This window comes from Trinickia mobilis, assembly GCF_017315705.1.
GTDB lineage: Bacteria > Pseudomonadota > Gammaproteobacteria > Burkholderiales > Burkholderiaceae > Trinickia_A > Trinickia_A mobilis.
Map to the genome: position 1 here is coordinate 113303 of NZ_JAFLRF010000005.1, position 57133 is coordinate 170435.

A 57133-nucleotide genomic window follows, 5' to 3' on the forward strand; every position below is an offset into this window, starting at 1 on the left:
GCTGCGCTTCGCGACCATCGGCCGGCGTTTCAAGGAGCCGCCCGCGGTGCGGCTGCGGCTCGCACTCGAAAGTCTCGGTCCGATCTTCGTCAAGTTCGGGCAAGTGCTGTCGACGCGCCGCGATCTTCTGCCCGTCGATATCGCAGTGGAGCTTGCGAAACTGCAGGACCAAGTGCCGCCGTTCGATTCGGCGGTGGCGATCGGCATCATCGAGAAAGCACTCGGCGCACCCGTCGACGAACTGTTCGACGAGTTCGAGCGGGTGCCGGTGGCGAGCGCGTCGATCGCGCAAGTTCACTTCGCGAAGGTGAAAGCCGGGCAGCACGCGGGCAAGGCGGTGGCGGTGAAGGTGCTCCGGCCCAACATGCTGCCTGTGATCGACTCCGATCTCGCGCTCATGCGCGATATCGCCGTCTGGGCCGAGCGCCTGTGGGCCGACGGCAAGCGCTTGAAGCCACGCGAAGTCGTCGCCGAATTCGATAAATACCTGCACGACGAGCTCGACCTGATGCGCGAGGCCGCGAACGGCAGCCAGTTGCGGCGCAACTTCGTCGGGCTAGATCTGTTGCTCGTGCCGGAGATGTACTGGGAGTTCTGCACGGCAAACGTGCTCGTGATGGAGCGCATGGTGGGCGTGCCGATCAGCCAGGTCGACACGCTGCGCGGCGCCGGCGTCGACATTCCGAAGCTCGCGCGCGAAGGCGTCGAGATCTTCTTTACGCAGGTGTTTCGCGACGGCTTCTTTCACGCGGATATGCACCCCGGCAACATCCAAGTGAGTCTGGACCCCGAGCATTTCGGGCGCTATATCGCGCTCGATTTCGGGATCATCGGCGCGCTGTCCGACTTCGACAAGAACTACCTCGCCCAGAACTTCCTCGCCTTCTTCAAGCGCGACTACCACCGCGTCGCGACGCTGCACCTGGAGTCGGGCTGGGTGCCGCCGACCACGCGCGTCGAGGAACTCGAGAGCGCGATTCGCGCGGTCTGCGAGCCGTACTTCGATCGGGCGCTGAAGGACATCTCGCTGGGCCAGGTGCTCATGCGCCTTTTCTCGACTTCCCGGCGCTTCAATGTCGAGATTCAGCCGCAGCTCGTGCTGCTCCAAAAGACCATGCTGAACGTCGAAGGGCTCGGCCGCTCGCTCGACCCGGAGCTTGATCTCTGGAAGACGGCCAAGCCGTATCTCGAGCGCTGGATGAACGAGCAGATCGGCTTGCGCGGCTGGGTCGAGCGCCTCAAAGTCGAAGCGCCGCAATGGAGCAAGACGCTGCCCCAACTGCCGCGGCTGATTCATCACCTGCTGTCCGATCGCCACGACTCGCCGCGCGCGGCGAACGAAGAAGCGATGCGGAAGATTTTGCTCGAGCAAAAGCGTACGAATCGGTTGTTGCAAGGCTTGCTGGTGTTCGGGATAGCGGTCGGCGTCGGTGCCGTGGTTGCCCGCGTATGGCTGGCCATTGCTTACGGTGCTTAGCGGACGCAGGGCAAGCAACCAAACGAGGATATCCCGATGAGCGATTCGAAGAAGCCGGCCGTTCCGGAAAAACTCAATCCGAACACCCCTATTTTCAGCGCGCAGGACCCGAATGCCGCGGCATTTTGGGACCAGCGCTTTGAGAAGGGTTATACGCCGTGGGACCAGGCCGGCGTGCCCGATGCGTTCCGCGCCTTCGTCGCTCGCCACGACATGCGGCCGGTCCTGATCCCTGGCTGCGGCAGTGCCTATGAAGCGTGGTGGCTTGCGCAAGCGGGCTGGCCGGTGCGCGCGATCGACTTCGCGGCGAACGCGGTGGCCGCCGCCCGCGCGCAGCTTGGCGACCGTGCCGACCTCGTCGAGCAGGCCGACTTCTTCACTTACGAGCCGCCGTTTGCGCCCGGATGGATCTACGAGCGCGCATTCCTGTGCGCGCTGCCGAAGGCGCGTTGGCGCGGCTACGCCGAACGCATGGCGGCCTTGCTCCCGCCGCAAGGGCTGCTTGCCGGCTTCTTCTTTCTGGGGGCGACGCCGAAGGGGCCGCCGTTCGGCATCGAGCGCGCTGAACTCGATGCATTGTTGTCACCTCACTTCGAGATGATCGAGGACGAACCGGTGACCGATTCGATTGCGGTGTTCGCGGGCCGCGAACGGTGGCTGACATGGCGCCGCCGGCTGTGATCGAGCCTTGATCCGGGCGCGTTCGCCCTTATCTGAGAGCACGGATATGCGCGCCGCCGTCATCCCGGAAATCCGGGTGGACAGTCGGTTTGCAGCTATAATTCAGCGCTTTGCAAGCGCTTAATAGTTTTTTTGTCGGGAAAAGCCGGGAAGGGAATCATGCCGATCTATGCCTACCGCTGCGAATCGTGCGGCTTCGAAAAAGATGTGCTCCGGAAGATGAGCGATGCGCCGTTGACGCAATGCCCGGAGTGCTCGAAGGACACGTTTCGCAAGCAGGTGACGGCCGCCGGCTTTCAGTTGAAAGGCTCGGGTTGGTATGTCACCGATTTCCGCAGCGGTTCGAATGGCGCGAAAACCGGCACGGCGACTGGCAGCGAATCCGCGACGGCCGACAGCGGCAAGGCGGACGCGGCGCCGAGCGATCGCGCTAGCCCGGCGCCGGCCGCATCCGATGCGTCGAGCCCGAGCACTGCGGCGCCGGCCGCGGCAGCCGGCAGCACCAGCGCCTAATTGCGCGCTGCAATCGGGCGCCCACGAGGTCGCGTCCAATCGACACCGAATAGGGCTACCCCGCACCGATCCGTTCCCGGTGCGGTTTTCTGGCGGTACACATGAAAAAGACGACGCTCAAATCCGTGTTTCTGACTGGCCTCCTGGTCCTCGTACCGTTGGCGATCACGTTGTGGGTGCTCGGGCTCATCATCGGCACGATGGATCAGACCCTGCTCTTGCTGCCGGAATCGTGGCAGCCGGAGCGGCTTTTCGGTTTCCATGTGCCCGGCATCGGCGCGCTGTTGACGCTTGCTTTCATCTTCATCGTCGGCCTGTTCACGCAGAACTTCGTCGGCCAGAAGCTCGTCACGTGGTGGGACGCCGTGCTGCGTCACATCCCCGTGGTCGGGCCGCTCTACACGAGCGTCAAGCAAGTGTCGGACACGCTGCTTTCGAGCAGCGGCAATGCGTTTCGCAAGGCGCTCCTGATCGAATATCCGCGCCGGGGTTCTTACACGATCGCGTTTCTGACGGGCATTCCCGGCGGCGACGTGGTCAACCACCTGAAGGACGAGCACGTGAGCGTCTACGTGCCGACAACGCCGAACCCTACGTCGGGCTTTTTTCTGATGGTGCCGAAGAGCGAAGTCATCGAACTCGACATGTCGGTCGACACCGCGCTCAAGTACATCGTCTCGATGGGCGTCGTGGCGCCGTCCGTGCCCAGCGTGGCGTCGTCGGCGCGCCGCCCGGTCGAGCCGCCGCTCTGAGCTCTAATGCCGGGAGCGCTTGCACGACGAGCGCGTCCCCTTGATCAAACTAAACGATAGACAAATACCATGTCGATGAGATCTGAATACTGCGGTCTGGTGACCGAACACCTGCTGGGGCAAACCGTGTCGCTGTGCGGCTGGGTGCATCGTCGGCGCGACCATGGCGGCGTTATCTTCATCGACCTTCGCGACCGCGAGGGCCTCGTTCAGGTCGTCTGCGACCCGGATCGCGCGGAGATGTTCAAGGCCGCCGAAGGCGTGCGCAACGAGTTCTGCGTCCAGGTGACGGGCGTCGTGCGCAACCGTCCGGAAGGCACGACCAACACCGCCTTGAAGAGCGGCAAGATCGAAGTGCTGTGCCACGAGCTGACCGTGCTCAACGCGTCGGTGACGCCGCCGTTCCAGCTCGACGACGACAACCTCTCCGAAACCACGCGCCTTACCCATCGCGTGCTCGACCTGCGCCGTCCGCAGATGCAGCAGAACCTGCGCCTGCGCTATCGCGTGTCGATGGAGGTGCGCAAGTATCTCGACGCGCAAGGCTTCATCGACGTCGAAACGCCGATGCTCACGAAGAGCACGCCGGAAGGCGCGCGCGACTACCTCGTGCCGTCGCGCGTGAACGCCGGCCAGTTCTTCGCGCTGCCGCAATCGCCGCAGCTCTTCAAGCAGTTGTTGATGGTCGCGAACTTCGATCGCTACTACCAGATCGTCAAGTGCTTCCGCGACGAAGATCTGCGTGCCGACCGCCAGCCGGAATTCACGCAGATCGACTGTGAGACTTCGTTCCTCACGGAGCAGGAAATTCGCGACCTGTTCGAGAAGATGATCCGTCACGTGTTCAACGCGACGATCGGCGTGCCGCTCGACGAGAAATTCCCGGTGATGCGGTACTCGGAAGCGATGGCCCGCTTCGGTTCGGACAAGCCGGACCTGCGCGTGAAGCTCGAATTCACCGAACTGACCGACGCGATGAAGGACGTCGACTTCAAGGTGTTCAGCACGCCGGCCAACTCGAAGGACGGCCGCGTCGCGGCGCTGCGCGTGCCGAAGGGCGGCGAGCTGTCGCGCGGCGACATCGACGGCTACACGGAATTCGTGCGCATCTACGGCGCGAAGGGCCTCGCGTGGATCAAGGTCAACGAAGCGGCGAAGGGCCGTGACGGCCTGCAGAGCCCGATCGTGAAGAACCTGCACGATGCGTCGATCGCGGCGATCCTCGAGCGCACGGGCGCTCGGGACGGCGACATTATCTTCTTCGCGGCGGATCGCGCGAAGGTCGTCAACGACAGCCTCGGCGCGCTGCGTCTGAAGATCGGCCATTCGGAGTTCGGCAAGGCGAACAGCCTGGTCGAGCCGGGCTGGAAGCCGCTGTGGGTCGTCGACTTCCCGATGTTCGAATACGACGAGGAAGAAGCGCGCTACGTCGCGGCTCATCACCCGTTCACGAGCCCGAAGGACGAGCACCTCGAGTACCTCGAGAGCGACCCGGGCCGTTGCCTCGCGAAGGCGTACGACATGGTGCTCAACGGCTGGGAAATCGGCGGCGGCTCGGTGCGGATCTATCGCGAAGACGTGCAGAGCAAGGTGTTCCGCGCGCTGAAGATCGGCCCGGAAGAGGCGCGTGCGAAGTTCGGCTTCCTGCTCGACGCGCTGCAGTACGGCGCGCCGCCGCACGGCGGCATCGCGTTCGGTCTCGACCGCATCGTCACGATGATGGCCGGCGCCGATTCGATCCGCGACGTGATCGCGTTCCCGAAGACGCAACGCGCGCAGTGTCTGCTCACGCAAGCGCCGAGCTCGGTCGACGAGCGCCAGCTGCGCGAGCTGCATATTCGCCTGCGCCAGCCGGAACAGCCAAAGGCGTAAGCGTCGTCCGCGCGCGGCGCGCCGTCCCGAACCATGCCGAAACCGCCGAAAATTCCGGAATCCGTTCTCGTCGTCATCCATACGCCGGAACTCGACGTGCTGATCATCGAGCGGGCCGATCGCCCGGGGTTCTGGCAATCGGTGACCGGCTCCAAAGACAGGCTCGACGAACCGCTCGTCGAGACCGCGGTGCGCGAGGTGGCCGAGGAGACGGGGATCGTCGTCGGCAGCGAACGGGTGCCGGAAAGCGGGCTCGTCGACTGGCGCCATCAGATCGACTACGAGATCTATCCGGTGTGGCGGCATCGTTACGCCGAGGGCGTCACGCGCAACACCGAACACTGGTTCAGTCTCGAAGTGCCGCATCGCGTCGAGGTGACGCTCGCGCCGCGCGAGCACACCGCGTACCTCTGGCTGCCGTATGAAGAGGCGGCGTCGCGTTGCTTCTCGTGGTCGAACCGCGAGGCGATTCTCCAGCTGCCGCGCCGCGTGCGCGGACGCATGGCATGACGGCTGCCGGCGCCGGTGCCGACACGCGGCCTTTCGCGCGGCTTCGGCAGACGCTCGCATCCGGACGCACTTCGCGGCTTTTGCTCACGGCCGGCAATACGGTGCGCCTCTTGTGCGGCGGCGCGGAATTCTTTGCGGCGCTGATCGAGCGCATCGACGGCGCGAGCGAGACGGTCGCGCTCGAAACCTACATCTTCTGCGACGATGCGGCGGGCCGCCCGGTTTCCGACGCGCTGATGCGCGCCGCCCGCCGCGGCGTGGAGGTGCGCGTGATCACCGACGGCATCGGCACCGATCGTCTGCCGATGTTCGACGACTGGCCCGCGGCAGGCGTCGAGCACCACATCTTCAACCCGCATCTGTTCGGCCGCTTCGGCTTTTCGCGCACGCACCGCAAGTTGGCGATCGTCGACGGCCAGTTCGCGTTTTGCGGCGGCATCAACATCGTCGACGACTTCGTCCAGGACGGCATCCGCCTGCCTCATCCGCGCTGGGATTTTGCAGTCGAGTTGACCGGGCCGGTGGTTTCTCAAGTCGGCGACGCCTTCGATCTGCAATGGCTGCGCATCGAGCTTGGCCACCGGCCGCATCCGCTGCAGACCCTGGGTTCGGAGGCCAGGCTGTCGTTGCCGGAAGGCGCGGTCGCGTCGGCGCTGATGGGCCGCTCGGCGCGTATGCGCCGCCGGGCGCTCGCGGCGGCGCGCACGATTCGCGAGCCGAGTGTCGCATTCTTCGCACGCGATAACGTCGTCAACCGGCGCGCGATCGAAAAGGCGTACCTCGCCGCGATCGGGCGCGCGCGCCACGAGGTGCTGCTCGCCAATCCCTACTTCATGCCGGGCCGCAAGCTGCGCCGCGCGCTCGTGCGGGCGGCGCGGCGGGGCGTCGACGTGCGCATCCTGATCGGCCGCAAGGAATTCGCCGCGCTCGACTACGCTGTGCCGTACCTCTATCGCACGCTGCTCAATGCCGGCGCGCGCATCGCCGAATACGAAAAAACAATGCTGCACGGCAAAGTTGCCGTGGTCGATTCAAATTGGGGTACAGTCGGTTCCTCGAATCTCGACGCGCTGAGTCTCGTCTTGAACAACGAGGCAAACGTGGTGCTCGTCAAGCACCGCGAGATCGGATTGCTGCGCGACTCGATCCTCGCCGCATTTGGCGAAGCACGGCCGATCGACGCCGCCCGCTACGCGGCGCGTCCGCTCGGCGAGCGGCTCTTGAACTGGTTCGCGTATCTGTCCTACCGTACCGTCATGAAGCTGCTGACTGTCGGCGGCTACGATTGAGGCGAAACGGCCCTCACGCTCACTGCTTGCTTTGCATGGGACCGGAGTAAGCGCCAAAGCGCTAACTCCGGATCGACACGCTGCCCCCAATCCCCCAAGGGGACTTCCTGCGGGGCGGGGGACTTCCTTCGGGGCGCGAGGGGGGCAGTACGCTTGGGGCGGCCCGGCGCGTACTGAAATGCCGTGCCACGCCGAGCGAGCCCAAGGCAATAAGCAAAAAGCCCGCTTCCTGCGATGCGGCAACGCCGCAAGAATAGGGAAGGCCGGTTAGATACCGGTGTCTAATAAATTCCTTGTTTCAGCAGCGGTCGCACTCAATAATAGTACGGCCGTTCTATTTTCAATTTACGGTCATACAAGAACGGTACAAAGCTATGCGAAAAGGCGAACAGACGCGCGCCGCAATTCTCGACGCTGCATTGGACTTGGCAAGCCGCGACGGCCTCGAAGGCCTGACCATCGGCCTGCTGGCCGAGCGCATGCAGATGAGCAAGAGCGGGGTGTTCGCGCATTTCGGGTCGCGCGAGGACTTGCAAGTCGAGGTCGTGCGCGAATATCACCACCGTTTTGAAGACGAGGTGTTTTTCCCGAGCTTGCGCGAGCCGCGCGGGTTGCCGCGTTTGCGCGCGATGCTCTCCCGCTGGATAGAAAAGCGCATCCAGGAAGTGACGACCGGATGTATCTACATCAGCGGCGCGGTCGAGTACGACGACCGCGGGGACAATCCGGTGCGTGAGCAGCTCATGCTGAGTGTGACGACGTGGCGCGCGGCGCTTCTGAGGGCCATTTCGCAGGCGATGGAAGAAGGGCATCTGCGCGGGGACACCGATCCGAACCTGATGCTCTTCGAGGTGTACAGCTTCACGCTCGGTTTGCATCACGACGCGCGGTTCCTGCATTTGCCGGATGCGGTGCGCCTCACGTGGGCCGCGCTGGAAAAACTGATTGTTTCGTATCAGAGCGAAAGCCGCTAGCGCGCGATGACTGGCATCGCGGCCGACTTCGTTGGCACAACCTTTGGAGAGAGTGATGGGACAGTACGCCGCGCCGCTGCGCGACATGCAATTCGTGTTGCACGAGCTGCTCAACGTGGAAGCCGCTGTGAAGGCGATGCCGAAGCACGCGGATCTTGACGCCGACACGATCAACCAAGTACTCGAAGAAGCCGGCAAGTTCTGCTCCGAAGTGCTGTTTCCGCTCAACCAGAGCGGCGACAAGGAAGGCTGCACGTACGGCGGCGATGGCGCCGTGACGACGCCCAAGGGCTTCAAGGAAGCGTACAAGCAATACATCGAAGCGGGCTGGCCGGCGCTCGGCTGCGATCCCGAATATGGCGGCCAGGGGCTGCCGGCGTTCGTGAACAACGCGCTCTACGAAATGCTCAATTCGGCGAACCAGGCCTGGACGATGTATCCGGGTCTCTCGCACGGCGCGTACGAATGCCTGCACGCGCACGGCACTCCTGGACTGCAGCAAACTTATCTGCCGAAGCTCGTGTCGGGCGTCTGGACCGGCACGATGTGCCTGACCGAGCCGCACTGCGGCACCGACCTCGGCATCCTGCGCACGAAGGCGGAGCCGAATGGCGACGGCTCGTACTCGATTACCGGCACGAAGATCTTCATCTCGAGCGGCGAACATGACCTTGCCGAGAACATCGTCCACCTCGTGCTCGCGCGCCTGCCGGACGCGCCGCCGGGAACCAAGGGCATTTCGCTTTTCGTCGTGCCGAAATTCGTCCCGGACGCATCGGGCGAGCCGGGCGAGCGCAACGGCATCAAGTGCGGCTCGATCGAGCACAAGATGGGCATCCACGCCAACGCCACGTGCGCGATGAATCTCGACAACGCGAAAGGCTGGCTCGTCGGCGAACCCGACCGCGGCCTGCAGGCGATGTTCGTGATGATGAACGCGGCGCGTCTGGGCGTCGGCATGCAGAGCTTGGGTCTCACCGAAGTCGCGTATCAGAACTCGCTCACGTACGCGAAGGAACGCCTGCAGATGCGCTCGCTGACCGGCCCGAAGGCACCGGAAAAAGCGGCCGATCCGATCATCGTTCACCCCGACGTGCGCCGCATGCTGCTTACGCAGAAGGCCTACGCCGAAGGCGCACGCGCGTTCTCGTACTGGGCGGCGCTCCATATCGACAACGAGTTGTCGCACGCGGACGAAGCGGTGCGCAAGGAAAGCGCCGATCTCATCGCGCTGCTCACGCCGATCCTGAAAGCGTTCCTGTCGGACAACGCGTTCGAGTGCACGAACCACGCGATGCAGATCTACGGCGGCCACGGCTTCATCGCCGAGTGGGGCATGGAGCAGTACGTGCGCGACGCGCGGATCAACATGATCTACGAAGGCACGAACGCGGTTCAGTCGCTCGACCTGCTGGGCCGCAAGGTGCTCGGCGACATGGGCGCGAAGATGAAGAAGTTCGGCAAGCTCGTGACGGATTTCGTCGAGGCCGAAGGCGTGAAGCCGGAGATGCAGGAGTTCGTCAACCCGCTCGCGGACATCGGCGACAAGGTCCAGAAGCTGACGATGGAAATCGGCATGAAGGCGATGGCGAACCCGGACGAAGTCGGCGCGGCCGCCGTGCCGTATCTGCGCACGGTCGGCCATCTCGTGTTCTCATACTTCTGGGCTCGCATGGCGCGCATCGCGCTCGACAAGGAAGCGTCGGGCGATCCGTTCTACAAGTCGAAGCTCGCCACGGCGCGCTTCTACTTCGCGAGGCTCCTGCCCGAAACGGCGTCGACCATCCGTGCAGCGCGCGCCGGCTCGAAGACGTTGATGGACATCGAAGAGGCGCTGTTCTAGGCGACCCGACTCACGCGCCGCGTTGCCAAGAAACGTGGCGCGTTTTTCTATCCCGACACATGCAACACATAGGCGATTTGCCGGCGCTAACAAACGGCGCAGCAAACTCGCAATCTCCGGAGGAAAGACGTGAGCAATCTGATCATTCGCAAGGTGGCCGTGCTCGGCGCCGGCGTGATGGGCGCGCAGATCGCGGCGCACCTGATCAACGCCAAGGTGCCGGTGCTGCTGTTCGACCTGCCCGCCAAGGAAGGCCCGAAGAACGGGATCGCGCTGAAGGCGATCGAGAACCTGAAGAAGCTGTCGCCCGCGCCGTTCGGCGAGAAGGACGACGCCGCCTACATCGAGCCCGCCAACTACGACGACGATCTCGCGAAGCTCGCCGAGTGCGACCTCGTGATTGAAGCGATCGCCGAGCGGATGGACTGGAAGCACGACCTGTACAAGAAGGTGTCGCCGCATCTCGGCGCGAACGCGATTTTCGCGAGCAACACGTCGGGGCTGGCGATAACGACGCTGTCCGATGGTTTTGCCGACGAACTGAAAGCGCGCTTCTGCGGCGTGCACTTCTTCAATCCGCCGCGCTACATGCATCTGGTCGAGCTGATTCCGACTTCGCACACGCGTCCGGAAATCCTCGACCAGCTCGAATCGTTCCTGACGAGCGTCGTCGGCAAGGGTGTCGTGCGCGCGAAGGATACGCCGAACTTCATCGCGAACCGCGTCGGTATCTTCTCGATTCTCGCGGTGGTCGCCGAAGCCTCGAAGTTCGGCCTGCGCTTCGACGAAGTCGACGACCTGACCGGCGCGCGCCTCGGCCGCGCGAAGTCGGCGACGTTCCGCACCGCGGACGTGGTCGGTCTCGACACGATGGCGCACGTCATCAAGACGATGCAGGACAACCTCGCCGACGATCCGTTCTTCCCGGTCTACGAGACGCCGGCGGTGCTCGCCGAACTCGTGAAGCAAGGCGCACTCGGCCAGAAGACGGGCGCCGGCTTCTACAAGAAGGAAGGCAAGGCGATCAAGGTGCTCGATCCGAAGACGGGCACGTACGTCGAAGGCGGCGCGAAGGCCGACGAACTGATCGGCCGCATTCTCAAGCGCCCGCCGGCGGAGCGCCTGAAGCTGCTGCGCGAATCGGAGCACCCGCAAGCGCAATTCCTGTGGGCGATCTTCCGCGACGTGTTCCACTACGTCGGCGTGCATCTCGATTCGATCGCCGACAATGCGCGCGACGTCGACCTCGCGATCCGCTGGGGCTTCGGCTGGAACGAAGGCCCGTTCGAGGGCTGGCAGGCGGCGGGCTGGAAGCAGGTCGCCGAGTGGGTGCAGGGAGATATCGCGGCGGGCAAGGCGCTGTCGAAGGCGCCGCTGCCGTCGTGGGTGCTCGAAGGGCCGGTCGCCGAGAACGGCGGCGTGCATACGAACGAAGGGTCGTGGTCGCCCGCGTCGAAGTCGTTCGTGCCGCGCTCAAGGCTCGCCGTGTACGACAAGCAAGTGTTCCGTGCGCCGCTCACCGGCGAGACGGTCGATCCGAAGACCTACGGCAAGACGCTGTTCGAAACCGACGCGGTGCGCGCATGGGTCGATGATCGCGCGGGCGAGGACGACGTCGTCATCGTATCGTTCAAGAGCAAGATGAACACGATCGGGCCGAGCGTGCTCGACGGCCTCGTGCAGGCGATCGAACTGGCGGAGAAGGACTACAAGGGTGTCGTCGTGTGGCAGCCGACCTCGCTCAAGCTCGGCACGCCGGGCGGTCCGTTCTCCGCGGGCGCGAACCTGGAAGAGGCGATGCCCGCGTTCATGATGGGCGGCGCGAAGGGCATCGAGCCGTTCGTGAAGAAGTTCCAGCAAGGGATGCTGCGCGTGAAGTACGCGAACGTTCCGGTCGTCGCGGCCGTGTCGGGCATCGCGCTCGGCGGCGGTTGCGAGCTCGTGCTGCATAGCGCGAAGCGCGTTGCGCACATCGAGAGCTACCTCGGGCTCGTCGAAGCGGGCGTCGGTCTCGTGCCGGCGGGCGGCGGTCTGAAGGAAGCGGCGTTGCGCGCGGCCGATGCGGCGAACGCGGTCGGATTGACGAGCGAGCTCTTGAAATTTGCCACGAAGTCGTTCGAAAACGCGGCGATGGCGAAGGTCTCGGGCTCGGCGCTCGAAGCGCGTTCGATGGGTTATCTCAAGCCGTCCGACCCGATCGTCTTCAACGTGTTCGAGCTGCTCGACACTGCAAAGAAGGAAGCGCGCGCGCTTGCCGCCGCGGGCTACCGTCCGCCGCTGCGCGCGACGCAGATTCCGGTCGCGGGCCGCTCGGCGATTGCGACGATCAAGGCGCAGCTCGTCAACATGCGCGACGGCGGCTTCATCAGCGCGCACGACTACCTGATCGCAAGCCGCATCGCCGAAGCCATCTGCGGCGGCGACGTCGAAGCGGGCAGCGTCGTCGACGAAGCATGGCTGCTGACGCTCGAGCGCCGTGCGTTCGTCGAGCTGCTCGGCACGCAGAAGACGCAGGAACGGATCATGGGCATGCTGCAAACCGGCAAGCCGGTGCGCAACTGATTGAGTGCGCGCGGGCGAACCTAGGAGCTACAAATGAGCAAACAATTGCAAGACGCATATATCGTCGCCGCCAGCCGCACGCCGATCGGCAAGGCGCCGCGCGGCGTGTTCAAGAACACGCGCCCGGATGAACTGCTGGTGCACGCGATCAAGTCGGCGCTCGCGCAGGTGCCGGGACTCGATACGTCGGTGATCGAAGACGCGATCGTCGGCTGTGCGATTCCCGAGGCCGAGCAGGGTCTCAACGTTGCGCGCATGGGCGCGCTGCTCGCGGGCCTGCCGCAGTCGGTCGGCGGCGTGACGGTCAACCGCTTTTGCGCGTCGGGCGTCACCGCCCTGGCGATGGCCGCGGACCGCATTCGCGTCGGCGAAGCGGAGGCGATGATCGCAGGCGGCTGCGAATCGATGAGCATGGTGCCGATGATGGGCAACAAGCCGTCGATGTCGCCGCACATCTTCGATCGCAGCGAAGACTTCGGCATTGCGTACGGCATGGGGCTGACGGGCGAGAAGGTCGCCGAGCGCTGGAAGATCAGCCGCGAGGCGCAGGATCAGTTTTCGCTCGCGTCGCACCAGAAGGCGATTGCCGGGCAGCAGGCCGGCGAGTTCAAGGACGAGATCGCGCCGTACACGCTCGTCGAGCGCTTCCCGGATCTTGCGACGGGCGAGATCAAGGTGAAGACGCGCGAAGTCCTGCTCGACGAAGGTCCGCGTCCCGATACGTCGCTCGAGGGCCTCGCGAAGCTGCGCGCGGTGTTCGCGGCGAAGGGTTCGGTCACGGCCGGCAACAGCTCGCAGACGTCGGACGGCGCGGGCGCGCTGATCGTCGTGTCGGAAAAGATCCTCAAGCAGTTCAACCTGACGCCGCTCGCTCGCTTTGTCAGCTTCGCGGTGCGCGGGGTGCCGCCGGAAATCATGGGCATCGGCCCGAAGGAAGCGATTCCGGCCGCGCTCAAGGCCGCGGGCCTCAAGCAGGACGACATCGACTGGATCGAGCTGAACGAAGCGTTCGCGGCGCAATCGCTCGCTGTGATTCAGGACCTCGGCCTCGATCCGGCCAAGGTCAATCCGCTCGGCGGCGCGATCGCGCTCGGCCACCCGCTCGGCGCGACGGGCGCGATCCGCGCGGCGACGGTGGTCCACGGCCTGCGCCGCCGCAATCTGAAGTACGGGATGGTGACGATGTGCGTCGGCACCGGCATGGGCGCGGCGGGCATCATCGAACGCCTGTAAGCACGGCATTGCGTTGACTACGGTTCGCGTGCGTCCGGGCGACACCCGGAGCGCGCGGACCGTTTTTTCGTTCAGCAGCGGGACCCGCGAACAGGGAGACGACGATGGATATCCTGATCGAACACGCCGAAGGCGTGATGACGATCGCTTTCAACCGGCCTGACAAGAAGAACGCGATCACCGCCGCGATGTATCAGACGATGGCCGACGCGCTCGAAGGCGCGCAGGACGATCCGAAAGTGCGCGCGATCCTGATCCGCGGCAGCGTGGGCATCTTCAGTGCGGGCAATGATCTCGAAGACTTCATGAAGGCGCCGCCGAAGGGCGAGGACGCGCCCGTGTTCCAGTTCCTGCGGCGCATCAGCACGACAGCTAAGCCGGTGGTTGCGTCGGTGGCGGGCGCGGCGATCGGCATCGGCACGACGCTGCTGTTGCACTGCGATCTCGTCTACGCGGCCGATTCGGCCGTGTTCTCGCTGCCGTTCGCGCAGCTCGGCTTGTGCCCGGAAGCTGCGTCGAGCCTCTTGCTGCCGCGTATCGCCGGCTATCAGCTCGCGGCGGAAAAGCTGATGCTCGGCGAAGCGTTCGACGCGAAGGAAGCGCACCGGATGGGAATCGTCAATCGCGTGCTGCCCGCGGCGGAAGTCGATGCGTTCGCGCTCGCGCAGGCGGCGAAGCTGGCCGCGCTGCCCGCTTCGTCGCTGCGCGCGACGAAGTCGCTGATGAAGCACGCGAGCGAGCGCGAGATCGCCGTGCAGATGACCGACGAAGCCGTGCACTTCGGCAAGATGCTGTTGGCGCCGGAAGCGCGCGAAGCGTTCAAGGCGTTCTTCGAGAAGCGCAAGCCGGACTTCAAGCAGTTCGACTGAGGTTTCCCCGGGCGCGGTGGCGCTCGCGCGCCGTTACTGCGTGTCGTAATCGACGTAACTGGTCTCGCGGCAGAAGCTCACGAGCCGCACGCCCGCCTGCCGCGCGATCGCTATCGCAAGCGACGAGGGCGCCGAAATCGTCGCGACCATCGGAATGCCGACGCGCGCCGCCTTGCGCACCAGCTCGTAGCTCGCGCGGCTCGACAGGAACACGAAGCCGTCGGTCGTGTCGGCGCGTTCGAGCACGAGCTGGCCGATGAGCTTGTCGAGCGCGTTATGGCGCCCGACGTCCTCGAATGCGTGGCGAATTGCGCCCTGTGCGTCGCACCATGCGGCGGCGTGCAGGCCGCCTGTGAGCCGCGTGAGCGCCTGGTGCGCGGGCAGCTCGCGCGCCGCGCGCGCGATCGCGTCGGGTGCGAGGCGCGCGAGAAAACCGGTATCGGGCACGCGCTCCGGCGCGAGATCGAGCAAGTCGATGCTTTCGATGCCGCACACGCCGCAGCCGGTCCGTCCGGCGAGCGCGCGGCGCTTGTCCTTCAGCGCGGCGAACGCCTGCTGCACGACCGTCAATTGCACTTCCGCATGCGGGATCTCACCCGTGCGCTGCGTGACCTCGATGTCCTGAATGTCGCTGCCGCGCTCGACGATCCCCTCCGAGATCGCAAACCCGACCGCAAACGCTTCGAGATCGCGCGGCGTCGCCATCATCACCGCGTGGGAGATGCCGTTGAAGACGAGCGCGATCGGCCATTCCTGGCCGATCTGGTCGGTGACGGATTCGATTGTGCCGGACCGGTGCCGGCGCACGTGTTGATCGATGACGCCGGGCTGCTCGGCGGCTTCCAATGGGTCCAAGTTCACTCCTCGCGCGGCGCGGCGGCGGGTTGCAGCGGCCGTGCCAAAGGCTGCCTTCGTCCGTTGCCCGCCGGATAAGGTTCTAAAATACCCCAAGCAGGCAACGCGTGCCGCGTAACGTCTGTGAGAGCCCCCATACCTGTCGCTACGCGCGAGGCCCCCCGAAGGGGGCGGAAAACTTGGGGCGGCCCGGCGTTTTCTCGAGGACACCGCCATGGGATTGCATGACAAGCCGCTTCTCTTCGATTTCGAAGTGATTTCGTCCGAGAACCTCACCTTTATGCCAATGTCGGTGCGCTTCAATCTCGACCGCTTCGGCCTGCGCATCTCGCTCGCGCAATGGCAGATGCTGCCGCTCGAGGACCGCGCGCTGCTCGCGCGCTTCCCGGTGGAGGACGACCGCGACTCGGCCATCGAGCCGAACTTCGACCATGCGCTCTTCGAGATGATGCGCACGCACGCCAACGTCGAGCCGGACTGGTTCTCGCCGGAAGGGGAGCCGGCCTGGCGCAACACCGAAGTCGTGCCGGAAGGCGTGATCCGTCAAAGCAGCATCGCGAGCTTGAGCGCGCCGACGCCCGAAAGGTGGGCGCAGCTCGATCCGTTCAAGCGCTATGTGCTGACGAAGCTGTCGAGGAAGCCCGAGGGCAATCACGATTTCATCCCTGCGATGAAGGAGTTCGGGCTCGCGCCCTGAACCGGGCTGAGCGCGGCGATTTTTTATATCCGCTACCCCTTAATCTTCGCCGGACCGTGCCGTTATCCATGAGTTGGCGCGCAGAGAGTCCGTATTCGTCCGATGAAATGCGAATGCGGACAAGCCGAGAACGATAGCCGCGCCTGCCTCCCAGAACGAACGGCGTTCGGTATCCATGACCTTTTCTTTTTCGAAGCGGCTGCTGATCAATATCGCAGTCGTCGCCGCCGCGGTCGGCGCGAACGCGTTTGTCGCGTACACGCAGATCCGCAGCCAGCGCGCAGCCGACGAGCGCACGATGCGCTCGATGAGCGTCAAGCACGATCTCGAAGCCTATCGCTCGACGCTCGGCGAAGGCCTCGCGGCGCTCGGCAACTTCGAGTCATCGGGGGTGCTGGTGCCGGACGGCTGGCGCGAGAGCGCGAAGACTCAGGCGCTGACGAACCTCGCGGCCTCGCTGCGCACCCAGCTTGCGGGCGCTCCCGACACGAGCGCGCCGCTCGACTGGCTGCTCGCGAGCGGCCAGAGCTTCGAGCGCGACGCGCAGGCGGCGCTCGCCCACGCGGCGACCTTGCCGGACACCGCCGCGCGCGTCTGGGCGGCACCGGCGTACACGCGGCTCGGCTCGGAGCTCTCGGGCGTCGATACGGCGCTCGCTTTGCTGCGTCAGCGCGAGGACGAGGCGCTCGAGGCCGCGCTCGCCGATTCCGCGCACTCCACCCGGCGCGCGACCTGGGTGCTGATCTTCACGATGATCGTCGGCAGCGGCTTGCTGATCTACACGTTCGGCATGCGCGAAAGCGCGGCGCGTGCGAAGATCCGCGTCGCACGGGCGCTGCGCCGCAGCGACGAGCGTTTCCGCGAGCTGTTCGACGCGCATCCGGTGCCGATGTGGATCTACGATCGCGAAACGCTGCGCTTTCTCGCGGTGAACGCGGCGACGATGCACCAGTATGGCCACGCCGAGGACGATTTTCTGGCGATGACGATCCGCGAGATCCGTCCCGCCGACGAACTTCCGCGCCTCGAATCCTATTTGGCGCGCAGCGATGCACCGCAGCGTCGCGGGCGCGTGAGCGCGGGTGTCTGGCGGCACCGGCGCCGCGACGGCTCGCTCCTTTCCGCCGATATCTCGATCCATGCGCTCACGTTCATGGGGCGCCCGGCAATGTTCGTGCTGGCCGACGACGTGACCGACCAGATCAACGCCGAAGCCGAAGCGCAGCGCTCGACGCAGATGCTCGAAACGGTGATCGACAACATTCCGCAGCGTATTTCGTGGAAGGATCGCGAGTTGCGCTACCTCGGCTGCAACATGACTTTCGCGCGCGACGCCGGGCTCGCGTACACCGAGCAAGTCGTCGGCAAGACCGACTTCGATTTGCCTTGGAAGGAGGTGGCGGTCGCGTTGCGCCGCGCCGACGAGGACGTGATCGCGACCGGCGTGCCGAAGATGAACGTGGAGTTCGACCTCCTGATCGACGGCGTGCACCGCGCGGCGGTGGCGAGCAAGATTCCGCTCACCAATGCCGACGGCGAGGTGATCGGCGTGCTCAGCTCGTACACGGACGTCACGGACCGCAAGCGCTCGGATCTCGCATTGCGTCTGCAAAGCCGCGCGCTCGACGCGAGCGTCAACGCGATCCTGATCACCGGCCCGGCGGAGGGCGGCCACCTGATCGAATACGTGAACCCGGCGTTCAAGCGGATCACGGGCTACGATCCGGCGGACGTGATCGGCCAGGACTGTCGCTTCCTGCAGCGCGACGACCGCGACCAGGAAGGGCTCGTCGCGATTCGCGAGGGGCTCGCGGCGAACCGCGAAGTGAGCGCCGTGCTGCGCAATTACCGCAAGGACGGCGCGCTGTTCTGGAATCAGCTGTTCATCGCGCCGGTGCCGAACACCGACGGCGAGACGACGCACCACATCGGCGTGATCAACGAGGTGACCGACCTGATCCGCTATCAGGAGCAGCTCGAATACCAGGCGAACTACGACGGCTTGACGCGCCTGCCGAACCGCAACCTGCTGCGCGAGCGGCTGCAGCAGGCGCTCTCGACGGCGCAGCGGCGCGACAAGCGCGTGGCCGTGGTGTTCATCGACCTCGACGGCTTCAAGAACGTCAACGACAGCCTCGGCCATAGCGTCGGCGACCGCCTGCTTGCGGTCGTGGCCGAGCGCCTGGCACGCAGCGCGCGGGCGAGCGATACCGTCGCGCGCCACGGCGGCGACGAGTTCGTGACCGTGCTGACCGACGTCTCCGACGAGCAATCGCTGATCGCCTGGATGGAGCGCGTGCGCGCGGCGATCTCGGAGCCGGTGCTGCTCGACGGCACGGAGCTTTATGTCGGCTGCAGCATGGGCGCGAGCCTCTTCCCGCAGGACGGCGAAGACGCCGAGACGCTGATGAAGAAGGCCGACCTCGCGATGTACCGGGCGAAAGACATGGGCCGCAACACGTTCCAGTTCTATCAGCCGGAGATGAACACGAGCGTCGGGGCGCGCCTGAGCCTCGAGAGGCGCTTGCGGCGCGCGCTGCGCGACAACGAATTCCTGCTGCACTACCAGCCGCAGGTCGATATCGCGACGGGCAAGATCGTCGGCATGGAGGCGCTCGTGCGCTGGCTCGATCCCGAAGTCGGGCTCGTGCCGCCGTCCGCGTTCATTCCGGTCGCGGAGGAAAGCGGCCTCATCGGACCGCTGTCGGAATGGGTGCTGCGCGAAGCCTGCCGGCAGAACAAGGCGTGGCAGGAGGCAGGGTTGCCGGCTGCGCGCGTGTCGGTGAACTTGTCGGCGCGGCAGTTCCAGCAGCGCGACATCGCCAAGCTCGTGATGTCGATTCTCGAAGAGACCGGGCTCGAGCCGCAGTATCTCGAACTCGAGCTGACCGAAAGCACGATCATGCGCAATGCCGAGGAGGCCGTGGTGATGCTCAACGAGCTGCACGCGCTCGGCATCAGCATCGCGATCGACGACTTCGGCACCGGCTATTCGAGCCTCGGGTATCTCAAGCGCTTCCCGGTCGATCGTTTGAAGATCGACCGCTCGTTCGTGTCGGACATCGGCGCCTCGGACGAGGACGAGACCATCACGTCGGCCATCATCGCGCTTGCGCACTCGCTGGAGCTACAGGTGATCGCGGAGGGCGTCGAGACCTCGTCGCAGCTCGATTTCCTGCGGGAGCGCTCTTGCCACGAAATGCAGGGCTTTTTCTTTGCCAAGCCGATGCCGCGCGACGCCATTCCAGGCTTGCTGCAGCAAGGGATGGCGACGGCGGCGCAAGAGGCGTAAGGCGGCGAGACGGAAGGGGCGCGGCGAGCCTGCGTGCAAGCCGCGAACGGCGGGCTCAATGTGGGCTCAAGCGACGTCGGGCAGCTTGCGCGGACGGCGGTCGCGGTCGGTCGCGACGTAGGTGAGCTCGGCTTCCGTGACCTTCACGGTTTCTTCCGCGAGGCTCATGCGTTGCGCGAACACCTCGACCGATACCGTCACCGACGTGTTGCCCGTCTTCACGATATCCGCGTAGAAGCTCAGCAGGTCGCCGACGAACACCGGCTGCTTGAAGATGAACGAATTGACCGCGACGGTCGCGACGCGGCCGTTCGCGCGGCGGCTTGCGGGGATCGAGCCGGCAATGTCGACTTGCGCCATGATCCAGCCGCCGAACACGTCGCCGTGGACGTTGGCGTCCGAAGGCTGCGGCACGACGCGCAGCGCGCACGGTTTTTGCGGAAGCGCGGGAGGGGTGGTCATCGAGATATCCATTAGAAAAGAAGCGCGGGGCGCGGTGAGCGTGCGTCGCGGGCAATCCGGGAAAGGCGGCCGGACAGGGCGGTTCGCTCGGCCCGAGGCCGCGGAGAGCGGCGCCAGTCGGCTTCTGCGACAATAGCAGAGCGTTGGAATTGTACGGGAAACCATGCGTTCCACCCTTTCCGCCGCCCGCTTTCTTCCGACCATGCGCCGCTATTCCGCTCCCTCCGAACCCGCACCCCTCTCGACCGGGCCTCGCAACGACTGGCAGACGATCGTCTCGCTGATGCCCTATCTCGCGACGTACAAGTGGCGCGTCGTGCTGGCGCTGTCGTGCCTGATCGGCGCGAAGGTCGCGAACCTGGGCGTGCCGATCGTGATGAAACGGATCGTCGACGGCCTCGAGTCGATCCGGCACCTGACCGCGCTCGGCCGTGCGCAACAGGATCCGGTGATCGTGCTCGCGGGCGGCATCGGGCTCCTCGTCGTCGCCTACGCGGCGGTGCGGCTGTCGACGTCGATGTTCACCGAGCTGCGCGAAATCCTCTTTTCGAAAGTGACCGAGAGCGCGGTGCGCCAGCTCGCACTGAAGGTGTTCCGCCATCTGCATGCGCTGTCGCTGCGGTTTCATCTCGACCGGCAGACGGGTGGCATGTCGCGCGATATCGAGCGCGGCACGCGCGGCATCCAGCAGCTCATTTCGTATTCGCTCTACAGCATCCTGCCGACGCTTGTCGAAGTCGGCCTCGTGCTCGGTTTCTTCGTCGTCAAGTACGACGCGTACTACGCGATCGTCACGGGCATCGCGCTCGCCGCGTACATCGTGTTCACGGTCAAGGTCACCGAATGGCGCACGCATTTCAGGCGCACGATGAACGAGCTCGATTCGCGCGCGAACTCGCGGGCGATCGATTCGCTGCTCAACTACGAAACAGTCAAGTATTTCGGCAACGAGGAGTGGGAAGCGCAGCGCTACGACGAGAACCTCAAGCGCTATCGCGCGGCGGCGATCAAGTCGCAGAACTCGCTCTCGTTCCTGAACTTCGGGCAGCAGGCGATCATCGGCACGGGGCTCGTGTTCATCCTGTGGCGCGCGACGCAAGGCGTGATGGCGGGGCGTCTCACGCTCGGCGACCTCGTGCTGATCAACACGTTCATGCTGCAGCTCTATATCCCGCTGAATTTTCTGGGCGTCGTCTACCGCGAGCTCAAGCAAAGCCTGACCGACATGGACCGCATGTTTACGCTGCTTGGCGCCGCACGCGAAGTGCCCGATGCGCCGGGCGCGCCCGCGTTGTCGGTGACGGGCGGCGAAGTGCGCTTCGAGCACGTGAGCTTCGCTTATGAAGCCGCGCGTCCCATCCTCTTCGACGTGAGCTTCACGATTGCCGCGGGCACGACGACGGCGGTGGTCGGCCATAGCGGCTCGGGCAAGTCGACGCTCGCGCGGCTGATGTTCCGCTTCTACGATCTGGACCGCACGACAGGCGGCGCGATCAAGATCGACGGCCAGGACATCCGCGACTTGACGCAGGATTCGCTGCGCGCGTCGATCGGCAGCGTTCCGCAGGACACGGTGCTCTTCAACGATTCGATCTACTACAACATCGCGTACGGACGGCCGACGGCCACGCGCGACGAAGTGATCGCGGCGGCGCGCGCCGCGCACATCCACGAATTCATCGAAGGCTTGCCGAAGGGCTATGACACGCCGGTGGGCGAGCGCGGCTTGAAGCTGTCGGGCGGCGAGAAGCAGCGCGTCGCGATTGCGCGCACGATCTTGAAGAACCCGCCGATCTTGTTGTTCGACGAGGCGACGTCGGCGCTCGATTCGCGCTCGGAGCGCGCGATCCAGCAGGAACTCGACCATATCGCGCGAGAGCGCACGACGCTCGTCATTGCGCACCGTCTATCGACGGTCGTGCACGCGCAGCAGATCATCGTGATGGATCGCGGGAGGATCGTCGAGCGGGGCACGCATGCGGAGCTGTTGAGCGCGGGCGGGCTGTTCGCGCAGATGTGGGCGTTGCAGCAGCAGCGCGCGGCGTCGCAAGTCAGCGCTTGACGCTCTCGCGCGAGCGCAACGCGTCGTCCAGCGCCTTGAGCTGCGCGGGCGTGCCGACGTTCTCCCACGGGCCTTCGTAAAGCTCGCCGCTCACGCGTCCGGCGCCGATGGCATCGCGATAGTACGGCGTCAGCGCGCGCCGCGTGCCGGGCGGCAAAGCGCGGAACATCCGCGTGTCGTAGAGCCCGATGCTGCCGAACGTGTAGCGCGGCGCGCCGTCGAGCGACACCTTGCCGCCGGCCAGCGCGAAGTCTCCAGCGGGATGAAACGCGGGATTCGGCACCATCACGAGATGCATGCCCGGCTCGTCGGCCGAAGCCATCCGCGCTGCACGTTCGCGCAAGCGCGCATAGTCGAAATCGCAGTACACGTCGCCGGCCACCGCAATGAAGACTTGCGGCGCTCCCGCGTCTTCGATGAGCGGCAGCGCCTGCGCAATGCCGCCCGCGGTTTCGAGCGCTTCGCCCTCCGCCGAATACAAGAGGCGCACGCCCCAGCGCGAGCCGTCGCCGAGTGCGCTTTCGATCTGCTCGCCGAGCCACGCGTGGTTGATCACGATCGTATCGAAGCCCGCGGCCGCCAGCCGTTCGATCTGCCAGACGATCAGCGGCTTGCCGCCTGCTTCGAGGAGCGGCTTCGGGCAGGTGTCGGTGAGCGGGCGCATCCGGTCGCCGCGCCCGGCCGCAAAGATCATCGCTTTGTTCAAGGTGTGCGCCATCGTTCAGAACGTGTAGCCGACTTCGGTTGCGCGGCCCGCGAGGTCGTCGAGCAGCTTCGCGAAGGCGCCGAGCGGGCGATAGCGCTCGCTGACCTTGCGCGCGTAATCGAGGAAGCGGGGCAGGTCCGCGAGGTAATGCGGCTTGCCGTCGCGATAGTTGATGCGGGCGAAGAGGCCGAGCACCTTGATGTGCCGCTGCAGGCCCATCCATTCGAGTTGCCGGTAGAACTCGCCGAAGTCGGCGTCGACCGGCAAGCCGGCCTTCTTCGCGCGCTCCCAGTAATAGGCGAAGCAGTCGAGCTCGAACGCCTCGTCCCAGCTGATGAACGCATCGCGCAGGAGCGATGCCACGTCGTACGTGATCGGACCGTACACCGCGTCCTGGAAGTCGAGCACGCCGGGATTCGGCACCGCGATCATCAGGTTGCGCGGCATGAAATCGCGCAGCATGTAAACCTGCGGCTGCGCACGTGCGCTCGCGATCAAGAGGGCGAACGTGCGGTCCAGCACGTCGCGCTGGCTGGTGTCGAGCGTGCAATCGAGATGCCGCCCCACGAACCACTCGGGCATCAGCTCCATTTCGCGGCGAAGGAATGCTTCGTCGAACGGCGGCAGCACGCCCTCGCGCGACACGAGCTGCCAGCGGATCAACGTGTCCAGCGCATCGCGCATGAGCGGCCGCGCACGCTCGGCATCCTTCGGATCGAGCGTTGCGATATACGACTGCGTGCCGAGATCGGTCACGAGCATGAAACCTTGCTCGAAATCACATTCCAGTACGCTCGGCACGTGCACGCCCGCTGCGGCGAGCATGTGTGCGATGTCGACGAATTCGCGGCATTTTTCGGGCGGCGGCGCATCGACGGCGATCAATGTTTCGCCATGCGCGCCCGCGCTTTTCAGCCTGAAATACCGTCGAAAGCTGGCGTCGGAGGAGGCGGGACAAAGCGTGGCGACGTCGAGCAGGTAGCGTTGATCTAGCGAGGACAACCAGTTCGTAAGGTGTTCGCGGCGGGAATCGGCTGGAGTCGGCGTCATAAAATGGGAGAGCAAAACTTCTTGCAATATAATACCCCACGACTTTTTTGACGCGCCCCGTGTTCGGCCTTCGCACGGTTCTCACGATTTCAGTTTGACCGCCCGCCGTATCGCCCGATCGATCACTCCTCTTTCGTGCGCACTCAGACCGCCGCGTCCTCGCCGGGCGGGCGGTTCTTCGTGTGACCGTGCAATGCTTGGCTGCCGGGCCGATTCGCCAAACGATACATGCCGCCAAAACAGCTTTTCCCAACGACGAACCCCTCAAGCGACGCGTCGCCGCGCAAAAGGCGGCTCGTCGCGGCGTTGATCGCCGTGCCGGGCCTGCTGCCGTCGGTATCGAGCGCCCAGCTCGCGGGCGCCGCAGCGCAGCCGCAACAGATCGACGCGCCGTGGGGCCTGCGGCTCGCCCCACAACTCGAAGAGCATCCGCTTACGCCGGGCGACAAGCCCGTCACCTTCGTGCTCGGCGACCAGGCGAGCGGCACCAGCGATCAGGACATGGCCGCGAAGGGCTCGGCCGAGATTCGCCACAACCTGTCGGTGATCAAGGCGGACGCGCTGCACTACGACGAAGACACCGACATGGCCGACGCCTACGGCACGGTGCGTGTCATCGACAATGGCGTGTCGTTCATCGGGCCGGAAGCGCATTTGAAGGTGGACTCGAACCAGGGCTACATGCCGACGCCGAAGTACCACTTCAACATCACGGGCGGTTCGGGCAGCGCCAAGCAGGTGCAACTGCTCGACAGCGAGCGTTCGATTTTCCAGAGCGCCACCTATACGGCGTGCCAGTGCGCGAACCCGGCGTGGTACATCAAGGGCAGTGAGTTCGAGTTCGACACCGGTGCCGATGAAGGCGTCGCGCACAATGCCGTGGTGTTTTTCCAGGGCGTGCCGATCTTCGCGAGCCCATGGCTGTCGTTTCCGCTCTCCGATGCGCGCAGAAGCGGCCTGTTGCCGCCCACCTGGTCGACGGGCGGGAGCAACGGCTTCGAACTTTCGGTCCCTTACTACTTCAACATCGCGCCGAACCGTGACCTGACGCTGACGCCGACGATCATCTCGAAGCGCGGGCTGGAAACGGATGCGCAGTTCCGCTATCTGTCGCCGACGTACTCCGGCTCGATCACGGGCATCTTCCTGCCCGACGACGCGATCACGAAGACGAACCGTTACTCGATTTCGATCAACCACAACCAGAACTTCGGCAACGGGTTCGGCGGGTACATCTACTACAACCGGGTTTCGGACAACACCTTCCCTGAGGATCTGGGCTCGTCGACGGCGCAGATCATCAACGGGACGCAGCTGCTGTATCAGCAGGAAGCCGGGCTGACCTACAACAACGGCCCGTGGTCCGTGCTGACGCGGGTGCAGGACTGGCAGACGCTCTATCCGTCGATCGCGCCGTACGGGCGGGAGCCGGAGCTCAACGTCAAGTACGCGAAATACAACGTCGGCGGCTTCGACTTCGGCGCGGCGGCCGACTACACGCGCTTCACGATCACGACGCAGGACACGATCCAAGGCGATCGCTTCACCTTCGATCCGTACCTGTCGTACTCGCTCGTCGGCCCCGGCTACTTCGTGACGCCGAAGGTGCAATGGCACTTCGCGTCGTACCAGCTCAGCACGATCGGGCTGAGCCAGACCGGCACTGCGCCGCCTGCCGGGCAGCCGAGGAACTTCACCGAGCAGATCCCGACGTTCTCGTTCGATTCGGGGCTGATCTTCGAACGCTCGGTGCGGCTCTTCGGCGAGGATTACACGCAGACGCTCGAACCGCGTCTGTACTACGTCTACACGCCGTACCGCAACCAGGACTTCGCGCCGCTCTTCGACACCGCGGAAGCGGACTTCGGGCTCGCCGAAATCTTCACGCCGAATACGTTCGTCGGCGGCGACCGCGTGGCCGACGCCAACCGCATCACGGCGGCGCTCACGACTCGCTTCATCAATCCGGCGAGCGGCGACGAGCGGGCGCGCTTCGTCCTCGCGCAGGAATACTATTTCCGGGATCAGCGCGTCACCCTGCTGCCGGGCGAGACGTCCACGCAGGCGACGCGCTCGGACTTGATCGCGGGGGCGTCGATCAAGCTCGGAAGCGCTTTCGCGTCGGAAACCGCCGTCCAATATAATGCGGAGAACAGCCAGCTCCGGCAGGCCGTGGCTGGCTTCGCGTTCAGCCCGGAAGCGGGCAAGGTGCTCAATTTCGCGTACCGCTATACGCGCGCGGATACCACGCTCGATTTCACGCCGGTCCGGCAGCTCACGATTTCCGCGCAGTGGCCGCTCACGCACCACTTTTTCGGCGTGGCGCGCATCAACTACGACCTGGCCGGGCATTCCTTAGTCGATAGCCTGGTTGGGTTGCAGTACGATGCGGACTGCTGGGTGCTGGGTGTCGGCGTCCAGCGTTACGCGAACGGCGTGAGTTCTGCGGGGACCCCGACTCAGGGAACGAAATACCTGATGCAGCTCACGCTCAAGGGCTTGTCCAACGTCGACAACGGCTTGGTTCAGTCCTTCCGCGCAGCGGTGCCGGGGTACACGCCGCTGCCGCCGCCGCCGCCGCCCCAGGCGCGGTTCACTGACTATGAATGAGCATGAGCGACATGCAAACGAACGGGCGGGACGAGCCCGATATCATTGGAGTAGCTGTGGCAATCATGAAGAATCTTCGTTTGGCAACGCTCGCGGCCGGTCTCGGTCTTGCCGCTGCGGTCACTTTTTTGCCGGTGTCGAGCGCATCTGCTCAAGCATTGGGCTCGCCGAGCGGCCAGACGGCGGATTCCGTCGCTGCCATCGTCAATAACGACGTCATCACGCAGCTCGAACTGGATCAGCGGGTCGGTCTGATCACGCGGCGTCTGCAGCAGCAGAACGCGCCGGTGCCGCCGCTCGACCAACTGCGCGCCCAGGTCCTGAACCAGATGGTGCTCGAGCGCATCCAGCTCGAGAAGGCGAAGGAAGACGGCATCAACGTCAGCGACGCCGACGTGCAGACGACGCTGCAGCGTCTCGCGCAGGCGAACAGCATGTCGCTGGACATGTACCGCGCGCGCCTGGAGGCGGAAGGGGTGCCCTGGTCGGTGTTCGCGCGCGACGCGCGCACCGAGCTGACGCTCTCGCGGCTGCGCGAGAAGGAAGTCGACAGCAAGGTCACTGTCTCGGATGCGGAAGTCGCGAACTACATCGCAAGCCAGCGCGGGCCGGCTGCGAAAGTGCAGCTCGATCTGCACTTGGACCACATTCTGGTCAAGGTGCCGGCCAATGCGGCGCAAGCGGATGTCGACGCGGCGCAGAAGAAGGCTCAAGCGATCCTGCAGCAGGCCACCGCGTCCGGCGCGAAGTTCGAATCGCTCGCGAAGGACGGCTCCCAGGCCGACGATGCGAAGAAGGGCGGCGACATGGGCTTCGTGCCGCAGTCGAAACTGCCGGCCGATTTCGTCAGCGCCGCGGCGCAGTTGCGTCCCGGCCAGGTGAACCCCGATCTGATCCGCACGGGCGACGGCTTCGAAATCGTGAAGCTGGTCGACCGCCGCGCAGGCCAGGGCAGCAACGCGGCCGATGCGCCGAAGCTCGTGCAGACGCACGTGCGGCACATTCTGCTGCGCGTCGGCAATGGCCTTTCCGAGCCCGAAGCGCGCCAGAAGCTGCTCGATATCCGCCAGCAGATCGAAGCCGGCGGCGATTTCGCCAAGTTCGCGCGCTCTTACTCGCAGGACGGTTCGGCGTCGCAAGGCGGCGATCTCGGCTGGATCAGCCCGGGCGAGACCGTGCCCGACTTCGAACGCGCGATGAACAACCTGAAGGACGGCGAGATCAGCGAACCGGTGCGCAGCGAATACGGCTATCACCTGATCCAGGTGCTCGACCGTCGCGAAGCGGAAGGGTCGGTGACGCAGCAAATGGACATCGCGCGTCAGGCGATCGGCCAACGCAAGGCCGAGCAGGCCTACGCAGACTGGCTGCGCGAGCTGCGCGATTCCGCGTACGTGCAGTACAAGGGCGACCTTGCCGCGCTGCAACAGCAGCAATAACTCGATGAGCGCCGCCTCCCGCACGCCGTTGCAAATCGCCATCACGACGGGCGAGCCCGCTGGGGTCGGGCCTGAGCTGACGGCCCAGGCGCTGGCGGCTGCGGCGGCGCATTGGCCCGACGCGCAATTCACCGTGTTCGGCGATGCCGGGCTGCTCGCGGAGCGTGCGAAGGCGGTCGGTGTCGATTGGGCGCATCTTACCGGCGGCGCGCGCGTGCGCGTCGCGCACCGGCCGCTCGCGATGGCCGCGCAGGCCGGCAAGCTCGACGCCGCAAACGGCCGCTACGTGCTCGGCCTGCTCGACAATGCGATCGACGGCGCCACGGCCGGCATCTTCGACGCGATCGTGACCGCGCCGCTGCAAAAGAGCACGATCAACGATGCCGGCGTGCCGTTCACCGGCCACACGGAATACCTCGCCGAGCGCACGCGCACGCAGCGCGTCGTGATGATGCTCGCGGGCACCGGGGCGCGGCCGCTGCGCGTGGCATTGGCGACGACGCATCTGCCGCTGAAAGACGTGTCCGCGGCGCTGACGATCGACGGCCTCTTCGAAACGCTCACGATCATCGACCACGACTTGCGACGCGACTTCGGCCTCCCGGTGCCGCGCATCCTCGTGACCGGGCTAAACCCGCATGCAGGCGAAAACGGCTATCTGGGCCGCGAGGAAATCGACGTGATTTCCCCCGCGCTCAAGCTCGCCACCGAACGCGGCATCGACGCACGCGGCCCTTATCCCGCCGATACGCTGTTCCAGCCGCGCTATCTGGAAGGTGCCGACTGCGTGCTCGCGATGTTCCACGACCAAGGTCTGCCGGTGCTCAAGTACGCGACCTTCGGCGAAGGCGTCAACATCACGCTCGGGCTGCCGATCATCCGCACCTCGGTCGATCATGGCACCGCGCTCGATCTCGCGGGCACGGGGCGCGCCGATGCGGGCAGCCTGATCGCGGCGATCGACGCGGCAGTGTCGATGGCGCGCAACCGGCGCGGCGCCTGAGTATCTCCTCACTCCGCTTCTTTTCGATTTCGATGTCCACTAGCAGACAGCACCAAGGCCATTTCGCGCGCAAACGGTTCGGGCAGAACTTCCTGGTCGACCTGGGCGTGATCGACTCGATCGTCGACGTCATTCGTCCGCAGCGCGGCGAGCGGATGGTCGAGATCGGGCCGGGCCTGGGCGCGCTCACCGAGCCGCTGATCGAGCGGCTCGCGACGCCGGAAGCGCCGCTGCATGCGGTGGAGTTGGACCGCGACCTGATCACGCGTCTCAAGAAGAAATTCGGCGATCTGCTCGAGCTGCACGCGGGCGATGCGCTCGCGTTCGACTTCGGCTCGCTCGCGGCGCCCGGCGACACGCCGACGCTGCGCATCGTCGGCAACCTGCCGTACAACATTTCGAGCCCGCTGTTGTTCCATCTGACGACGTTCGCGCCGGTCGTGATCGATCAGCATTTCATGCTGCAGAACGAGGTCGTCGAGCGGATGGTGGCCGAGCCGGGCAGCAAGGAGTTCGGACGGCTGTCGGTGATGCTCCAGTATCGCTACGTGATCGACAAGCTGATCGACGTCCCCCCCGAAGCGTTCCAGCCGCCGCCGAAAGTGGATTCGGCGATCGTGCGGATGATTCCCTACGCGCCGAACGAACTCGCGCCAGTCGATTCGGCCGTGCTCGGCGAAGTCGTGACGGCGGCGTTCTCGCAGCGGCGCAAGATGCTGCGCAACACGCTTGCTGCTTACCGCGATACGGTCGATTTCGACGCGCTCGGGTTCGATCTCGCGCGGCGCGCCGAAGACGTGCCTGTCGACGAGTACGTGCGCGTCGCACAGGTGGTGGCAGCGGGCGCAGCGCCCGCCAAGTAGGCGCGCCGTCATGCCGTTCGCGGGTTGTCCGTTGGCGCTGCAAGCGGCGCCGCGGCTTTCTTGATACATTCGCTGTTTCGACGAACCGAATCGGAGTGCAAGATGCGTTTGCTTCACACGATGCTGCGAGTCGGCGACATGGATCGCTCGATCGCTTTCTACACCGAACTGCTCGGCATGAAACTGCTGCACCGTACCGACTATCCGGAAGGCAAGTTCACGCTGGCGTTCGTCGGCTACACGGAGGAGAGCGAGGGCGCGGTGCTGGAGCTGACCCATAACTGGGACACGAGCGCCTACGACATCGGCACCGCCTTCGGCCATATCGCGATCGAGGTGGAAGATGCCTACGCGGCCTGCGAAAAGATCAAGGCACAAGGGGGAACGGTCGTGCGCGAAGCGGGGCCGATGAAGCACGGCACGACGGTGATCGCCTTCATCACCGATCCCGACGGCTACAAGATCGAGTTCATTCAGAAGAAGCACTGAGCGAACTCAAACGCTAAAGCGCGGGCAGCAGCTCCGGCGGATGATGCTTGAGCGTATGCCGTGCTTCGCGGAATTCAGGGAAGATCGACTCGACCGTCTCCCAGAAACGCGGGCTATGGTTCATCTCGCGCAAGTGCGCGAGCTCGTGCGCGACGACGTAATCGATGATCGACAGCGGAAAATGAATCAGCCGCCAATTGAGCCGGATCTTCCCGTCGCTCGAACAACTGCCCCAGCGCGTCGCCGCCGACGATAGCGCATACGCCCTGAAGTTCACCCCGAGCTTATCCGCGTAGATCGCGAGGCGCTCGCCGAAGAGGCGCTTTGCCTCGCTTTGCAGCCAGCCTTGCACGCGGTCTTTGATCTGCTGCTCCGCCGCATGCGCGGGCAGCGCGAGCGCGAGCGACGCGCGCTCGGCATCGAACGCAAGCGCCCCATGCGGCGACGCGAGCGTGAGGCTTACCGGCTTGCCCAAGTACGGAATCTGCGCGCCGTCCTTCCAGTCGATGCGCGGCAGCGCGCGCTGCTCGACACGCGTTCGCCACTCGGCGAGCTTCGCAAAGATCCAGCGTTCCTTTTCGACGATCGCAACTTCGATATCGGCGAGCGTCACCCAGCGCGGCGCGGTGATCGACAGGCCGTCGCCGTCGATCGAGAAACCGATCGTGCGGCGCGACGAGCGTTTGAGCCGATAGTCGAGCGTGCGGCCATTGATCGTGAGGCGCCGCAGTCGCGATCCGTCCGGCGCGGGCGGCGCAGACGGCGAGGGTGATTTCGTTGGTGAGGAGGGCGAGTTGCCGGCCGGCTCCCCGAAGAGCGGAAGGTCGAGTTGCCGGCTGTCGAGCGCCGCGGCGGGCCGTGGCGTGGAGGGCTTGTGCATCGATTTTGCTTCGCGCTAAAGCGCGCCGCGAGCGGCGCGGGCGCGTCAGATCCGGGCGGTGGCGGCCGTCTTGGCCGTGTCACGGTAGGCGGCAGGATCGATACGGCGCATTTCCGCTTCGATCCACGTTTCGACGCGCGTGTTGACTTCGTCGGGCGTGAGCCCCGTTGTCTCGATCGGCTTGCCGATCGACACCGTGACTATACCCGGATATTTGATGAACGAGTTGCGGGGCCACACGTGTCCTGCGTTGTGCGCAATCGGCACGACCGGCGCGCCCGCTTCGATGGCAAAACGCGGGCCGCCCGTCTTGTACTTGCCTTGCTTGCCGACCGGAATGCGCGTGCCCTCGGGGAACATGATGACCCACGCGCCTTCTTCCATGCGCTGGCGCCCCTGCTTGATCACGGACACAAACGCGTTCTTGCCTTCCTTGCGGTTGATGTGAACCATCTTCAACATGCCGAGCGCCCAGCCGAAGAACGGCACGTAAAGCAGCTCGCGCTTGAAGACGTAGCACAGCGGCCGCGGCATCAGGGCCGGAAACGCAAGCGTCTCCCACGCCGATTGATGCTTGGAAAGGATCACGGCGGGACCGTCGGGCAGATTCTCGAGTCCTTCGATCCGGTAACGGATGCCGTTGAGATATCGCGCCACCGCGAGCGTCGTGCGGCACCAGCCGACGGCCATCCAGTAGCGCTTGTCGGCATGCATGAACGGGAACGCGATGAAGCATGCGATCGCGTACGGTACGGTGAATACGATGAAATAGATGGACAGCAGCAGTGAGCGGAGAAAGCGCATCGGTATGACGATATCGGTATGACGAGTCAGTGTGAAAGAAGCGCTTGTCCGTGTCACTCGTGTTCTTCGGAGAGGAAATCGAGCGCAAAGGCCTTCAGGTCGTTGTGGACCTTCGTGCCTTCCGGCAGACCGCCGGCCGCGAGCGTCTTCTTGCCCTTGCCGGTCAGCACCAGATGCGTCGGGAAACCGAGCGCCGCGCCCGCTTGCAAATCGCGCAGCGAATCGCCGACGACCGGCGTCGCTTCCGGCTCGATCTCGTAGCGCTCGGCGATCATCTTCAGCATGCCGGGCTTCGGCTTCCTGCACTCGCAGTTGTCGTCGGCGGTGTGCGGGCAGAAGAACACTGCGTCGATGCGTCCGCCCGCCGCCGCGACGGTCTTCTGCATCTTCACGTGCATCGCGTTGAGCGCGGCCATGTCGAAGAGGCCGCGCCCGATGCCCGACTGGTTCGTCGCGACGGCCACACGGTAGCCGTGCTGATTCAATCGGGCAATCGCTTCGAGGCTGCCGGGAATCGCGACCCATTCATCCGGCGATTTGATGAACGCGTCCGAATCGACGTTGATCACGCCGTCGCGATCGAGAATCACCAGCTTCTTGCTTGCGCTCATAGGCATGGGTTTGCGTTTAGGCCGCGAGTTTGGAGATGTCGGCGACGCAGTTCATCTGCGAATGCAACGCGCCGAGCAAGGCCAGACGGTTCGCGCGCAACGCCGGGTCTTCGGCGTTGACCATCACGTCGTTGAAGAACGTGTCGACCGGATCGCGCAGCGCAGCCAGTGCGGACAGCGCACGCGTGTAGTCGCGCTGCGCGAGTTGCGTCTGGACGTTGGGCGTGACTTGGTCGAGCTGGGCGTTCAAAGCCTTTTCCGCTTCTTCGACGAGGAGGGCGGGCTGCACCGCGCGGTTGGACTTGCCGTGTACCGCTGCGCCCAAACCGGCCAGAACCGTCTCCGCTTCCGACTTCTTCAGGATATTCGAAATCCGCTTGTTTGCCGCAGCGAGCGCGCTCGCTTCAGGCAACGCCGCGAATTCGCGGACGGCGTCGAGGCGCGCAACGACGTCGTCGAGGCGCGACGGGTTCAGGCTCAGCACCGCGTCTATTTCGCCGGCCGCATAGCCGCGCTCGCGCAAGAGGCCGCGCAGGCGGTCCATGAAGAACGCGTAGAGCGCGTCGACCGGATCGGCGACTTGCGGCTCGCCCGCGAAGCGCGCGTAGGCAACGCGGAGCAGCGAGACGATGTCGATCGGCAATTGCTTTTCGACGAGAATGCGCAGCACGCCGAGCGCATGGCGGCGCAGCGCGAACGGATCTTTTTCGCCGGTCGGCTGCAGGCCGATGCCCCAGATGCCGACGAGCGTTTCGAGCTTGTCGGCGAGCGCGGCGGCGGTGCCGGTCGGCGTCGACGGCAGCGCATCGCCCGAGAAGCGCGGCTGGTAGTGCTCGGCGCAGGCCAGCGCGACTTCTTCGTGCTCGCCGTCGTGGCGCGCGTAGTACGTGCCCATCGTGCCTTGCAGCTCGGGGAACTCGCCGACCATGTCGGTCAGCAAGTCGGCCTTCGCCAGGTGTGCGGCACGCGCTGCGAGCGCCGCATCGGCGCCCGCGAGCGGGGCGATTTCACGCGCCAGCGTTTCGACGCGTTCGACGCGCTGCAATTGCGAGCCGAGCTTGTTGTGATAGACGACGTTTGCCAACAGCGGCACGCGCGCGGCGAGCGGCTTCTTCTTGTCCTGCTCGAAGAAGAATTTCGCATCGGCCAAACGCGGGCGCACAACGCGTTCGTTGCCTTCGACGATGTCGCCGGGTGTCGCGGTCTCGATGTTCGAGACGATCAAAAAGCGCGAGCGCAGCTTGCCGGCGTTGTCGGTGAGCGCGAAATATTTCTGGTTGGTCTGCATCGTGAGGATCAGGCACTCCTGCGGCACTTGCAGGAATTCGTCCTCGAAACGGCACGCGTACACGACCGGCCATTCGACGAGCGACGTCACTTCGTCGAGCAGCGCATCGGGCATCACGACTTCATCGCCGTCCGCCAGCGCGAGCAGTTGCTCGCGGATCGTCTGCTTGCGCTCGGCGAAATTGGCGATCACGCGGCCCTTCGTGCGCAGCGTCGCGGCGTAGTGGTCCGCGTGCAGGATCGCGACGAGGCCATCGGAGAGGAAGCGGTGGCCGAGCGTGGTATCGCCGGCATCGATGCCGAACGCGGTGACGGCCACCGCGGTTTCGCCATGCAGCACCGTGAGGCGCTGCACCGGACGCACGAACTGCACGTTCGCGCCGTCCGGGCGCTGATACGTCATGACCTTCGGAATCGGCAGCTTGTTGATCGAGGTCGCTTCGTCGAGCGCGGCCTGCAGGCCGTCGGCGAGCGTCGCGCCCGGCGCCGCGTAGCGCAGGAAGAACGCTTCCGCCTTGCCGTCCGACGCGCGCTCGAGATCGCTCACCGCGACATCGGGAAAGCCGAGCGCCGCAAGCTTTTTCGCGAGCGGTGCGGTGGGCTGGCCGTTCGCATCGAGTGCGACCGACACCGGCAGCACTTTTTCGCGCACTTGTTTTTCCGGCGCGACTTCGCGCACGTTCTTGATGACGACGCCGAGGCGGCGCGGCGTCGCGAAGCTCTCGAATGACGGCTCGCCGTCGATCAGGTCGCGCGCGGCGAGCCGCTCGACGAGGCCGGCGGCAAACGCATCGCCAAGGCGCGCGAGCGCCTTCGGGGGCAACTCCTCGGTCAGCAGTTCGACGAGCAGGGTGGCTTGATGGGCTTGAGTCATTTCTTTGGTGGTCTTGTCAGTCCTGGTCGATCTTGCGCTCGACTTTGAGCGGCGGCGCCCATGCGGGCATCGCGGCGTCCTGTGCGTCGGTGGTGAGGCCGGGCACGCCGTGCACGGGGTTGCCGAGCATCGGGAAGCCGAGCTGTTCGCGCGAATCGTAGTAGGCCTGCGCGACGAGGCGCGACAGCGCGCGGATGCGGCCGATATACGCCGCACGCTCGGTCACCGAGATCGCGCCGCGCGCGTCGAGCAGGTTGAACGTGTGCGCGGCCTTCAGCACGAGCTCATAGGCGGGCAGCGCCAGCGACGATTCGATCATCCGCTTCGCTTCCGCTTCGTAGCTCGCGAACTGCGAGAACAGCAGCTCGACGTTCGCGTATTCGAAGTTGTAGGTCGATTGCTCGACTTCGTTCTGGTGGTAGACGTCGCCGTAGGTGAGGCGGCGCAGCTCGTTGCCGTTCGGGCCGGCTTCTTCCCACTCGGTCCACACGAGGTCGTAGACGTTTTCGACCTTCTGCAGATACATCGCGAGGCGCTCGAGACCGTACGTGATTTCGCCGAGCACCGGCTTGCAGTCGAGGCCGCCGACTTGCTGGAAGTACGTGAACTGCGTCACCTCCATGCCGTTCAGCCAGACTTCCCAGCCGAGGCCCCAGGCGCCGAGCGTCGGGTTTTCCCAATCGTCCTCGACGAAGCGCACGTCGTTTTGCTTCAGATCGAAGCCGAGTGCTTCGAGCGAGCCGAGGTACAGGTCGAGGATGTTTTCGGGCGCGGGCTTGAGCACCACCTGGTATTGGTAGTAGTGCTGCAGTCGGTTCGGGTTGTCGCCGTAGCGTCCGTCCTTCGGACGGCGCGACGGCTGCACATAGGCGGCGCGCCACGGTTCCGGGCCGACGGCGCGCAGGAACGTGTGCACGTGCGACGTGCCGGCGCCGACTTCCATGTCGATCGGCTGGAGCAGCGCGCAACCCTGTTTGTCCCAATAGGATTGCAGCGTCAGGATGATTTGCTGAAACGTGAGCATGTAGTGCCTTCAGGCAGGAGACTGCATGAGGGGCGGCCGCCGGGCCAGGCGCTTGGGCGCGAGGCTTGGCGGCTTGAGCGCAGGGTTGCGCCGCCCGGTGCCGAAACGATCGATTTTACCGGATTGGTGCGCGCTTGCGATTTTTGCCGGCGTGATCCCTGGGTTAGCTTTGCGCGTCGTCGTGGCTATTGTGGTTATTGCGCTTGCCGCTTTCGCCGCGCTTGCCGATCGCGCGCCCTGACGAGAACGCGAAGCCGAGCGCGAGCAGGATCAGCGACACCGCGAGCACCGTGTTGTTGCCGCTCGTCACGTATGGCGTATTGCCTGTGGTGCCCTGGACCGTCACGTCGAGCGAGCCGACCGTGAACACGGGCAGCCGGCCGATCACCTTGCCGCGCGCGTCGATGGCGGCGGTTGTGCCCGTGTTGGTCGCGCGCAGCATCGGGCGGCCGGTTTCGATCGAGCGCATCCGCGCGATCTGCAGGTGCTGGTCGAGCGCGATCGTGTTGCCGAACCACCCGAGGTTCGTCGCGTTGACGAGCACGCTTGCCGGCACCGCGTTGTCGCGCAGCGACCGGGCGATCTCCTCTCCGAAAATGTCCTCGTAGCAGATATCGATGTCGACCAGCAGGTCGTGGACCGTGAACGGCTTTTGCACCGGTGCGCCGCGCGCGAAGTCGCCGAGCGGGATGCTCATCAGATTGACGAACCAGCGGAAGCCCCACGGCACGAACTCGCCGAACGGCACGAGGTGGTGCTTGTCGTAGCGGGACAGATCGCGCGAGTTGGGCGTGATGCCGAAGACGCTGTTCGTGTAATCGACGACTTGGCCCTCGGGCGTAATCGTGCCGCCGATCGCGCCGAACAGGATCGACGTGCCGGTCGTGTCGGAGAATCGACGTACTGCACGGGTGAATTCTTCCGGCACCTGCTGGACGAGCACCGGGATCGCCGTCTCGGGCGTGACGATGAGATCGGCGGGCTTCGCGGTGATCATTTGCTGGTACATCGCGATCGCGGACGTGATGCCGACCGGATCGAATTTCATCTCCTGCTTCACGTTGCCTTGCAGGAGCCGGACGGTGAGCGGCGCGTTGACCGGCGAGGTCCAGTTGACTTGCGACAGCAGCAGGCCGCTCCCAGTGACCGCAACCGCGACGATGGCGGGCAGGGCTGCGCGTGCCGGACGAATGCGACTGGGCGCCAGGGTCCGTGACGATTGCGCGGACGCCGCCGCGAGCCGGCCGGCGCGCAATTGCACGATCGCTTGCACGATGAGCGCGGCAACCAGCGCGAGCACCCAGCCGACCCCATAGACGCCCACCACGGGCCCAAAACCCGCCAGCGGCCCGTCGACTTGCGCATAACCGCTCGCGAGCCACGGAAACCCGGTAAACACGGTGCCGCGCAGCCATTCGCCGAGCGCCCATGCGCTCGCGAACGCGAACGCGCCGTGCCACGTCGGCGAGAGCGGCAGATCGGACGCCTTGCCGTTTCGCGCATGGCCCGCGCAGAAGGACCACAGCGCTGCTGCAAACGCCGGATAGAGCGCGAGATACAGCGAAAACAGCGCGAGCGCCGCACCCGCGAGCGGCGCAGCCATGCCGCCGTAGTCGTGCATGCTCACGTAGAGCCACCAGACGCCCGTGACGAAGTTGCCGAAGCCGAACGCGCCGCCCGTCAGCGCGGCGCTTTTCCAGCCGGCCGTGCGCGTGAGCCACGCGTACAGGAACACGAAGATGGCGATTTCGAGCCAGCCGCCGTGCGGCGTCGGCGCAAACGACAGCGTATTGGCGGCGCCCGCAACGAGCGCGGCGAGGTAATGCCACAGCGGCAGTGCGCGGACGCTCGAGTCTGCTGCGGCAGGCGTCACGCCGCGGCGCAGACGGGAGGAGATCGGTTCGGCCATGGGTTTGCGGCTAGGCTGGAAGCGGCAAGCTTGGATCAACGGATTTCGGCGCCGCTCGAAAGCGAGGAGCGGGGCGCCGGGACAAACAATAACAAAACCGGGGATAACGCGCTTACGTCTCCACGTGCTGCGCTTCGCGCTCGCGCTGGCCGGCGAGCGGGTCGCGCCGCACCAGCAGCATGTGGATCTGGCGCGCGTCGCCGCGCAGGATTTCGAAGATCAAATCGTCGAGGCGGACTTTTTCGCCCCGGTGCGGAACGCGCCCGAAGTGATGAGTGACGAGCCCGCCGATCGTATCGACCTCTTCGTCCGAATAGTGCGTGCCGAATGTTTCATTGAATTGTTCGATCTCGGTGAGCGCACGCACGCGATAGCGGCCGTCCGGCGACGCGATGATGTTGCCGCTTTCCTCGTCGAAATCGTATTCGTCCTCGATGTCGCCGACGATCTGCTCGAGCACGTCTTCGATCGTGATCAGGCCCGCAACGCCGCCGTATTCGTCGACGACGATCGCAATGTGATTGCGGTTCACGCGGAAGTCGTGCAGCAGCACGTTCAGGCGCTTCGACTCGGGGATGAACACCGCGGGGCGCAGCATGCCGCGCACGTCGAACTCTTCTTCCGCGTAGTAGCGCAGGAGGTCTTTCGCGAGCAGCACTCCGATCACGTTGTCGCGGTTGCCTTCGTACACGGGGTAGCGCGAGTGCGCTTTATCGAGCACGAACGGAATGAATTCGTCGGGGCTTTGCTCGATGTTGATCGCATCCATCTGCGCGCGCGGAATCATGATGTCCCGTGCGCAGAGGTCGGAGACCTGGAACACGCCCTCGATCATCGACAGCGAATCGGCGTCGATCAGATTGCGTTCGTGCGCGTCTTGAAGGATTTCGAGCAGCTCGGCCCGCGAATCGGGCTCGGGCGAGATGAAGTCGGTCAGGCGTTCGAGCAGCGAGCGTTTTTCTTGCGGTTTGTCGGGATGTCGTCGACTGGGATAGGAGTCGTTCATGGTGATGCGCGCGGCGGCGCCGGGCGCGTTGTTGCAGGGAGTTAAGGATACACCAGGCGTATTGCGCGTCCGTGTCGGCGAGGCCTCATAGGGTGGACGGCAGGTGACCGCTGAGGTCACTGCCAAGGGGCCGCAACGGCTGCCAATCCGCAACGGATCCTGATAAAGTCCCGCGGCAGAGCGACTGCACAATGGCGCTTAAGCTTCCATCCTAACTTATCTGCGGGAAGAAGGTATGTCCGACGATTTTGAAGTGCGTGGCCCGCACGACGAGGCACTCGAACACCCCGGACACGGGGGGCACGAAACGCACGGCGCGCCGGATCCGTTCGCGGGCCGCATCGCGGTGATGACCGCGATGCTTGCAACGATCGGTGCAATTTTTTCCTATCAGGGCGGCTCCAGCGAGGGGCTTGCGCTCTTTCACAAGAACGAAGCGGCGATTCGCAAGACCGAGGCGGCGAATCAGTGGAGCTACTACCAGGCGAAGGGCGAGAAGGAGAATCTCGCGGAGCTCGGGGCGTCGCTCACCGAAAGCGATCCGAAAGCGCATGCGAAGTTCGCTGCCGACGTGGACAAGTACGTGCAGCAGAAGCAAGCGATTTTCGCCAAGGCGCAGGCGCTGGAAAAATCGGTCGAAGAGGCGGACAAGATGAGCGAGGAGCAACTGCATCGCCATCACCGCTGGGCGCAGGCGACCACCCTCACGCAGATCGCGATCTCGCTGGCCGCGATCACCCTGCTCACGCGGCGGCGGTGGCTGCAAATAGCGGCTTATGGCGTGGCCGGTTTCGGCGTCCTGGTGGGCGTTGCCGCGTACCTGGGCCTCTGACTGAATTTCCGCGTTCGCACCCGCGCGAGTTACAGGCAGCGCTCGAGCAGCGCCTCGAGCGCGCGGTCCGGCATGCCGCTTTCGCGCAGCGCCTCGACGGTACGGCTCACGTAGTCGAGCGTCGTGCCGTAGCGGCCGCGCGCGCAGCGCAGCACCGTCTTGACGACCCCGTCCGGCAGCTTGCCGGTATAGGTAGGCACGTCGCGCCGCATCACGAACGACAGCGCCAATACGCGCTGCCCGTGGGCGAGCGCGCATGGCAGCCACGACGGGCGATACGAGCCCATTGCCATTTCGCGCCGCCAGAGCGCTTCGAGATGGGGCCTCGCGGTCGCGCCCGCGAGGCGGAACGCGATGCCGCTGCACGAGCCGCCGCGATCGAGCGCGAGCACCAGGCCGGGCTGCTCGGGCGTGCCGCGATTGACGCGCGACCACAGGTATAGGCCGCGGTGATAGCCGTGCACGCGGGCACGCACGGCTTCGACGGTCGGCAGCCCCGGATTCCAGATCAAGGAGCCGTAGCCGAAGAGCCAGAGGTCGCTTGATCCGTCCCAGCCTTGCAGCGTATCGGCAAGCGATGCCGCCATTTGCTCGTCCGTCAGATAGCGTGCGACGCCGAGCCTCGGCGGGTAGCCGGGGCATGTGGCAGCGGGGAGGTCGGAGTCGAGGTGCGAGTCGGTCACGGGAGGCGGGCGGTCGGCGAGCGGCGGGGGTTCGGATGATTATCGGTCATCGTCCCCATCGTTCCCATATGGATCGGGAAAGCCCAGCGTCCCCAGGATTTCGGTTTCCAGCGCTTCCATTTCCTGCGCTTCTTCCTCGACTTCGTGGTCGTAGCCTTGCGCGTGCAGCGCGCCGTGCACGATCAGGTGCGCGTAGTGCACCTCGAGCGGCTTGCCCTGCTCGCCGGCTTCCTTTTCGACTACGGGGCAGCACAGAATCAGGTCGCCCGCGACCGGGTCGTCTTCGTCTTCAGCGTAGGCGAACGTCAGCACGTTGGTCGCGTAGTCCTTGCCGCGGTACGTGCGGTTGAGCGTGCGGCCTTCGTCGGCGTCGACGAAGCGCACGGTCAGCTCGCCGTCGGCGAACAGGGCGGCCTTGATCCAGCTCGCGACGGTCGCGCGCGGCAGCAGCGCCTTGTGTCCCGGATAGGCCTTCGCCGCCGGGAATTGCAGGTTCAGCGTCAGTTTGGGCACGCGGGTCATGCGGTCGGCTTCGTTCTGGTCGGCGTTTGCGCTCGCATGGCGATCAGCGGCCGTCGGGCTGGTGATGATCTTCCTTGTGCGAGTGCGCATCGTAGGCCTCGACGATGCGCGCGACGAGCGGATGACGCACCACGTCCGCGCTCGTGAAGCGCGTGAGCGCAATGCCGCGCACGTTCGCGAGCACCTGCTGCGCTTCGATCAGCCCGCTCTTGTGGCCACGCGGCAAGTCGATCTGCGTCGTGTCGCCGGTGACGACCGCTTTCGAGCCGAAGCCGATGCGCGTCAGGAACATCTTCATCTGCTCGGGCGTCGTGTTCTGCGCTTCGTCGAGGATGATGAACGCGTGATTGAGCGTGCGGCCGCGCATGTAGGCAAGCGGCGCGATCTCGATCATCTGGCGCTCGAACATCTTCGCGGTCTTGTCGAAGCCGAGCAGGTCGTACAAAGCGTCGTAGAGCGGACGCAGGTACGGGTCGACCTTTTGCGCGAGATCGCCCGGCAGGAAGCCGAGCCGCTCGCCCGCTTCGACGGCCGGACGCGTCAGCACGATGCGCTTGACCTGGTCGCGCTCGAGGGCGTCGACCGCGCACGCCACCGCGAGGTACGTCTTGCCGGTGCCGGCTGGCCCGACGCCGAACGTCACGTCGTGCGACACGATCTGCTTCAGGTAATCGCGCTGCGCGGGCGTGCGGCCGCGCAGGTCGGCGCGGCGCGTGTAGAGCTTCGGCCCGAGTTCTTCGAGGTCTTCTTCTTCGCCTGCACCCGCGGGTTCGTCGAACGGATGATCCGGATCGCCGCGAAAACGCACGTCGATCTCCGCACCGCCGTTCGCGCCTTGGTTGACTGGATGGCGCGCTTCGACGAGCGCGAGCTGGATGTCGTCGACGGACAGCGGTTCGCGCGCACGGTTGTAGAAGTTTTCGAGGGCCCCTAGCGCGAGCTTCGCGCCGCGCCCGCGGATGGCAATCCGGTGGCCGCGGCGCTGCAGCGTGACGTCAAGGGCCTGCTCGATCTGCCGCAGGTTTTCGTCGAGCGGGCCGCAGAGGTTGGCGAGCCGCGCGTTGTCTTCGCGCGGTGCGGTGAATTCCAGTGACTGGGCGACTTTCAAGGCGAAGATTCGATCCTTAAGGTAGCTGGCTTAGTGCGTCGATGCCGCTGTTTTCGCGGCCGTTTCGGGCGTGAGCACGATTTCGCCGCGCAGCGAATGCGGATACGCGTGCACGATCTTCACGTCGATCATCTGGCCGATGAGGCGCGCGTGCGACGCGACGGGCGCCGGGAAATTGACGACGCGGTTGTTCGCGGTGCGCCCGGCGAGCTCGTTCGGGTCCTTGCGCGCGGGCCGCTCGACCAGGATGCGCTGCACCGTGCCGACCATCGCTTCGCTGATCTTGTTGACGTTCGCGTCGATGGTGGCTTGCAGATGTTGCAGGCGTTTGAGCTTCACCTCGCGCGGCGTGTCGTCGTGCAGGCTCGCGGCCGGCGTGCCGGGGCGCGGGCTGTAGATGAACGAGAAGCTCGTGTCGTAGCTCATCTCGCGCACGAGCGCCATCGTCTTGTCGAAGTCTTCGTCCGTCTCGCCGGGGAAGCCGACGATGATGTCCGTCGACAGCGACAGGTCCGGGCGGATCGCGCGCAGCTTGCGGATCACCGACTTGTACTCGAGCACCGTATAGCCGCGCTTCATCGCCATCAGGATGCGGTCCGAGCCGTGCTGCACCGGCAGGTGCAGGTGCGAGACGAGCTTGTCCACCTTCGCGTAGGCGTCGATCAGGCGCTGCGTGAATTCCTTCGGGTGGGACGTCGTGTACCGAATCCGCTCGATGCCGGGAATCTCGGCGACGTATTCGATCAGCGTGGCGAAATCGGCGATTTCTGTCGCGCCGAGCGTCAGCGCGCCGCGATAGGCGTTCACGTTCTGGCCGAGCAGCGTGACTTCGCGCACACCCTGGTCGGCGAGGCCGGCGATTTCGGTGAGCACGTCGTCGAGCGGGCGCGAGACTTCCTCGCCGCGCGTGTACGGCACGACGCAGTAGCTGCAGTACTTGCTGCAGCCTTCCATGATCGAGACGAACGCGCTCGGGCCTTCGACGCGCGCAGGCGGCAGGTGGTCGAACTTCTCGATTTCCGGGAAGGAAATATCGACTTGTGGACGGCCGCTCGCGCGGCGCGCATCGATCATCTGCGGCAGGCGATGCAGCGTCTGCGGGCCGAACACGAGGTCGACATACGGCGCGCGCGCGACGATCGACGCGCCTTCCTGGCTCGCGACACAGCCGCCCACGCCGATCAGCAGATTCGGATTCGCTTCCTTGAGCTCGCGCACGCGGCCCAAGTCGGAGAACACTTTTTCCTGCGCTTTTTCCCGCACGGAGCAGGTATTGAAGAGGATGACGTCCGCGTCTTCCGGGGAGTCGGTCTTGACTAGGCCTTCGGCCGCGCCGAGCACGTCGACCATCTTGTCTGAGTCGTACTCGTTCATCTGGCAGCCGAAGGTCTTTACATAAACTTTCTTGGTCATGAAGTTCGCCGTTCGCAGTGGTTGACCTGGGGGCGTCCGTCGTCAGTGGGTTGAGTAAAAAAGGGGCGCAAATAGGCGCTGCCTAGCCCACTATTATAGCCTTTCGGGTTTTGCGAACCGCAGCGGGCGGATCGAGCGCGAGCCGGCACGGCGATTCGATTATTCGAAATCGCTTGAAAATGATTTAAGCTCCGCGCCAATTATCAAATGCCGGCGTCCTCGGGAAAATTCGACACGTCGCAATCCTTTCCCGGGGAACCTCAATTGCCTATTCCATTGCTGGCGCTCGCGATGAGCGCATTCGCCATCGGCACGACCGAGTTCGTCATCATGGGCATCCTGCCCGACGTCGCGCGCGACCTTGGCGTCACGATTCCGTCGGCCGGGCTGCTCGTCTCCGGCTATGCGCTCGGCGTCACGGTGGGCGCGCCGCTTCTGGCCGTCGTGACGAGCAAGCTGCCGCGCAAGTTCGCGCTGCAAATGCTGATGGCGATCTTCGTGATCGGCAACGTGCTGTGCGCGATCTCCCCTGACTACACCGTGCTGATGGTGGCGCGCGTCGTCACGTCATTCGCGCACGGGTCGTTCTTCGGGATCGGGGCGGTCGTGGCCGCCTCGCTGGTGCCGCAGGAAAAGCGCGCCAGCGCGATCGCCATGATGTTCACCGGGCTCACGCTTGCGAACGTGCTCGGCGTGCCGTTCGGAACCTTCATCGGCCAGGAATTCGGCTGGCGCACGACGTTCTGGGTCGTCGCTGCGATCGGCGTGCTGTCGCTCGCGAGCGTCATGGCGCTGGTGCCGAACCGTCATGACGCGGGGGCTGTGGGGCTCCGCCACGAAGTGCGCGTGCTGAAAGAACCGCAAGTGTGGCTCGCGCTCGCGATGACGGTGCTCGGCTTCGGCGGCGTGTTCATCGTGTTCACCTACATCACGCCGATTCTCGAGCAGCTCGGCGGTTTCTCGCCGCGCTCGGTGACGCTGATTCTCGTGCTGTTCGGCGCGGGGCTGACGATCGGCAATACGATCGGCGGCAAGCTTGCGGATCGCTCGCTGATGCCGTCGCTGATGGGCATCTTGGCGGCGCTCGCGGTCGTGATGGCGATCTTCGCGAAGACCAGCCATTCGCCCGTGCTCTCGGCGGTGACGATCTTCGTGTGGGGGATCGCCGCGTTCGCGACGGTGCCGCCGCTGCAAATGCGCGTCGTCGAGAAGGCGAAGCACGCGCCGAATCTCGCTTCGACGCTGAACATCGGCGCGTTCAACTTCGGCAATGCGGCGGGCGCGTGGCTCGGCGGACTCGTGCTGACGCACGGTCATGGGCTCGATACGCTGCCGTTGGTTGCTGCGGCGGTCGCGGTCGCTGCGCTGGCACTCACCTGGCTCGCGGCGCGGCTCGATGTGCCGGCGGCCAAGCGCGTCGTCGAGCGGGTTTCGTAACGCCGCCTTCCGCTTGCGCGGCCGTCGGGCGTGCCGCGCGCGATGCTCGCGCAGATCGAATCGGCGCGCGGCATTCCGTCGATTGTCAGTAGGCGACGCGCCGCGCTGCAAGCAGCGCTCGGCTGTTGTATGCTTCACCCGCCGGTCGATCCGGCAATCAGTGCGTCTTCAGGGCGGGGCGAAATTCCCCACCGGCGGTATGCCGGCGATCAGCCGGTGAGCCCGCGAGCGCCTGCACTTTCATGACGTGACGTCGCGTGACGTCGTTATGCAACCGAAAGAGCGGGGTCAGCAGACCTGGTGCGATGCCAGGGCCGACGGTCACAGTCCGGATGGAAGAAGATGTGCAGATAGTCACGTCCGTTTCGCCTGCGGCGTGCGGCTCATGCTGCGCGGCGCGCGCGTCGTTCTGTCTGTTTGCAATGCCCTGAAACGTTTTTCGCCCAAACTCATTGCGAGGAGCGTTTCATATGTCTCAAACCGTTGTTTCCACGGCGTTCGCCGAACTTCCGCTGCTTTCCACCGAGGCTATTCCGCCGCGCATCGACGCCGCGCTCAAAGCGCTGCGCGAAGGCCGCGCCGTCGTGCTGCAAGACGATCACGACCGCGAAAACGAAGCCGACCTGATCGTCGCCGCCGAACGGCTCACGGTCGAGACGATGGCGCTCTTGATCCGCGAATGCAGCGGCATCGTGTGCCTGTGCCTGCCCGACGACAAGATCCGCGCGCTCGACTTGCCGCCGATGGTCGCGCAAAACGAGAGCCGCCACGGCACCGCGTTCACCGTGTCGATCGAGGCGCGCCACGGCGTGAGCACCGGCGTTTCGGCGGCGGACCGCGTCACGACGATCCGCGCGGCGATCGCCGACGATGCCGAGCCCGCCGATATCGTGCGTCCTGGCCACGTGTTCCCGTTGCGTGCGGCGCCCGGCGGCGTGCTGACGCGCCGCGGACACACCGAAGGCACGGTCGATCTCGCGATTCTCGCGGGCCTGAAGCCGGCCGGCGTGCTGTGCGAGCTGATGAATCCGGATGGGACGATGACACGCGGCGCAGATGTCGAGCGCTTCGCGGCGAAGCACGGTCTGCCGATGCTGACGATTGCCGAGTTGGTGGAATTGCGCACGGCGTTGGCGGCGGCGAGCGAGTGTGTCGCCGATGCGGATTGACGCTGCGTGTTAAGACTGCCGACGGGCTTTGGAACGCTGGTCGGCAGTCAGCAAAGAAAAGGAACGAGGACGACGAAAAAAGCAGAGCGTCCGCTACGACTGCACGTCCCCGAACTCCCCGCGCGCCCCGGCGGCGACGAGTTGCGGCAACTGCTCCATCCGCTCCATGATGCGGGTCACGCCGAGACTGCGCAGCACCTCGGCATAGCCGTCGGGAATATGACTCGCGCCGACGAACGCGATGGTCTTCATGCCCGCCGCGCGTGCTGCGTGCAGGCCGGACACGCTGTCCTCCACGACCACGCAGCGCGCCGGCTCGACGCCCAATTGCTGCGCGGCATAGAGATACACATCGGGAAACGGCTTGGGCCGCGCAACCTGCTCGGCGCTGAACACGCGCGGGCCGAAGATCTCGGTGAGCCCGGCGCGCTTGAGCGACGCGCCGACCCGCGCGAGGCGGCTGTTGGACACCACCGCGGCGGGCAGCGTTACCTTGTGCAGCGCATCGCGCACGCCGGCAATCGGACCGAGCGACTTTGCAAGCGCGGCTTCGATATTGCGGTCGATCGTATCGAGGAAATCGGCGGGCATCGTGATGCCGAATTTCGTTTCGAGGCCGGCGAGAAAGCGCGAGGTCTGCTGACCGAACGCCGTCTTCGCGACTTCGTCGAAGTCGATGCCGGGAAAGGTGGCCGACAGCGTCTCGACGAGCACGCGATCGGCGATGATTTCGCTGTCGACGAGCACGCCGTCGCAGTCACAGATGAGATGGTCGAGCATGGGAGCAGAGCGAGAGTGCGGCGCAGCGGTTTGAATTGACGAAAGCCCGCGTTGATCGGCGACAAACATCAACAAGCGCGGGCTTTCCGTCCGAATGCGTCATGATACGTGCATTGCCGCCGCGCCAAAACTCAGTCAGCGCGATTTCTGCTCACCGGGTGCTGCCTGCACCTCAATGCACGTTGGCGTAGAACAGCGCGGCCATTGCGCCGCCCGCGAGCGGTCCGACGACCGGAATCCACGCGTAGCGCCAGTCGCTGTCGCGCTTGCCGGGAATCGGCAGGAGCGCGTGCATGAGGCGCGGTGCGAGATCGCGCGCGGGGCTCATCGCGTAGCCCGTCGGGCCGCCGAGCGAAATGCCGATGCCGAGCACGAGGAGGCCGACCGGCAGCGCGTCGAGCGAGCCGAGGCCGAAATGGGGCGCGGCCAGATACAGCACGCCGAGAATCAACACGAACGTGCAGATCATTTCCGTCAGCACGTTGTGCGGCACGCTGCGGATGGCCGGTGCGGTGCAGAAGCACGCGAGCTTGATATCTGCGTCTTCGGTGTTCGAAAAGTGCTGCCGGTACGCGAGCCAGACGATGAAGGCGCCCATCATCCCGCCGAGCATCTGCGCGGCGATGTAGCCGCCGACCTTGCTCCACGCGAACTTGCCGGCGAGCGCGAGGGCGATCGTGACGACCGGGTTCAAATGTGCGCCGCTGAACGAGGCGGTGATGTAGACCGCGACGAACACGGCCATCGCCCAGCCCCACACGATGACGATCAAATCCGCGCCTTTTCCTTTCGTGCGAGCGAGCAGGACGTTGGCGACGGCGCCGTTGCCTAGCAGAACCAGGACGGCGGTGCCGATGAATTCCGCGATATAAGGGGACATTGTTTTGTTCTCCGAATGGATTTGTTTGCGGACCGGAGGATGCCCGGCCCGTTTGTTATGTCGTGTCGACGCAGCGGCGTGCGCTGCTTCGACCTCGCTGGTGCTGCCCAAGTCTTGCAGCCGGGTTAGTTGGAATCGGCCCAGGCTTTCGCCGCGGTGATCGCCCGCTGCCAGCCGGCGAGGCATTGCGCGACTTCGCGCTGTTCCAGCTTCGGCGAGAAGCGGCGGTCGAGCTGCCATTGGCTTTGCAGTTCGCCGACGTCCTTCCAGTAGCCCACCGCGAGACCGGCCAGATACGCCGCGCCGAGCGCCGTCGTTTCGCTCACTTGCGGACGCACCGCATCGACGCCGAGGATGTCGGCCTGGAACTGCATCAAGAGGTTGTTCGCGCAGGCGCCGCCGTCCACGCGCAATTCGCCCACGCGAATGCCCGAATCGGCTTCCATCGCTTTGAGCACATCCACCGATTGATACGCGATCGAATCGAGCGCGGCGCGCGCGATGTGCGCGTTGGTCGTGCCGCGCGTGACGCCGAACATCGTGCCGCGTGCGCGTGGGTTCCAGTGCGGCGCGCCGAGGCCGGCGAACGCGGGCACGAGGTAGACGCCGTCGCTATGCGGGACGCCGGCGGCGAGCGCTTCGACTTCCGGCGCGCTCCTGATGATGCCGAGCCCGTCACGCAGCCATTGCACGACCGCGCCCGCGATGAAGATGCTGCCTTCGAGCGCGTAATTGACCTGATCGCCGATTTTCCACGCGAGCGTCGTGACGAGGTTGTTGTTCGATTCGATCGGCTTGTCGCCGGTGTTCATCATCAGGAAGCAGCCGGTGCCGTAGGTGTTCTTCACCATGCCGGACTTCGTGCACATCTGGCCGAAAAGGGCGGCGTGCTGATCGCCCGCGATGCCGCTGATCGGAATCTTCGTGGCGAACACGGTGGTCACGGTCGAGCCGTAGATCTCCGACGAGCTGCGCACTTCCGGCAGCATATTGCGCGGGATGTCGAGCAGTTCGAGCAGCTCGTCGTCCCATTTGAGCGTGTGGATATTGAAGAGCATCGTGCGCGACGCGTTGGTCACGTCGGTCACGTGCAGGCCGTGCTTCGTGAGGTTCCAGACGAGCCAGGTGTCGACCGTGCCGAACGCGAGGCGGCCTTGCTTCGCCTTTTCGCGCGCGCCTTCGACGTTGTCGAGAATCCAGCGGACCTTGGTCGCGGAAAAGTATGCGTCGATCGGCAGGCCGGTCTTCGCGCGCACTTTCGCTTCGAGGCCCTGTGCTTTCAGTTGATCGCAGAACTCGGCGGTGCGCCGGTCCTGCCAGACGATCGCGTTGTAGACCGGCTGGCCGGTTTCGCGGTCCCAGACGATTGTCGTCTCGCGCTGGTTCGTGATGCCGATCGAGGCGATCGACAAGCCGTTCATGCCCGCGTGCGTCACGCATTCCGCGGCGACGCCGGCTTGGGTCGACCAAATTTCCCACGGGTCGTGCTCGACCCAGCCCGGCTGTGGATAGATCTGCCCGAATTCCTTCTGGGCGACGGATACGACGTTGCCCTGCCGATCGAACAGCATCGCTCGTGAGCTGGTGGTGCCTTGGTCGAGCGCTAAGATGTACTGATCCTGCATTGTCTCTCTCCATGTGTAGTAGTCGATTCGCCTCTGCTTACCGCGGGGCGAAGGGGTTACGTCTTCTTCTTAAAGGGACTTCGGGGCTGCGGGTGCTTCCAAACCTGTCGGTCAGAGTTAGCGCTTTGGCGCTTACTCTGACCCCATGCAAAACTGCCTAACGCGCAATGTCGAAACGGTGTTCAGCCTGCCATGGGCGACGCGGCGCGGGGCGCGCCGGGCTTAGGCGAGGCCGCGGCCGCGGCGGGCCAGCGCGCGAACCATTGGTCGATATCGGCGCGCACGGCGTCGGGCGTGCCCGCCTCGAGATGCAGGCCGAGCTTCGAGCGTCGCCACAGCACGTCGTGCGCGCTCTTCGCCCACTCGTGATCGCGCAGGTAGCGCAATTCACTTTCGTAGAGACCCGGCGCGAACGCGTGGCCAAGGTCGGCCAGCGACTTCGCGTTGCCGATCACGCGCGCGGCGCGCGTGCCGTACGCGCGCGCATAGCGGCGCGCGAGCTCGGCGGGCAGCCACGGGTGTTCCGCCGCGAAGCGCGCGGCGAACGGTTCGAATCTGGCGTGCGCGATGTCGCCGCCGGGCAGCGGCACGCGCGCGGTCCATGCGTGGGCGTCGATGCCGAGCGCGCCGGTGAGGATGTCGGTGGCTTCTTCCGCGAGCTTGCGGAACGTCGTGATCTTGCCGCCGAACACCGACAGGAGCGGCGCCTGACCCGGCTTCGCGTCGAGTTCGAGCTTGTAGTCGCGCGTGACGGCGGACGGGTTGTCCGCGCCTTCCTCTTCGAGCAGCGGCCGCACGCCTGAGTACGTCCAGCAGACGTCCTTCGGCGAAATCTGGCGCTTGAAGTAGCGGTTGATCGACTCGCACAGGTAGCGCGTTTCGTCTTCGGTGATCGCGACTTGCGCGGGGTCGCCGCGGTATTCGATGTCGGTTGTGCCGATCAGCGTGTAGTCGTGTTCGTAGGGGATCGCGAAGATGATCCGCTTGTCGGGGTTCTGGAAGATGTACGCGTGATCGTGTTCGAACAGGCGCCGCGTGACGATGTGGCTGCCCTTGACGAGCCGCACGCTGTGCTGCGCCTCGTGGCCGAGCGCGCCCGAGAGCAACTGGCCGACCCACGGCCCGGCCGCATTGGCGATCGCGCCGGCGCGCACGTCGATCAGCCTGCCGTCGTCTTTCGATTCGAGCTGCGCGTGCCATTCGCCGCCCACGCGCACGGCGCTCGCGAGCTTCGTGCGGGTCATGACCGTCGCGCCGCGTTCGGCCGCGTCGAGCGCGTTCAGCACGACGAGGCGGGCGTCGTCGACCCAGCCGTCGGAATAGACGAAGCCGCGCTTGACCGAATCGACGAGCGGCGCGCCGGCCGGATGGCGGCGCATGTCGATGCCGCGCGAGCCGGGCAGCAGTTCGCGCCGCGCCAGATGGTCATAGAGGAAGAGCCCGGCGCGGATCAGCCACGCGGGACGCAGGTTCGGCATGTGCGGCATCACGAAGCGCAGCGGCCACATGATGTGCGGCGCGGCGTAGAGGAGCGTCTCGCGTTCCTGCAGCGCCTTTCGGACCAGGCCGAATTCCTTGTACTCGAGGTAGCGCAGCCCGCCGTGGATCAGCTTGGTGCTCGACGACGACGTATGCGAGGCCAGATCGTCCTGCTCGACGAGCAGCACCGACAGGCCGCGCCCGGCGGCGTCCCGCGCGATGCCTGCGCCGTTGATCCCGCCGCCTACGACGAGCAAATCGTATCTCGTGCCTTGCGTCACTGACTCTGTCCCCTGAGTTCGCCGATGGAAAATGAGACGAACCAAAAATGTTCGTTTGCGAAATTTAGCGAACAAAATCGAAAAAGTAAAGTTCGAGAATAGCGTTCGAAGGATTCGAAAGCTGCCGCGCGCTATCATGGAAAGAACTGCGAGGTGAACATGCGTGGACTGTTGATGATTGGCGCAGCGGCGGTGCTCGCCGGTTGCGTTGGGACGCCGAGCGTGAACGGCGGGTTTGGGGCGCCGTCGCTCGTCGCGCTGCAGGACATGTGCGGCGCGCAGCCGGTGAACTACGGGGACGACGCGCAGCCCGTGTATTCGACGCTCTTCGATGCGTACGTCGCGAGCCGCCACGGGAGGATCTCGAAGCCGGATTTCTGTGCGTTCCAGGTGTCGATTGCGCAACGCTATGCGGCGCTCGGCGCGGGAGGCGGCGAAACGCGCGGCCAGTGGGCCGCTTTCTTCAATGAGCAGCGCGCAAAGGCGCTGAGCTGGCGCGCAGCGGTCGACCCGACGTTGAGAAGCGGCTGAGCGGCTTAGGGCCTGCCCTCGGCGTGAGCAGGCGCGGCGTCAGCGCAAGAGTGCAAACGGGTCCGCGCAGACGCGGACCCGTTTGCGTACGAAACGAATCAGGAGGTCGTAACTTGTCTTCGCACCGGCGGTGCGAACGCACATTTCGAATACGCGGCTTTTCAACCGTCGGCCGCGCCGACTAAGAAAAACGCTTGATCGCTTTGAGCGCGGAGTCGCCGTACTCGGTGATGCGCCATTGCTGGCGGCCGGAGGCCAGACTCTCGAGCTGAACAAGCTGATGTTCGAGCAAGGCATCGAGTTCTTCGCGGTCCATGTCGACCTGGTTGGGAGCATCCTTTACGAGCAACAACGTGGCGAATTCGTGCGGGCTCAGCATCGTTCTCTCCATGGCAACCATAACTGTCAAGGAACCGGCAGCGTCTGCGGCCGGCGCGCGCTGACCTTTTGGGTCGGTGCGGGAAAAACTGTCACCAGCGGCGCCCGTTGGCGAACGCCGGGGAACTGGAGTGTAGTCAAGGGCGCGTTCTTCTCCAAACGGACTGGCGAAAATTTTCCATTTGACAATTCAGCTACCGCGAGGCGGTTGGGTGGGAGCGGCAAATTCTTGATTTCACTCGAAGTTTTGCGTGCGGTGCAGCACGTGGCGCACCCATTTCGGCGGCTTTGGCAAGGAGATTGGCTAAAACGCGCTTAGTCTCTGGCGCGATTTTTCATGGTGCGCGCATGTGAGCATTCGCTAACCGGTGACGAAACCGGCGCGTGTCATTCGGCGACGAACACCTGCGTGCCGGCTTTCGCGAGCGTCTCTTCCATTTCGGGCGGCGTGGGCGCGTCGGTAAAGAGCGCGTCGATCTGATTCAGGTGCCCCTGGCGCACGAGCGCCGGGCGGCCGAATTTCGAATGGTCGGCGGCGAGATAGATGGTGCGCGCGTGCTCCATGATCGCTTCGGCCACGCGAACCTCGCGCGTGTCGAAATCGCGCAGCGTGCCGTCGGTCTCGATGCTCGACGTGCCGATGATCGCGAAATCGACCTTGAACTGCTTGATGAACTCGATGGCGAGCTCGCCGACGATGCCTTTGTCCCATGGCCGCACGATGCCGCCGGTCACGAGCACCTCGCAATCGGGATAGCCGCTCATCATGTTCGCAACGTTCAGATTGTTCGTGATGACGTGCAGGCCGCGATGGCGGTTGAGCGCGCGCGCCACTTCCTCGGTCGTCGTGCCGAGGTTGATGAAAAGCGACGCCTGATCGGGAATGTGGGTGGCGACCAGCGCGGCGATGCGGCGCTTTTCGTCATGGAACATCCGCTGGCGCGCGGCGTAGGAGACGTTTTCCGAGCTCGTCGGCAAGCTTGCGCCGCCGTGGTAGCGGCGCAGCAGGTTCATGTCCGCGAGCCAGTTGACGTCGCGCCGGATCGTCTGCGGCGTCACGTCGAAGTGGGCGGCGAGATCGTCGACGGTCACGAAGCCGTCACGCTGCACCCATTCGAGCAATTCCTGTTGACGCGCGTTGAGGGTCAAGCGTGGGTCTCGGGTCATGGCTTGTCGGTCGGCGGTGCTCGGCACGCGGCGGTTGAAGTGAGCGTATTGTAAAACCTGCGGCGGCCGGCTCAGGCGGCATCTGCGATGGTTTCTTCCAATCGGGGCCATAGTATTCCGGCCATAAGCGCGGAGTCGCTCCGCGCGCAAGCGGCCGCTCGTGTTCGCTTTCGTTGACATCTGTAGCGTGCTCTGCACGATCCGCACCGGGTATTCATAATCCGAATCTGCAGTCAGTCAGACTTTTCCATCTCACCCGTTTTCCGCCGAGAGCCCACGACATGACCCGCTTCAACTGGCAAAACCCGTACCCCACGCAGCGTCTGCCGGTCTTCGCCCGCAATATCGTCTCGACTTCGCATCCGCTCGCCGCACAAGCCGGTCTGCGCATGCTATGGAAAGGCGGCAACGCCATCGATGCAGCGATTGCCGCCGCCGCCGCGATTACCGTCGTCGAACCGGTGTCGTGCGGCCTCGGCGGCGATGCGTTTGCGCTCGTCTGGGACGGTACGAGGCTGCATGGGCTGAACGCGTCGGGCGTCGCGCCGGCGGCGTGGAACGTCGACTATTTCAAGCGCAAGTACGGCGAGGAGCACGGACGGGCGAAGCAACCCAAGCGCGGCTGGGACGCAGTCACGGTGCCCGGCGTGATCGCCGGCTGGGAGGCCCTGCATGGCAAGTTCGGCTCGCTGCCGTTCGCGGATCTGATGGCCCCGGCGATCGAGATCGCCGAGCGCGGGCACGCACTGGCCGCCATCGTCGCGTACAAGTGGGCGGCGGCCGTGCCTGAGCTGAAGGACGAGCCGGGCTTTGCCGCCACCTTCATGCCGCGCGGCCGCGCGCCGGAGGTGAGCGAGCTCGTGCGCTTTCCCGGCCACGCCAAGACGTTGCGCTACCTCGCCGAAAAAGGTCCGCGCGCCTACTACGAAGGCGAGATCGCCGAGCGGATCGCGGCGTTCGCGCGCGAGGGCGGCGGCGCGCTGACCGTCGACGATCTGCGCAACTACCGCGCCGACTGGGTCGAGCCGATCGGCAAGGACTATCGCGGCTACACGGTCCACGAGATCCCGCCGAACGGGCAGGGCATTGCCGCGCTGATCGCGCTCGGCATCCTGGAGAAATTCGATGTCGGCGCATTGCCCGTCGACGGCATCGAATCACAGCACCTCCAAATCGAAGCGATGAAGCTCGCGTTCGCCGACGTCTACCGCTATGTCGCCGACCCGCGCTCGATGGACGTCACCCCCGAGCAGATGCTCGACGACGCCTACCTCGCCTCGCGCGCCAAGCTGATCGACCCGCGCCGCGCCACGCCCTTTAACGTCGGCATGCCGCGCGCGGGCGGCACGATCTATCTGTCGGCGGCCGACGAGCGCGGGATGATGGTGAGCTTCATTCAGTCGAACTACATGGGCTTCGGCTCGGGCATCGTCGTGCCCGATACCGGCATTTCGATGCAGAACCGCGGCTTCGGCTTTTCGACGGACCCGGCTTCGCCGAATGTCGTCGCAGGCGGCAAGCGGCCGTTTCACACGATCATCCCGGCGTTCCTGACACAGCGCGTCGACGGCAAAGAAGAAGCCGTGATGAGCTTCGGCGTGATGGGCGGCGACATGCAGCCGCAAGGTCATCTGCAGTCGATCGTGCGCATGCTCGACTACGGACAGCAGCCGCAGGCCGCATGCGATGCGCCGCGCTGGAAAGTCAACCGCGACTTCACAATCGACATCGAAGCGACGCTCGATGCGAACACCGCGCGTGCGCTCGAAGCGCGCGGCCATACGATTCAGTCCATCGACGATCCATATATGGATTTCGGCTCCGGCCAATACATCTGGAGGCTCGATCGCAACGATCCTGAGCGCGGATATGTCGCGGCCAGCGACAGCCGCCGCGACGGGCTCGCGGCAGGCTTTTGAACGGCGTTATATCGTGTAACGAATGTCTGACTTTGCGATAGAAGACCAAGGAACCGACGGCGCGCGGCATGGTCTGTGCTACTTGCCGGCAGGCTCGCGAAAGTCCGGCTAAGATTCCGGATATAAGGATTAACAAATTCAATTGCGCTGTATTCAACGCGGATTCGGCAACGCGCTTCTACTGAAGGCGCGGTATGCGCAGGCCATAGAATTGAATGCGGCTTTGGGAGCGCAACGTATGCAAACTGATTCCAACCATGTGATGCCTTGGCGTATCGAGGACATCGATCTCACGCGGATCGATCGTCAGCGTGCCGCGGCAAATGAGGATCTCTTGCTGTTGCTCTGCGCCGCGTCGTTCATCGAAAGCGGCTCCGACCTCTACACGAGCAATCTCACCACGTTCTTCCATGGCGATCCCGAAGTGTCCACGTGGCTCAACAACGAATGGGAGCCCGAGGAACTGCAGCACGGCCGTGCGTTGAAAGCCTATATCCATTACGTTTGGCCGGAATTCGACTGGGACACGGCCTTCCATGACTTCTTCGACGAGTATTCGAAGACCTGCTCGGTCGAGCAGTTCGAGAAGAGCCGCGCGCTGGAGATGGTCGCGCGCTGCGTGGTCGAGACGGGCACGGCCACGTTGTACCGCGCGATCAACGAGTGTTCCGACGAACCGGTGCTCAAGGAAATCACCGACAACATCCGCACCGACGAAGTCCGCCACTACAAGCATTTTTTCAAATACTTCAAGAAGTACAACAAGACCGAAGGCAACGGCAGGCTCGCGGTGCTCGGCGCGCTGATGCGCCGGGTGATGGAAATCAAGAACGAGGATTCGGAAATCGCGTTGCGGCATGTGTTCGCGATTCGCTATCCCGAACGCGTCAACGATTTGAACTACAACCGGGATCGCGTCGCGCGCGTCAATGCATTGGTGCGGCGCAATCTGTCGGCCGATATGTGCGTGAAGATGCTGCTGAAACCGCTCGATCTGCCCGCGAAGATTCAGCCGGGCGTCCACTATCCGCTTGCGAAGATCACGCAGCACGTCTTCTTTCGCTAGGCAGATGGCGTGATGCACGCTGCTCGTTTGTGCTACAACGAAATGGCCCGCTCGATGCGGGCCATTTTCGTTGTCGAACCGAGTTAGCGCTTTAGCTGTCGGCCGGAGTTAGTGCTTCAGCACTTACTCCGGCCCCATGCAGAGCACTTACTCGGGTCCCATGCAACGCTGCACGAGTTCCGCTGATGAGCGAGGCACGCCATGTCCGATTCCACTTCTCGCGAAACCGCGCTCGAACAAAGCGCCTTCGATGAATGGCCGCCCGAATTGCGCGCACTGTTCGACGGCACGGCGCTTGCCGCCAAGACAGGCTTTACGGCGTCGCTGGTGACGATCGATGTGAACGGTCATGTGCGCACGTCGCTGTTGAGCGCGGGCGAATTGTACGCGCCCGATTCGCGGACGCTTTGCTTCGCGCTATGGCCGAGCTCGCGCGCGGCGCGCGCGCTGCACGAACGAGGGCAGGCCGCGTTGACCTTCGTGCACGACGAGGCTTTCTATCAAGTGCAGCTTGACGTGCAGCCGTTGACGGACGACGAGCGCGCCGCACCGGGATCGTTGGCGTGCTTCGCCGGATCGATCGACACGGGTGAGTCGCAGAGGGTCCGCTACGCGCGCTTGACGAGCGGCATCGCGTTCGAATTGGAAGAGGAGAGGGATGCGGTGCTCGATCGATGGGAACGGCAGATCGAGCACCTGAGACAAGCCGCGAGCGGCGCAGCGGACCGCTGACGCGTTATCGCCTGCGCGATCAGCGGCCGCGCTGGCCGTTGCGCACGGGTCGTTCGCGGCGCGAAGCCTCGCTGCGCGGCGCGCCCCCGAGCAGTGCGCCAGGGTTGTTTTGCGCCTTTCGGTTGCCTGCGTAGCCGTTGTTTGCCGGAGCGTTGTCGTGCCTTGGGGCACGCGCTTCGCCGTGGGCCGAATCCTGGCGCTGCGTGTTTTGCGATTGCGGCTTGGCCGCTGCATGACGAGCCGGAGCGCGACGTGCATCTTGACGCGGCTGCGTCGCTGCCCCTGCGCCCGCCGTTGCCGGACGAGCTTGGCGCGCGCCGGCCTCGCTGCCGCCTTCACGACGAGGCACTGGCTGAGCACGCTGCCCCTGCTTCGCAGCGGACGGCGCCGCGCTTTCGCGCCGCGCACCGCCGCCTTGCCCTTGCCCCTGACCCTGACCCTGACGCGGCTGACGGCCGCCACCCCCTTGTCCGCGGCGCTGAATCGGCTCGGGCTTCGCATTCGGATCGGGGTCGAAGCCCGCGATCACTTCCTGCGGCACGCTGCGCTTGATGAGCTTTTCGATGTCCTTGAGCAACTGCAGTTCGTCGACGCATACGAGCGACACCGCTTCGCCGCTCGCGCCCGCGCGCC

The 57133-nt window shown here is 65.0% G+C and carries 49 protein-coding genes, 1 pseudogene and 1 riboswitch (2 of these 51 cut by a window edge); of the genes and pseudogenes, 28 read left to right on the top strand and 22 right to left on the bottom strand.

Annotated elements, in window-relative coordinates; translation table 11 throughout:
• From ubiB to J3489_RS09040, 12 genes are all read left to right on the top strand, one after another.
• Positions 1–1477, top strand: the 3' portion of a protein-coding gene (ubiB, locus tag J3489_RS08985) for a ubiquinone biosynthesis regulatory protein kinase UbiB (protein WP_206997371.1). The gene continues 101 nt to the left of window position 1, outside the view; 1477 of the gene's 1578 nt are visible here — the last part of the coding sequence; the start codon falls outside the window, past its left edge; the stop codon is at positions 1475–1477.
• Positions 1478–1513: 36 nt separating this feature from the next.
• Positions 1514–2158 (top strand): class I SAM-dependent methyltransferase, encoded by a 645-nt coding sequence (locus J3489_RS08990; RefSeq protein ID WP_206997372.1) that lies wholly within the window; start codon positions 1514–1516, stop codon positions 2156–2158.
• A 159-nt stretch (positions 2159–2317) separates the two neighbouring features.
• Entirely contained in the window at positions 2318–2671 is a 354-nt protein-coding gene (locus J3489_RS08995; protein WP_206997373.1) for an FmdB family zinc ribbon protein, read from the top strand.
• Between the two features lie 101 nt (positions 2672–2772).
• Positions 2773–3423 carry a DUF502 domain-containing protein gene (locus tag J3489_RS09000; RefSeq protein WP_206997374.1) on the top strand — a complete coding sequence of 217 codons (651 nt, stop codon included), beginning with the start codon at positions 2773–2775 and terminating at the stop codon, positions 3421–3423.
• Positions 3424–3492: 69 nt separating this feature from the next.
• Entirely contained in the window at positions 3493–5295 is a 1803-nt protein-coding gene (gene aspS, locus J3489_RS09005) for an aspartate--tRNA ligase (protein ID WP_206997375.1), read from the top strand.
• 33 nt (positions 5296–5328) lie between these two features.
• Positions 5329–5805, top strand: coding sequence for a dihydroneopterin triphosphate diphosphatase (gene nudB, locus J3489_RS09010; RefSeq protein WP_206997376.1), 477 nt, complete (start codon positions 5329–5331; stop codon positions 5803–5805).
• Positions 5802–7094 (top strand): phospholipase D-like domain-containing protein, encoded by a 1293-nt coding sequence (locus J3489_RS09015; protein ID WP_206997377.1) that lies wholly within the window; start codon positions 5802–5804, stop codon positions 7092–7094. The genes nudB and J3489_RS09015 overlap by 4 nt, the downstream gene beginning before the upstream one ends.
• A 374-nt stretch (positions 7095–7468) precedes the next feature.
• Entirely contained in the window at positions 7469–8068 is a 600-nt protein-coding gene (locus tag J3489_RS09020) for a TetR/AcrR family transcriptional regulator (protein ID WP_206997378.1), read from the top strand.
• Between the two features lie 55 nt (positions 8069–8123).
• Positions 8124–9911: an acyl-CoA dehydrogenase C-terminal domain-containing protein gene (locus tag J3489_RS09025; RefSeq protein ID WP_206997379.1), complete on the top strand. Its 1788-nt coding sequence runs from the start codon at positions 8124–8126 to the stop codon at positions 9909–9911.
• Positions 9912–10040: 129 nt separating this feature from the next.
• The gene (locus J3489_RS09030; protein ID WP_206997380.1) at positions 10041–12473 is read left to right on the top strand and encodes a 3-hydroxyacyl-CoA dehydrogenase/enoyl-CoA hydratase family protein; all 2433 of its coding nucleotides are present in this window, start codon (positions 10041–10043) and stop codon (positions 12471–12473) included.
• Between the two features lie 33 nt (positions 12474–12506).
• On the top strand, positions 12507–13706 hold the full coding sequence (locus J3489_RS09035; protein ID WP_206997381.1) for an acetyl-CoA C-acyltransferase: 1200 nt from the start codon (positions 12507–12509) through the stop codon (positions 13704–13706).
• 104 nt (positions 13707–13810) lie between these two features.
• Entirely contained in the window at positions 13811–14575 is a 765-nt protein-coding gene (locus J3489_RS09040; protein ID WP_206997382.1) for an enoyl-CoA hydratase, read from the top strand.
• 33 nt (positions 14576–14608) lie between these two features.
• On the opposite strand, the gene fdhD is transcribed toward J3489_RS09040, so the two are convergent.
• Positions 14609–15430 (bottom strand): formate dehydrogenase accessory sulfurtransferase FdhD, encoded by an 822-nt coding sequence (gene fdhD / locus J3489_RS09045; protein ID WP_206997383.1) that lies wholly within the window; start codon positions 15428–15430, stop codon positions 14609–14611.
• Between the two features lie 214 nt (positions 15431–15644).
• On the opposite strand from fdhD, the gene J3489_RS09050 reads away from it, so the two are divergent.
• Complete coding sequence (locus J3489_RS09050) at positions 15645–16127, top strand: nitrate reductase associated protein (RefSeq protein ID WP_206997384.1); 483 nt, start codon at positions 15645–15647, stop codon at positions 16125–16127.
• A 175-nt stretch (positions 16128–16302) separates the two neighbouring features.
• On the top strand, positions 16303–19419 hold the full coding sequence (locus J3489_RS09055) for a sensor domain-containing protein (protein ID WP_206997385.1): 3117 nt from the start codon (positions 16303–16305) through the stop codon (positions 19417–19419).
• A 66-nt stretch (positions 19420–19485) separates the two neighbouring features.
• Here the strand turns inward: J3489_RS09055 and J3489_RS09060 are convergent, their stop codons facing one another.
• Positions 19486–19881 (bottom strand): acyl-CoA thioesterase, encoded by a 396-nt coding sequence (locus J3489_RS09060; protein ID WP_374193442.1) that lies wholly within the window; start codon positions 19879–19881, stop codon positions 19486–19488.
• A gap of 202 nt (positions 19882–20083) precedes the next feature.
• Here J3489_RS09060 and J3489_RS09065 point away from each other — a divergent pair, with 202 nt between their 5' ends.
• Positions 20084–21943 (top strand): ABCB family ABC transporter ATP-binding protein/permease, encoded by a 1860-nt coding sequence (locus J3489_RS09065; protein WP_206997582.1) that lies wholly within the window; start codon positions 20084–20086, stop codon positions 21941–21943.
• On the opposite strand, the gene murU is transcribed toward J3489_RS09065, so the two are convergent.
• A complete protein-coding gene (gene murU / locus J3489_RS09070) occupies positions 21933–22661 on the bottom strand; it encodes an N-acetylmuramate alpha-1-phosphate uridylyltransferase MurU (RefSeq protein ID WP_206997387.1) in 729 nt (242 codons plus the stop codon). The two genes, J3489_RS09065 and murU, sit on opposite strands and share 11 nt — an antisense overlap.
• 3 nt (positions 22662–22664) lie before the next feature.
• Positions 22665–23699: an aminoglycoside phosphotransferase family protein gene (locus J3489_RS09075; protein ID WP_206997388.1), complete on the bottom strand. Its 1035-nt coding sequence runs from the start codon at positions 23697–23699 to the stop codon at positions 22665–22667.
• A gap of 228 nt (positions 23700–23927) precedes the next feature.
• On the opposite strand from J3489_RS09075, the gene J3489_RS09080 reads away from it, so the two are divergent.
• From J3489_RS09080 to gloA, 5 genes are all read left to right on the top strand, one after another.
• Positions 23928–26309, top strand: a complete 2382-nt coding sequence (locus J3489_RS09080) for an LPS-assembly protein LptD (RefSeq protein ID WP_206997389.1) — start codon at positions 23928–23930, stop codon at positions 26307–26309.
• A gap of 56 nt (positions 26310–26365) precedes the next feature.
• Entirely contained in the window at positions 26366–27748 is a 1383-nt protein-coding gene (locus tag J3489_RS09085; protein WP_206997583.1) for a peptidylprolyl isomerase, read from the top strand.
• 4 nt (positions 27749–27752) lie between these two features.
• Entirely contained in the window at positions 27753–28751 is a 999-nt protein-coding gene (pdxA, locus tag J3489_RS09090; protein WP_206997390.1) for a 4-hydroxythreonine-4-phosphate dehydrogenase PdxA, read from the top strand.
• 32 nt (positions 28752–28783) lie between these two features.
• On the top strand, positions 28784–29614 hold the full coding sequence (gene rsmA, locus J3489_RS09095) for a 16S rRNA (adenine(1518)-N(6)/adenine(1519)-N(6))-dimethyltransferase RsmA (RefSeq protein WP_206997391.1): 831 nt from the start codon (positions 28784–28786) through the stop codon (positions 29612–29614).
• Between the two features lie 102 nt (positions 29615–29716).
• A complete protein-coding gene (gene gloA, locus J3489_RS09100) occupies positions 29717–30103 on the top strand; it encodes a lactoylglutathione lyase (RefSeq protein WP_206997392.1) in 387 nt (128 codons plus the stop codon).
• A gap of 13 nt (positions 30104–30116) precedes the next feature.
• Here the strand turns inward: gloA and J3489_RS09105 are convergent, their stop codons facing one another.
• The 7 genes from J3489_RS09105 to J3489_RS09135 form a co-directional block, all read right to left on the bottom strand.
• Positions 30117–30983 carry a M48 family metallopeptidase gene (locus J3489_RS09105; RefSeq protein ID WP_206997393.1) on the bottom strand — a complete coding sequence of 289 codons (867 nt, stop codon included), beginning with the start codon at positions 30981–30983 and terminating at the stop codon, positions 30117–30119.
• Positions 30984–31028: 45 nt separating this feature from the next.
• Positions 31029–31787 carry a lysophospholipid acyltransferase family protein gene (locus tag J3489_RS09110; protein ID WP_206997394.1) on the bottom strand — a complete coding sequence of 253 codons (759 nt, stop codon included), beginning with the start codon at positions 31785–31787 and terminating at the stop codon, positions 31029–31031.
• Positions 31788–31840: 53 nt separating this feature from the next.
• Positions 31841–32404, bottom strand: a complete 564-nt coding sequence (gmhB, locus tag J3489_RS09115; protein WP_206997395.1) for a D-glycero-beta-D-manno-heptose 1,7-bisphosphate 7-phosphatase — start codon at positions 32402–32404, stop codon at positions 31841–31843.
• Between the two features lie 10 nt (positions 32405–32414).
• A complete protein-coding gene (glyS, locus tag J3489_RS09120; protein WP_206997396.1) occupies positions 32415–34559 on the bottom strand; it encodes a glycine--tRNA ligase subunit beta in 2145 nt (714 codons plus the stop codon).
• 16 nt (positions 34560–34575) lie between these two features.
• Positions 34576–35583 carry a glycine--tRNA ligase subunit alpha gene (gene glyQ / locus J3489_RS09125; protein ID WP_206997397.1) on the bottom strand — a complete coding sequence of 336 codons (1008 nt, stop codon included), beginning with the start codon at positions 35581–35583 and terminating at the stop codon, positions 34576–34578.
• A gap of 163 nt (positions 35584–35746) precedes the next feature.
• Complete coding sequence (gene lnt, locus J3489_RS09130) at positions 35747–37492, bottom strand: apolipoprotein N-acyltransferase (protein WP_206997398.1); 1746 nt, start codon at positions 37490–37492, stop codon at positions 35747–35749.
• A gap of 112 nt (positions 37493–37604) precedes the next feature.
• Positions 37605–38498, bottom strand: coding sequence for a CorC family transporter (locus J3489_RS09135; RefSeq protein ID WP_206997399.1), 894 nt, complete (start codon positions 38496–38498; stop codon positions 37605–37607).
• A 235-nt stretch (positions 38499–38733) separates the two neighbouring features.
• On the opposite strand from J3489_RS09135, the gene J3489_RS09140 reads away from it, so the two are divergent.
• Positions 38734–39330, top strand: coding sequence for a DUF4337 domain-containing protein (locus J3489_RS09140; RefSeq protein WP_206997400.1), 597 nt, complete (start codon positions 38734–38736; stop codon positions 39328–39330).
• A gap of 29 nt (positions 39331–39359) precedes the next feature.
• Here J3489_RS09140 and J3489_RS09145 read toward each other — a convergent pair whose 3' ends face one another.
• Genes J3489_RS09145 through miaB form a run of 4 tightly spaced genes read right to left on the bottom strand, consistent with a single transcriptional unit; the run spans position 39360 to position 43056 of the window.
• Complete coding sequence (locus J3489_RS09145) at positions 39360–40013, bottom strand: gamma-glutamylcyclotransferase (protein ID WP_206997401.1); 654 nt, start codon at positions 40011–40013, stop codon at positions 39360–39362.
• Between the two features lie 39 nt (positions 40014–40052).
• The gene (ybeY, locus tag J3489_RS09150; protein WP_206997584.1) at positions 40053–40535 is read right to left on the bottom strand and encodes an rRNA maturation RNase YbeY; all 483 of its coding nucleotides are present in this window, start codon (positions 40533–40535) and stop codon (positions 40053–40055) included.
• Positions 40536–40578: 43 nt separating this feature from the next.
• Positions 40579–41643: a PhoH family protein gene (locus J3489_RS09155; RefSeq protein ID WP_206997402.1), complete on the bottom strand. Its 1065-nt coding sequence runs from the start codon at positions 41641–41643 to the stop codon at positions 40579–40581.
• A 30-nt stretch (positions 41644–41673) separates the two neighbouring features.
• Positions 41674–43056 carry a tRNA (N6-isopentenyl adenosine(37)-C2)-methylthiotransferase MiaB gene (gene miaB / locus J3489_RS09160; RefSeq protein ID WP_206997403.1) on the bottom strand — a complete coding sequence of 461 codons (1383 nt, stop codon included), beginning with the start codon at positions 43054–43056 and terminating at the stop codon, positions 41674–41676.
• A 264-nt stretch (positions 43057–43320) separates the two neighbouring features.
• Here miaB and J3489_RS09165 point away from each other — a divergent pair, with 264 nt between their 5' ends.
• The 3 genes and pseudogenes from J3489_RS09165 to ribB all read left to right on the top strand — a co-directional run bounded on the left by J3489_RS09165 (position 43321) and on the right by ribB (position 45662).
• Positions 43321–44493, top strand: coding sequence for an MFS transporter (locus tag J3489_RS09165; protein ID WP_206997404.1), 1173 nt, complete (start codon positions 43321–43323; stop codon positions 44491–44493).
• A 12-nt stretch (positions 44494–44505) separates the two neighbouring features.
• Positions 44506–44577: pseudogene (locus J3489_RS37510) on the top strand (helix-turn-helix domain-containing protein); the annotation flags it as partial.
• Between the two features lie 76 nt (positions 44578–44653).
• A riboswitch (FMN riboswitch) is annotated at positions 44654–44841 on the top strand.
• 122 nt (positions 44842–44963) lie between these two features.
• Positions 44964–45662: a 3,4-dihydroxy-2-butanone-4-phosphate synthase gene (gene ribB / locus J3489_RS09170; RefSeq protein WP_206997405.1), complete on the top strand. Its 699-nt coding sequence runs from the start codon at positions 44964–44966 to the stop codon at positions 45660–45662.
• Between the two features lie 93 nt (positions 45663–45755).
• On the opposite strand, the gene J3489_RS09175 is transcribed toward ribB, so the two are convergent.
• The 4 genes from J3489_RS09175 to glpD all read right to left on the bottom strand — a co-directional run bounded on the left by J3489_RS09175 (position 45756) and on the right by glpD (position 50707).
• On the bottom strand, positions 45756–46442 hold the full coding sequence (locus tag J3489_RS09175; RefSeq protein WP_206997406.1) for an HAD family hydrolase: 687 nt from the start codon (positions 46440–46442) through the stop codon (positions 45756–45758).
• Positions 46443–46614: 172 nt separating this feature from the next.
• Positions 46615–47322, bottom strand: a complete 708-nt coding sequence (locus tag J3489_RS09180; protein ID WP_206997407.1) for an MIP/aquaporin family protein — start codon at positions 47320–47322, stop codon at positions 46615–46617.
• A 125-nt stretch (positions 47323–47447) separates the two neighbouring features.
• Positions 47448–48947: a glycerol kinase GlpK gene (gene glpK, locus J3489_RS09185; RefSeq protein ID WP_206997408.1), complete on the bottom strand. Its 1500-nt coding sequence runs from the start codon at positions 48945–48947 to the stop codon at positions 47448–47450.
• A 182-nt stretch (positions 48948–49129) separates the two neighbouring features.
• Positions 49130–50707 (bottom strand): glycerol-3-phosphate dehydrogenase, encoded by a 1578-nt coding sequence (gene glpD / locus J3489_RS09190; protein WP_206997409.1) that lies wholly within the window; start codon positions 50705–50707, stop codon positions 49130–49132.
• A gap of 159 nt (positions 50708–50866) precedes the next feature.
• Between glpD and J3489_RS09195 the strand changes: the two genes are divergently transcribed.
• A complete protein-coding gene (locus J3489_RS09195) occupies positions 50867–51238 on the top strand; it encodes a hypothetical protein (RefSeq protein WP_206997410.1) in 372 nt (123 codons plus the stop codon).
• Positions 51239–51419: 181 nt separating this feature from the next.
• Here J3489_RS09195 and J3489_RS09200 read toward each other — a convergent pair whose 3' ends face one another.
• Both J3489_RS09200 and J3489_RS09205 read right to left on the bottom strand, forming a co-directional pair.
• On the bottom strand, positions 51420–51617 hold the full coding sequence (locus tag J3489_RS09200) for a hypothetical protein (RefSeq protein ID WP_206997411.1): 198 nt from the start codon (positions 51615–51617) through the stop codon (positions 51420–51422).
• Positions 51618–52003: 386 nt separating this feature from the next.
• Positions 52004–52783 (bottom strand): DeoR/GlpR family DNA-binding transcription regulator, encoded by a 780-nt coding sequence (locus tag J3489_RS09205; protein ID WP_206997412.1) that lies wholly within the window; start codon positions 52781–52783, stop codon positions 52004–52006.
• Positions 52784–53064: 281 nt separating this feature from the next.
• Between J3489_RS09205 and J3489_RS09210 the strand changes: the two genes are divergently transcribed.
• The 3 genes from J3489_RS09210 to J3489_RS09220 all read left to right on the top strand — a co-directional run bounded on the left by J3489_RS09210 (position 53065) and on the right by J3489_RS09220 (position 56500).
• A complete protein-coding gene (locus tag J3489_RS09210) occupies positions 53065–54702 on the top strand; it encodes a gamma-glutamyltransferase family protein (RefSeq protein WP_206997413.1) in 1638 nt (545 codons plus the stop codon).
• A 238-nt stretch (positions 54703–54940) separates the two neighbouring features.
• Complete coding sequence (locus J3489_RS09215; protein ID WP_206997414.1) at positions 54941–55768, top strand: ferritin-like domain-containing protein; 828 nt, start codon at positions 54941–54943, stop codon at positions 55766–55768.
• A 201-nt stretch (positions 55769–55969) separates the two neighbouring features.
• On the top strand, positions 55970–56500 hold the full coding sequence (locus J3489_RS09220; protein ID WP_206997415.1) for a pyridoxamine 5'-phosphate oxidase family protein: 531 nt from the start codon (positions 55970–55972) through the stop codon (positions 56498–56500).
• A 19-nt stretch (positions 56501–56519) separates the two neighbouring features.
• Here J3489_RS09220 and J3489_RS09225 read toward each other — a convergent pair whose 3' ends face one another.
• A protein-coding gene (locus J3489_RS09225; protein WP_206997416.1) for a DEAD/DEAH box helicase crosses the window boundary here: on the bottom strand, positions 56520–57133 show its final stretch. It continues 1015 nt past the right edge of the window; 614 of the gene's 1629 nt are visible here — the last part of the coding sequence; its start codon lies beyond the right edge, outside the window; its stop codon occupies positions 56520–56522.

What these genes read in the sequence shown, in the direction of transcription:
- J3489_RS08990 (WP_206997372.1), top strand. Translation starts at nt 1,514, where the DNA reads ATGAGCGATTCGAAGAAGCCGGCCGTTCCGGAAAAACTCAATCCGAAC.
- J3489_RS08995 (WP_206997373.1), top strand. Translation starts at nt 2,318, where the DNA reads ATGCCGATCTATGCCTACCGCTGCGAATCGTGCGGCTTCGAAAAAGAT.
- J3489_RS09000 (WP_206997374.1), top strand. Translation starts at nt 2,773, where the DNA reads ATGAAAAAGACGACGCTCAAATCCGTGTTTCTGACTGGCCTCCTGGTC.
- aspS (WP_206997375.1), top strand. Translation starts at nt 3,493, where the DNA reads ATGTCGATGAGATCTGAATACTGCGGTCTGGTGACCGAACACCTGCTG.
- nudB (WP_206997376.1), top strand. Translation starts at nt 5,329, where the DNA reads ATGCCGAAACCGCCGAAAATTCCGGAATCCGTTCTCGTCGTCATCCAT.
- J3489_RS09015 (WP_206997377.1), top strand. Translation starts at nt 5,802, where the DNA reads ATGACGGCTGCCGGCGCCGGTGCCGACACGCGGCCTTTCGCGCGGCTT.
- J3489_RS09020 (WP_206997378.1), top strand. Translation starts at nt 7,469, where the DNA reads ATGCGAAAAGGCGAACAGACGCGCGCCGCAATTCTCGACGCTGCATTG.
- J3489_RS09025 (WP_206997379.1), top strand. Translation starts at nt 8,124, where the DNA reads ATGGGACAGTACGCCGCGCCGCTGCGCGACATGCAATTCGTGTTGCAC.
- J3489_RS09035 (WP_206997381.1), top strand. Translation starts at nt 12,507, where the DNA reads ATGAGCAAACAATTGCAAGACGCATATATCGTCGCCGCCAGCCGCACG.
- J3489_RS09040 (WP_206997382.1), top strand. Translation starts at nt 13,811, where the DNA reads ATGGATATCCTGATCGAACACGCCGAAGGCGTGATGACGATCGCTTTC.
- J3489_RS09050 (WP_206997384.1), top strand. Translation starts at nt 15,645, where the DNA reads ATGGGATTGCATGACAAGCCGCTTCTCTTCGATTTCGAAGTGATTTCG.
- J3489_RS09055 (WP_206997385.1), top strand. Translation starts at nt 16,303, where the DNA reads ATGACCTTTTCTTTTTCGAAGCGGCTGCTGATCAATATCGCAGTCGTC.
- J3489_RS09060 (WP_374193442.1), bottom strand. Translation starts at nt 19,881, where the DNA reads ATGACCACCCCTCCCGCGCTTCCGCAAAAACCGTGCGCGCTGCGCGTC.
- J3489_RS09065 (WP_206997582.1), top strand. Translation starts at nt 20,084, where the DNA reads ATGCGCCGCTATTCCGCTCCCTCCGAACCCGCACCCCTCTCGACCGGG.
- murU (WP_206997387.1), bottom strand. Translation starts at nt 22,661, where the DNA reads ATGGCGCACACCTTGAACAAAGCGATGATCTTTGCGGCCGGGCGCGGC.
- J3489_RS09075 (WP_206997388.1), bottom strand. Translation starts at nt 23,699, where the DNA reads ATGACGCCGACTCCAGCCGATTCCCGCCGCGAACACCTTACGAACTGG.
- J3489_RS09080 (WP_206997389.1), top strand. Translation starts at nt 23,928, where the DNA reads ATGCCGCCAAAACAGCTTTTCCCAACGACGAACCCCTCAAGCGACGCG.
- pdxA (WP_206997390.1), top strand. Translation starts at nt 27,753, where the DNA reads ATGAGCGCCGCCTCCCGCACGCCGTTGCAAATCGCCATCACGACGGGC.
- rsmA (WP_206997391.1), top strand. Translation starts at nt 28,784, where the DNA reads ATGTCCACTAGCAGACAGCACCAAGGCCATTTCGCGCGCAAACGGTTC.
- gloA (WP_206997392.1), top strand. Translation starts at nt 29,717, where the DNA reads ATGCGTTTGCTTCACACGATGCTGCGAGTCGGCGACATGGATCGCTCG.
- J3489_RS09105 (WP_206997393.1), bottom strand. Translation starts at nt 30,983, where the DNA reads ATGCACAAGCCCTCCACGCCACGGCCCGCCGCGGCGCTCGACAGCCGG.
- J3489_RS09110 (WP_206997394.1), bottom strand. Translation starts at nt 31,787, where the DNA reads ATGCGCTTTCTCCGCTCACTGCTGCTGTCCATCTATTTCATCGTATTC.
- gmhB (WP_206997395.1), bottom strand. Translation starts at nt 32,404, where the DNA reads ATGCCTATGAGCGCAAGCAAGAAGCTGGTGATTCTCGATCGCGACGGC.
- glyS (WP_206997396.1), bottom strand. Translation starts at nt 34,559, where the DNA reads ATGACTCAAGCCCATCAAGCCACCCTGCTCGTCGAACTGCTGACCGAG.
- glyQ (WP_206997397.1), bottom strand. Translation starts at nt 35,583, where the DNA reads ATGCTCACGTTTCAGCAAATCATCCTGACGCTGCAATCCTATTGGGAC.
- lnt (WP_206997398.1), bottom strand. Translation starts at nt 37,492, where the DNA reads ATGGCCGAACCGATCTCCTCCCGTCTGCGCCGCGGCGTGACGCCTGCC.
- J3489_RS09135 (WP_206997399.1), bottom strand. Translation starts at nt 38,498, where the DNA reads ATGAACGACTCCTATCCCAGTCGACGACATCCCGACAAACCGCAAGAA.
- J3489_RS09140 (WP_206997400.1), top strand. Translation starts at nt 38,734, where the DNA reads ATGTCCGACGATTTTGAAGTGCGTGGCCCGCACGACGAGGCACTCGAA.
- ybeY (WP_206997584.1), bottom strand. Translation starts at nt 40,535, where the DNA reads ATGACCCGCGTGCCCAAACTGACGCTGAACCTGCAATTCCCGGCGGCG.
- miaB (WP_206997403.1), bottom strand. Translation starts at nt 43,056, where the DNA reads ATGACCAAGAAAGTTTATGTAAAGACCTTCGGCTGCCAGATGAACGAG.
- ribB (WP_206997405.1), top strand. Translation starts at nt 44,964, where the DNA reads ATGTCTCAAACCGTTGTTTCCACGGCGTTCGCCGAACTTCCGCTGCTT.
- J3489_RS09175 (WP_206997406.1), bottom strand. Translation starts at nt 46,442, where the DNA reads ATGCTCGACCATCTCATCTGTGACTGCGACGGCGTGCTCGTCGACAGC.
- J3489_RS09180 (WP_206997407.1), bottom strand. Translation starts at nt 47,322, where the DNA reads ATGTCCCCTTATATCGCGGAATTCATCGGCACCGCCGTCCTGGTTCTG.
- glpK (WP_206997408.1), bottom strand. Translation starts at nt 48,947, where the DNA reads ATGCAGGATCAGTACATCTTAGCGCTCGACCAAGGCACCACCAGCTCA.
- J3489_RS09195 (WP_206997410.1), top strand. Translation starts at nt 50,867, where the DNA reads ATGCGTGGACTGTTGATGATTGGCGCAGCGGCGGTGCTCGCCGGTTGC.
- J3489_RS09200 (WP_206997411.1), bottom strand. Translation starts at nt 51,617, where the DNA reads ATGCTGAGCCCGCACGAATTCGCCACGTTGTTGCTCGTAAAGGATGCT.
- J3489_RS09205 (WP_206997412.1), bottom strand. Translation starts at nt 52,783, where the DNA reads ATGACCCGAGACCCACGCTTGACCCTCAACGCGCGTCAACAGGAATTG.
- J3489_RS09210 (WP_206997413.1), top strand. Translation starts at nt 53,065, where the DNA reads ATGACCCGCTTCAACTGGCAAAACCCGTACCCCACGCAGCGTCTGCCG.
- J3489_RS09215 (WP_206997414.1), top strand. Translation starts at nt 54,941, where the DNA reads ATGCAAACTGATTCCAACCATGTGATGCCTTGGCGTATCGAGGACATC.
- J3489_RS09220 (WP_206997415.1), top strand. Translation starts at nt 55,970, where the DNA reads ATGTCCGATTCCACTTCTCGCGAAACCGCGCTCGAACAAAGCGCCTTC.